29 protein-coding genes and 1 pseudogene are annotated in these 41,471 nt (G+C 71.6%); 12 read left to right on the plus strand and 18 right to left on the minus strand.

Going from position 1 to position 41,471, the window contains the following annotated elements; genetic code table 11:
- From JFB92_RS17270 to JFB92_RS17285, 4 genes and pseudogenes are all read right to left on the minus strand, one after another.
- A partial coding sequence (locus JFB92_RS17270) for a PLP-dependent transferase (RefSeq protein WP_199041677.1) occupies nucleotides 1-567 on the minus strand: 567 nt, incomplete at its 3' end.
- A gap of 56 nt (nucleotides 568-623) precedes the next feature.
- Nucleotides 624-860: pseudogene (locus JFB92_RS17275) on the minus strand (ZIP family zinc transporter); the annotation flags it as partial.
- A gap of 417 nt (nucleotides 861-1,277) precedes the next feature.
- On the minus strand, nucleotides 1,278-2,519 hold the full coding sequence (locus JFB92_RS17280; protein ID WP_199041683.1) for a plasmid pRiA4b ORF-3 family protein: 1,242 nt from the start codon (nucleotides 2,517-2,519) through the stop codon (nucleotides 1,278-1,280).
- A gap of 32 nt (nucleotides 2,520-2,551) precedes the next feature.
- Nucleotides 2,552-3,883: a DUF2786 domain-containing protein gene (locus tag JFB92_RS17285; protein WP_199041686.1), complete on the minus strand. Its 1,332-nt coding sequence runs from the start codon at nucleotides 3,881-3,883 to the stop codon at nucleotides 2,552-2,554.
- Between the two features lie 335 nt (nucleotides 3,884-4,218).
- On the opposite strand from JFB92_RS17285, the gene JFB92_RS17290 reads away from it, so the two are divergent.
- The 4 genes from JFB92_RS17290 to JFB92_RS17305 are packed head-to-tail and all read left to right on the plus strand — an operon-like array spanning nucleotide 4,219 to nucleotide 12,260.
- Complete coding sequence (locus JFB92_RS17290) at nucleotides 4,219-5,757, plus strand: TIGR02677 family protein (protein WP_199041689.1); 1,539 nt, start codon at nucleotides 4,219-4,221, stop codon at nucleotides 5,755-5,757.
- The gene (locus JFB92_RS17295) at nucleotides 5,754-7,061 is read left to right on the plus strand and encodes a DUF2398 family protein (protein ID WP_199041692.1); all 1,308 of its coding nucleotides are present in this window, start codon (nucleotides 5,754-5,756) and stop codon (nucleotides 7,059-7,061) included. The genes JFB92_RS17290 and JFB92_RS17295 overlap by 4 nt, the downstream gene beginning before the upstream one ends.
- Complete coding sequence (locus JFB92_RS17300; protein ID WP_199041694.1) at nucleotides 7,058-11,095, plus strand: TIGR02680 family protein; 4,038 nt, start codon at nucleotides 7,058-7,060, stop codon at nucleotides 11,093-11,095. The genes JFB92_RS17295 and JFB92_RS17300 overlap by 4 nt, the downstream gene beginning before the upstream one ends.
- Nucleotides 11,085-12,260 carry a TIGR02679 family protein gene (locus JFB92_RS17305; RefSeq protein WP_199041697.1) on the plus strand — a complete coding sequence of 392 codons (1,176 nt, stop codon included), beginning with the start codon at nucleotides 11,085-11,087 and terminating at the stop codon, nucleotides 12,258-12,260. Before JFB92_RS17300 ends, JFB92_RS17305 begins: the two co-directional genes overlap by 11 nt.
- Before the next feature lie 111 nt (nucleotides 12,261-12,371).
- Here the strand turns inward: JFB92_RS17305 and JFB92_RS17310 are convergent, their stop codons facing one another.
- The 3 genes from JFB92_RS17310 to JFB92_RS17320 all read right to left on the minus strand — a co-directional run bounded on the left by JFB92_RS17310 (nucleotide 12,372) and on the right by JFB92_RS17320 (nucleotide 14,800).
- Nucleotides 12,372-12,956 carry a hypothetical protein gene (locus tag JFB92_RS17310; RefSeq protein WP_199041700.1) on the minus strand — a complete coding sequence of 195 codons (585 nt, stop codon included), beginning with the start codon at nucleotides 12,954-12,956 and terminating at the stop codon, nucleotides 12,372-12,374.
- A 169-nt stretch (nucleotides 12,957-13,125) separates the two neighbouring features.
- On the minus strand, nucleotides 13,126-14,151 hold the full coding sequence (locus JFB92_RS17315; RefSeq protein WP_199041704.1) for a lytic polysaccharide monooxygenase auxiliary activity family 9 protein: 1,026 nt from the start codon (nucleotides 14,149-14,151) through the stop codon (nucleotides 13,126-13,128).
- 121 nt (nucleotides 14,152-14,272) lie between these two features.
- Complete coding sequence (locus JFB92_RS17320) at nucleotides 14,273-14,800, minus strand: hypothetical protein (RefSeq protein ID WP_199041708.1); 528 nt, start codon at nucleotides 14,798-14,800, stop codon at nucleotides 14,273-14,275.
- Nucleotides 14,801-14,920: 120 nt separating this feature from the next.
- Between JFB92_RS17320 and JFB92_RS17325 the strand changes: the two genes are divergently transcribed.
- Nucleotides 14,921-15,547: a TetR/AcrR family transcriptional regulator gene (locus JFB92_RS17325; RefSeq protein ID WP_199041711.1), complete on the plus strand. Its 627-nt coding sequence runs from the start codon at nucleotides 14,921-14,923 to the stop codon at nucleotides 15,545-15,547.
- 56 nt (nucleotides 15,548-15,603) lie between these two features.
- Here JFB92_RS17325 and JFB92_RS17330 read toward each other — a convergent pair whose 3' ends face one another.
- The 5 genes from JFB92_RS17330 to JFB92_RS17350 all read right to left on the minus strand — a co-directional run bounded on the left by JFB92_RS17330 (nucleotide 15,604) and on the right by JFB92_RS17350 (nucleotide 21,988).
- The gene (locus tag JFB92_RS17330; RefSeq protein ID WP_199041714.1) at nucleotides 15,604-16,380 is read right to left on the minus strand and encodes a class I SAM-dependent methyltransferase; all 777 of its coding nucleotides are present in this window, start codon (nucleotides 16,378-16,380) and stop codon (nucleotides 15,604-15,606) included.
- A 78-nt stretch (nucleotides 16,381-16,458) separates the two neighbouring features.
- Nucleotides 16,459-16,638: a 50S ribosomal protein L32 gene (gene rpmF / locus JFB92_RS17335; protein ID WP_199041717.1), complete on the minus strand. Its 180-nt coding sequence runs from the start codon at nucleotides 16,636-16,638 to the stop codon at nucleotides 16,459-16,461.
- A gap of 131 nt (nucleotides 16,639-16,769) precedes the next feature.
- Nucleotides 16,770-17,348, minus strand: coding sequence for an NlpC/P60 family protein (locus JFB92_RS17340; protein WP_199041720.1), 579 nt, complete (start codon nucleotides 17,346-17,348; stop codon nucleotides 16,770-16,772).
- A 175-nt stretch (nucleotides 17,349-17,523) separates the two neighbouring features.
- Nucleotides 17,524-20,922, minus strand: coding sequence for a tetratricopeptide repeat protein (locus JFB92_RS17345; RefSeq protein WP_199041723.1), 3,399 nt, complete (start codon nucleotides 20,920-20,922; stop codon nucleotides 17,524-17,526).
- An 82-nt stretch (nucleotides 20,923-21,004) separates the two neighbouring features.
- The gene (locus tag JFB92_RS17350; protein ID WP_199041725.1) at nucleotides 21,005-21,988 is read right to left on the minus strand and encodes a Gfo/Idh/MocA family protein; all 984 of its coding nucleotides are present in this window, start codon (nucleotides 21,986-21,988) and stop codon (nucleotides 21,005-21,007) included.
- Nucleotides 21,989-22,126: 138 nt separating this feature from the next.
- Between JFB92_RS17350 and JFB92_RS17355 the strand changes: the two genes are divergently transcribed.
- From JFB92_RS17355 to idi, 6 genes are all read left to right on the plus strand, one after another.
- On the plus strand, nucleotides 22,127-24,565 hold the full coding sequence (locus tag JFB92_RS17355; protein ID WP_199041728.1) for a helix-turn-helix transcriptional regulator: 2,439 nt from the start codon (nucleotides 22,127-22,129) through the stop codon (nucleotides 24,563-24,565).
- A 252-nt stretch (nucleotides 24,566-24,817) separates the two neighbouring features.
- Nucleotides 24,818-26,536 carry an AAA family ATPase gene (locus JFB92_RS17360; protein ID WP_199041731.1) on the plus strand — a complete coding sequence of 573 codons (1,719 nt, stop codon included), beginning with the start codon at nucleotides 24,818-24,820 and terminating at the stop codon, nucleotides 26,534-26,536.
- A 14-nt stretch (nucleotides 26,537-26,550) separates the two neighbouring features.
- Complete coding sequence (locus tag JFB92_RS17365; protein WP_199041734.1) at nucleotides 26,551-29,766, plus strand: AfsR/SARP family transcriptional regulator; 3,216 nt, start codon at nucleotides 26,551-26,553, stop codon at nucleotides 29,764-29,766.
- A 220-nt stretch (nucleotides 29,767-29,986) separates the two neighbouring features.
- Complete coding sequence (locus tag JFB92_RS17370; RefSeq protein ID WP_199041738.1) at nucleotides 29,987-30,607, plus strand: DUF4333 domain-containing protein; 621 nt, start codon at nucleotides 29,987-29,989, stop codon at nucleotides 30,605-30,607.
- Between the two features lie 66 nt (nucleotides 30,608-30,673).
- Nucleotides 30,674-31,402, plus strand: coding sequence for a hypothetical protein (locus tag JFB92_RS17375; protein WP_199041741.1), 729 nt, complete (start codon nucleotides 30,674-30,676; stop codon nucleotides 31,400-31,402).
- A gap of 98 nt (nucleotides 31,403-31,500) precedes the next feature.
- Nucleotides 31,501-32,049, plus strand: a complete 549-nt coding sequence (gene idi / locus JFB92_RS17380) for an isopentenyl-diphosphate Delta-isomerase (protein WP_199041744.1) — start codon at nucleotides 31,501-31,503, stop codon at nucleotides 32,047-32,049.
- A 32-nt stretch (nucleotides 32,050-32,081) separates the two neighbouring features.
- On the opposite strand, the gene JFB92_RS17385 is transcribed toward idi, so the two are convergent.
- The 6 genes from JFB92_RS17385 to JFB92_RS17410 all read right to left on the minus strand — a co-directional run bounded on the left by JFB92_RS17385 (nucleotide 32,082) and on the right by JFB92_RS17410 (nucleotide 40,872).
- Nucleotides 32,082-32,846, minus strand: a complete 765-nt coding sequence (locus JFB92_RS17385) for an enoyl-CoA hydratase-related protein (RefSeq protein WP_199041747.1) — start codon at nucleotides 32,844-32,846, stop codon at nucleotides 32,082-32,084.
- A 14-nt stretch (nucleotides 32,847-32,860) separates the two neighbouring features.
- Nucleotides 32,861-34,153: an FNR domain-containing protein gene (locus JFB92_RS17390; protein ID WP_199041750.1), complete on the minus strand. Its 1,293-nt coding sequence runs from the start codon at nucleotides 34,151-34,153 to the stop codon at nucleotides 32,861-32,863.
- Nucleotides 34,150-35,775 carry an amino acid adenylation domain-containing protein gene (locus JFB92_RS17395; RefSeq protein WP_199041754.1) on the minus strand — a complete coding sequence of 542 codons (1,626 nt, stop codon included), beginning with the start codon at nucleotides 35,773-35,775 and terminating at the stop codon, nucleotides 34,150-34,152. The genes JFB92_RS17390 and JFB92_RS17395 overlap by 4 nt, the downstream gene beginning before the upstream one ends.
- A gap of 530 nt (nucleotides 35,776-36,305) precedes the next feature.
- Nucleotides 36,306-39,113 carry an FAD-binding and (Fe-S)-binding domain-containing protein gene (locus JFB92_RS17400; RefSeq protein WP_307789196.1) on the minus strand — a complete coding sequence of 936 codons (2,808 nt, stop codon included), beginning with the start codon at nucleotides 39,111-39,113 and terminating at the stop codon, nucleotides 36,306-36,308.
- Between the two features lie 69 nt (nucleotides 39,114-39,182).
- Complete coding sequence (locus JFB92_RS17405) at nucleotides 39,183-40,202, minus strand: HEAT repeat domain-containing protein (protein ID WP_199041757.1); 1,020 nt, start codon at nucleotides 40,200-40,202, stop codon at nucleotides 39,183-39,185.
- The gene (locus JFB92_RS17410; RefSeq protein ID WP_199041760.1) at nucleotides 40,189-40,872 is read right to left on the minus strand and encodes a HEAT repeat domain-containing protein; all 684 of its coding nucleotides are present in this window, start codon (nucleotides 40,870-40,872) and stop codon (nucleotides 40,189-40,191) included. Before JFB92_RS17410 ends, JFB92_RS17405 begins: the two co-directional genes overlap by 14 nt.
- Nucleotides 40,873-41,031: 159 nt before the next feature.
- On the opposite strand from JFB92_RS17410, the gene JFB92_RS17415 reads away from it, so the two are divergent.
- Entirely contained in the window at nucleotides 41,032-41,400 is a 369-nt protein-coding gene (locus tag JFB92_RS17415) for a hypothetical protein (RefSeq protein WP_199041762.1), read from the plus strand.
- The last annotated feature ends 71 nt before the right edge of the window (nucleotides 41,401-41,471 follow it).

The following is a 41,471-nucleotide window of genomic DNA, read 5'->3' on the forward strand; positions in this document are numbered from 1 at the left end:
TCCGGCTTCGTGCGGCCGGAAGTTCACCGGGGTGGGGAAGGTGTTGTCGATGATCGAGGTCAGGCCGTTGTTCCCGGCGAACCGGGCGATGCCGGCGAGGTCGCCGATCCTGATGAGCGGGTTGGAGACCGACTCGGTGTAGACGGCGACTGTCTCGGGCCGGAGCGCGGCCTCCCAGGCGTCGGGGTCGTCGGCGTCGACGAAGTCGACCTTCCACCCGACGCGCGGGGCATGCTCGGTGACGAGCAGATGCGTGCCCCCGTAGACGCTCCCCGCGACGATGAGGTGGTCGCCGGAGCTCAGCACGCTGTGCAGCGCCGCGGAGATCGCGGCCATCCCCGAAGCCGTGGCGAGCGCGGCCTCGGCGCCTTCGAGCGCGGCGAGCTTGCCATGGAGGTAGGTCTGCGTGGGGGTGTTGGAGTACCGCAGGTAGTCGACCCCGCCCTCCGGGGGCGTCTCGTAGACGGTCCCCTGGAAGATCGGATAGACCACCGAGCCTTCGAGCGGCGGCCGAGGCTCGCCGCCGTGGACGGCCAGGGTCTCGAACCGGGGATGCGAGTCGCTCATCCCCCAAGGCTACGGTCCCGCGTTCAGGTCGTCGACCCATTGACCCCCTGGCGGTATCACAGCTGGGAGAGGCCGAAGGCGGACACGAACCCGACGACGGTGATCAGGCCGATGAGCAGGTGCGCGTCCTCGAACGCCTCGGGGATCATGGTGTCGGCGATCATGGCGAGGATCGCCCCGGCCGCGAAGGCGGTGATCGCCGCGACCGTACCCCCCGAGGCGTCACCGAGCACGCTGTAGCCGATCGTCGCGGCCAGTCCGGTGATGATCGCGATCGCGCTCCGCAGACCGAATCCCATGGAGTCCTCGGGCGGGGCGATGCGCCGCCCGCCGGTGCAGCGCGGGTAGGCGTCGCCCGGTGCCGGGCTTCGGTTCGGCCAGCGCCGAGTCGATCATCTGGAGCACGACCGGTTCGGACTCCCCGTCCAGCAGGAGCGGACCCATGACGGAGAATCCGCCCGCTTCCGCCTCATGCGGGGTGGGCCAGGTGGAGAACTCCTCGCACGCGGTGAGGACCTCCTCGAGCAGCATTGCGGCCACGGCCGCGGGGTCTGGTTGCGATAGCTTGTGCCGACGATGGCGTCGTTTCATCGAGCCCACGCGACCATTGTCCAGCGGCCGAGGGAAGGCGATCTATCCGCCCTCAGCCGCGAGCGCGCCGGCCCGCTCGATCCCGGCGGCGACTTGCCGGCGCAGAGGCGGCCCGCTGCTCACAGTGCCCTGAGGCGCTTGTTGGCCAGGTCCCGGTCGAAGTCGGCCGGGTCGAATTCGGTGGCGCGTTCGAGGCCGAGCCAGTCGAGCAGCTCGGCCTGCTCGGGCCCCGCCGAGCCGGTGAGGGCCGCTTTGAGGTGGGAGTAACCCGGCGGGCCGCCGCAGTCTTCGGGCGGGCACGCGCCCGCGCCGTCGGCGCAGTACGGGTAGGCGCGGTCGGCCTCGGCGGTCGTCTCCAATTCGAGGCTGACACGGTGCCTCCAGTCGTCTCCAAAGTCGTAGGTGTAGGCGAGGTCGGCTCCGGGCGTGAGGGCCTCGCCTACGGTCGTCTTCGTTTCGTCGGCGCTGTCCTCGTCGGCCTCGGGGCCGTAGCGGGTGCCGTCGGCGGTGGTGAAGTCGTGCAGGTGCGCGTTCTTCCAGCCCATGGCCGCCTGGATCGCCGAGTGGAGCTGTCCGAGCGTCGCGGCGGGTGCGATGTCGATGCGGCGCCACGGGGTCGGGTCGTCGACGTCGAGCAGTTCGACGCGGAGGCGGAGCACCGGGTCGCCCGGTTCGGGCTCGCCGCGCCTGCGCGCCAGGTCGGTGCGGCCCAGCGAGGTGAGGTTGACGTTGTCGCCCCTGACGATGACGGTCCCGAGCTGGGCCAGGCGATCCATCACGATCCGCACGTCCGCCGCCGTGGACTTCCTGAGGGTGGCCATCTGGCGCGGGCTGCGGTCGGACAATCTCCAGCGCGGGGCGAGGGTGTCCCAGACCGCTTCGGCGATCTTGTGGATCGAGAGCACGCCGGGGTGGATGTAGAGGATGCCGACGATGGTGTCGAAACCGAGGTCGTAGTCGATCTCGAGCAGGCTCTCGGCCCGCCATCCGTAGTCGGGCGAGACGGCGAAATTGCTCGACGCGAGGCCGCGGAACAGCGCGCGGCGCAGCCCTTCGGGGTCGTCGAGCGTCTTCGCGTGCTTCTTGACCGGCACCAGCCGGTGCTTGACCACTCGGACCAGGGCCGCCGCCTTCGCCCACTCGGCCAGTTCGGTGAGGCCGCGCAGCTCGGCGCTGGACTTGGTCTTCTCCACTCTTCCGAACATGACCGGGTCGACCTCGTCGCCGGTCTCCAGCAGCTCCACCAGCTCGCGGGCGTCGGCGAGCCCGATGCGGTCGGTCTGCGTGAGCCTGCGCCCCTCACCGAGCCAGGACACCAGATCCCGGATCTGCCCCAGCAGGCCTTTCGGCCGTCGCGTCATCGATCGTCTCCTCTGCTCCTGGTCGGCGGGCCTCAGGCGCCGTCGAGGGCCTCGGCTCCCTGGAGTCTGGCACGGTCGGCCGCTGCCCGGCCGGCGACGTGGCCCTCGTAGTCGCTGATGCGCGTGGCGGCCCGCATCGTCAGGTTCGGGAACAGCTCCTCGATCTTGGCGTCCACGGCCTCGCGCCGCAACCGCATCACCGGCACCAGGTCGGTCCCGGTCTCGTCGGCCACTTCGCGGGCGGTCTGGTCGGCGGACTCGGCCAGCCGCTCGCCGATCCGCGCCGCGAACGAGGCCAGGAACGACTGCCGGAACGACCGCGTCCGCGACCGTCCGGAGCCGTCCCGCTTCGACCCCGCCCGAGTCATCGCGGACGTCGCCTGCACCAGCAGCGAGTTGTACAGCAACTCCACCGAGCGCAGGTTCGTGGCCCCGCCGACCACGGTCGCGAAGCCGGCCGTCAGCGAGTACACCGACCGGCATCCGTTGGCGTCGGCCACCACGTGCAGCAGCTCGGACTTCGGCTTCTCGTAGGGCTTCTCGATGTAGATCCGCACGGCCGCGGTCTCCAGCGCGGCGTCCGGGGACTCCGCCAGGAGGGCTTCGTTGATCGAATGCCTGGCGATGAGCTGCTGGGCCTTGGCGGTGAATGCCTCGGCCTCGGCGTCGGAGTCGGTTGCCTCGGCCTTGGCCAGCAGTGCCCGGATTTTTTCGTACGCTTTGGACGATTCTGCGCCGCCGCCCCGGACCGAGCCCGAACGGCTGCCGGGGCGCGGCTGCACCAGCGGGATCGGCTGGAAGTCGGCGATGGTGCCGAGCGCCTCCAAGAGCGCGGCCGAAGCCGTGACCCGGACGGGGCCTTCGAGATCAGCGAGGGCCTCGGCAGCGCATGCCGACGGCGAGCGTTCGGCCAGCGCCTCCCGCTGCGCGCTCCACTGGTCGCTCAGCTGCGCCTCCGCGTAGCGCCGCAGTTCGGAGCGCATGAGCGTCGCGGCGGCGGTCTTCACGGCGGCACGGGCCGACTCCTTGGCCAGCAGGCTCAGCACGTCCATGGGCATCCATCCGCGGTCCCATGCCTGCCCGACCGCTTCGGCGGCCAGCGAGTCGATCGCGGCGGCCACCGCCTCGGGCCAGTGGGCGGACGGCGCCTGGCGGTACAGCAGCCGCGCCGACTCCTCCCAGGCGGGGGCGTCGCACTGGCCGCAAGCGCAGGTATCGGCGACGGTCTGGAGCAGTGCGAAACGGGCCTGGACCACCAGTTCCTCCCAGGTGGAGCGGCTCTGGCCTGTTGCTCGTTCCCTGGACCGGTGCTTGAGTTTCTCCCGTGACTTGGCCTTGCGTCGCTGCCGGTTGTTCCGTCCCATGCCGCACCTCCTGGATCGTTCTACCCGGTCCAACGGCCGAAGCCGAGCCGGGTGACGGCCGCCGACCGGTGAAGGACGCTACCGGGGTCTCTCGGACGGCGTTCGCGGGGTGCGGAGTAGGCGGAGGCCCGGTCCGGCGAACCCGGAGGCCGAAAAGGCGGCAACACAGCGGCCGAACATGCGTCGTGATACCTGCGAGGGAAACCGTGTCCTCCCGAACCGGCGACCGGATCGCACCATCGGCGCCCCGGCTGCGGCCGGGGCGGCCGTCGTTCGCGCTGATACCGTAGTTGAGGTTCGCTTTCATTCTGTGACCGGAAGACTTCGATGCCGCTGTGACCGACACCGGGGACCACGCGTTCGGGCTGAACGCGGTCGGACTCGACGACCGCATGCGGCTGTTCGGCTTCATCACCTCTCCTGAACGGCACGACTACCTGTGGGTACTGCGCGCCATCGACCTCGCCCGGGCGAACTACCAGGTGGTGCTGTCGACCGAGGCGGTCGCCCAGGCGCTCGACGCGCTCGCCGAGCGCGGTGGCGACTGCCCCCGAAGTGGTGAGGTGGACCTGGCCGCCCGGCTCGACGCGCTCGACGACTGGGGCGTGCTCGACCGCACCCAGGACGCGGCCAGGGCCGCCACGCTCGCCGAATACCGGCGCCGCCACTCGGTCTACCAGTTCACCGAGGCCGGACACCGGGCCTTCACCGCCGTGGAGTCGGTGCTGGGCGCGAAGATGGAGGAGACCTCCCTGTCGCGCACGGTGTTCGCGGACCTGCTGGAGGACCTGAAGGAGTTGGCCTCGGCCAATCGAGGCGGCGACGGCGAGACGGTCCTGCGGCGGTTCCGCCGCATAGACGCGTCGCTGAACGACGTCACCGAGCAGGCCGCCCGGTTCTACGCCATGCTCGGGGACCTGACCCGCACCACCGAAGTCGACGCGGCGATCTTCCAGACCCACAAGGACGCGCTCATCAACCACCTGCGGGACTTCCACGGCGAGCTCCAGCGGTACTCGCCGCTGCTGCGCGAGGCGGCCGCCGCGGTCGAGGAGACGGGGGTCGATCGGCTGGTGGAGACCGCGGCCGAGCACGACGACCGGCCGTTCGCGACCCTCACCGACCGATTGGCGGACTGGCGGCGGCGCTGGGAGGGGGTCAAGGCGTGGCTGGCCCCGCCCTCGGCCGAGCTCGGGTCCGAAGTAGACCGGCTCTCGCACGCCACGTTCAACGCCATCTCCGACATCACCGGGATGGTGCGGCAGCTCGCCGACGCCCGGCGGGGCGGCGTCAGCCGCGAGTCGCAACTGCGGCACCTCGCCGCGTGGTTCGTGAACGCGCCTTCCATGGAGGCCGCGCACGCGCTGTTCGACGTGGTGTTCGACCTGGGCGGGCCCCTGCACGTCAATCGCCCCTATGAGGAGCCCGAGATTCACGCCACCTCGGCGTCGTGGTGGGACACCGACGCGGTCGAGCTGTCGAAGACACTGCTGGAGAAGGGCCGCCGCACCGGCGGCCGCGACACGCGCGGCGCGAAGGTCAGGCGCGACGAAGCGACTCGGCTTCGGCTTCATGAGCGGCAGATCGAGGATGTGCGCAAGGACCGCGAGTCGGCGCTGTCGATGGCCGATCAGGCGCGCGACGGGTTCGCCGGCGCGGTTCTGGACGAGCGCCAACTGGGTCTGCTGCTGGACCTGATCGACAGGGCCGTGTCCGAGCGGCGGGGCCCCCTGCGCCACACCGTCTCGGCCGTCTCCAACGGCATCCGCCTGTCGCTCACGCCCGCCGACGGCGACACCGTGGTGTCCTCCAAGAGCGGCACGCTGCGCCTCGCGGGCCTGGCGCTCGCGGTCGAGCGGGTGAAGTCACGATGAGCCGCTACGCGCGCGAGATTTCGGACTACCAGCTGTCCGACTACCAGCAGGCGGTCCGAGCGCTGCTGAAGACGCCGTTCGTCACCGCCTCGTTCCCTGACCGGGGGACCATCGGCCGCGTCCGGCAGTTCTCCGAGACGCTCGCGCGCGACCTGCGGGACGCCTTCGGCTACCAGCTCGTCCTCCGGGGCGACACGGCGCGGCTCCTGCGCGTCAAGGACCGCCTCGACGCCGCCCAGCCCGCGCGCACCCGGACCGGCCGCCCGTTCGACCGCCGCCGGTACGCCTACCTGTCGCTGATCACGGCGGTGCTGGCGCGCTGCGGCGCGCAGACGACCGTGAAGGAACTCGCCGCACTGCTCAAGGCGGACGCCAACCGCATCGCCGCACTCGGCTTCGACGAGGTCGACTACCAGCACCGACGCGCCTTCGTCGACGCCGTCGGGTGGTTGGAGGAGCGCTCGGTGATCCACGCGGCCGACGGCTCCTCCGAGGCGTGGGCGTCGGACCCCGACGACCAGGACGCGCTCTACGACGTGGACCGCGACGCCCTGTTCGCGCTGTGGCGCTCCCGCGTCATGCTCCAGTCGGTGACCGGCGTTGACGAGCTGCTCGGGGAGCGCGTGGCCTCCGAGTCCGATTCGGTGCTCAAGGAACGGGCCGGCCAGGCCGCTCGCAGAGCCGTGGCCGAGCGGCCGGTCGCCTACTACGCCGAGCACCCCGAACAGGTCGTCAACCACCTGCGCGGCAGTGTGATCGCCGACGACCTGCAGCGACTGACGGGCCTGGTGTTCGAGCGCCGCCGGGAGGGCGTGCTGCTGGTCGACACGGCCCGGGTGAGCGTGGAGGCGTTTCCGCGCGAAGGGGCCTTGGCGAACGCCGCCCTGCTGCTGCTGGTCGCCTGCTGCGACCTGGTCGTCGATCCGGACGCGGAGAGCGGTGAGGTGGAACTGTCGGCCGCGACCGGTGGACGGTTGGGGCGCGAGATCGACCAAGCCGTACCGGCCGGCACCGGGTTCGACGCCGACGCGGCGGCCGCCTCGCCCGATGCTCCGGATTCGGTGACCGCTGCGCGACCGTTCCTGCCCGACACGGCCGTGCATGACGAGTTTGGCGACATCCTGAACCGGTACGCGCGGAACTTCGGGCGCGACCACCACGAGGCACCGATGCGCCTGCTGCGCGACGCGCTGGACCTGCTCGAGCGGTTCCGGTTGGTCCGCCGTGTCGAAGGCGGGATAGCGCTGGAGCCGCTGGCGGGCCGCTACCGCAACACCGTCTTCCGCGAGGAGCAGCGCGAATGACCGAATCACGCTTCGTCCCGACCCGGGCCGGGATCATCGGGCTGTGGGACTACGCCGACGAGGAGTTCGTGTTCGCCGACGGCTGGCTGGTGCTGCGCGGCCCCAACGGCTCGGGCAAGACCAAGGCGCTGGAGCTGCTGTTCCCGTTCCTGCTGGACGGCAACATCTCCCCCAGGCGGCTCAATCCGTTCGCCTCTCAGGACCGCACGATGAAGTCCAATCTGCTGTTCGGCGGCAAGGAGAACGGGCTCGGCTACGCGTGGATGGAGTTCTCCGACGGCACTCGGCACGTCACGATCGGGATCGGCCTGCGCGTCAACAAGCACCAGGACAGACCGAAGCGCTGGCATTTCGTCGTCGAGGGGCGCGTCGGCGTCGACTTCGGGCTCATCGCTCCGGACGACCGGGTCTGCAACCGCAAGGAGATGATCGCCCAGCTTCCCGAAGGCGCGGTGGTCGACGACCAGCGCGAATACCGCAACCGTGTCAACGCGGCGCTGTTCGGCCTGGAGCCGGAGCGGTACGAGCAGATGCTCGAGCTGATCCTGACGCTGCGCCGCCCGCAGCTGGCGAAGGAGCTCAACCCCGAGACGCTCTCTGACACCCTGGGCGAGGGACTCCGGCCGATCGACGACAGGCTCATCGTCGACGCCGCCAAGTCGTTCGAGGACATGGAGGCGGTCGCGAAGGCGCTCGGGAGCCTGCGCGCCGCTGACGAGCAGGTCAGCGACTTCCTGACTCGGTACACCACCTATGTCAGGGCGCACGCGAAGCTGGCGGTGGAAGGCGTCGACGGGCGCCTTGCCGCCGTCGAGGCGGCACTCGAGGCGGAGGCCGATGCCGAACGGGTCGCGAAAGCGGCCGCCGAAGAGCTGGAACGGCTGTCCGGGGTGGCCGAAAGCGCAGCCGAGCACCTCAGCGAACTCGAAGGCTCACTCCAGGGGCTCAGGGACTCCGACGCGTACCGGGACCGTCTCGAACTCGAGGAGCTGCGCCGCTCCGCGGCCTCGGCCGAGACGCAGGCGCAAGTCCTCGCGGAGGAGGCCCGCACGCGAGCCGAAGAGCTCGAGGAGGCCAGAGAGGAGGCCGGCGAGCTCGCCGAGCAGGCCGAGACGGCCGCCACCGCGGTGGAACTCCAATCTGCCAAGACCGCGGGTTTCGCCGAGCGGGGCGGCATCGACTGGACCTTCACCGATGACACCGAACGGCTGCGCCGCGGTGCCACCGCGGCATGCGAGCAGCGCGGAAACGACATCCGCAACGTGACCGAGGCCGGGGAGGCCCTCGATGCCGCCGCGGTGCAGCGCGAGACGGCCGAGAAGCGTGCCGAGACCGCCGAGTCGAATCTCGAAGCGGCCGCCGCGGAACTCGCGGCGGCCAACCGAGCGGTCGACACCGAACGCGAATCGCTCGAACGGGCACTGGAGGAGTGGGCCCGGGAGTACCGCGACGCGCTCAAGACCGATCTCCGCGGAGAAGCACTCGCTTGGGCCGCCGAAGCCGATGCCGAGACCGCGGCCCACTTGCGTGAGCGGGCGACCGAGCGCACTCAGGCCGCACGGAGCGCGATCGGACGGAGAACGCACGGCCTCCAGTCGCAACTCGACGGAGTCCGAAGCGCGATCGACGCGAAACAGAGCGAATGGGAGCGGATCCGGGGCGAACACGACGACGCCCCCGATGCCCCGACCTGGCGCGACCGGGGCCGCGGCGAACGGGCCGGCGCCCCATTGTGGAAGCGGGTGCGGTTCAAGGGCACCGTGCGGGAGCGGGAAGCCGCGTCCATAGAGGCCGCGCTCGAAGCGGCCGGGATCCTCGACGCCTGGATCGGTGACCTCGACGACGCGTCCGATCAGACGCTTCGACCGCTCCCGAACGGGTCACGGCCGACCGGGACGGCACTGGCGGACTTCCTCGAATGCGAGGACGACGCCGACTCGGCCGCCGTGCGACCGATCTTGGCCTCGATCGCCGTTCGGCATCCTTCGGACGATGACGGCGCCGCGTATTCGATCGTCGACCTGGACGGGCGCTTCGCCCACGGCGCGGTCATCGGACGCGTCAGGAAGACGGCCCCGGAGTTCATCGGCGCCACCGCCCGCCGGCGCAGGCGCGAACGCCGCATGCGGGAACTCGAAACGGAGATCGAAGCACTGCGCGGCGAAGCCGGTGAGCTCCAGGACGCCGTCACCGAGTGCGAATCGGAGCTGCGGGCGCTGGACGAAGCCCTCCGCGCCATGCCCCGTGCCGTCGACCTGGTCCGGACGTTCAACAACGTCGCCGGACGGGAACTGGTCCGCGCCGAGCGAAAGGGAGATCTCGATTCGGCCGCGGCGGCGCTGGAGCAGGCGATCGCACGGCAGCACGGGGCGGCGCAGCGGCTCCAGGAGACCGAGCGGCGTCACGAGCTTCCGCGCGGGGATCTCGAATCCGTCCGCCGAGCGGTCGCGGACTTCGAGGGATCGGTGCGGGACCTGCTGTTCGCGACGCAGACGCGGTCCGGCGTCCAAGAGAGGCTGGGACAGCAGCAGACGCGGGTCGCCCACCTCGTCCCGAGCGTGGCGTCCATGGACACCAAAGCCAAAGAGGCACAAGTCGAGCATCGGCGGCTGCGGTCGCGGCTGTATTCGATCGAGCAGAGCCTCGACGCCGACGCCGCCACGGTATTCGAGCAGATCGCCGAGCTCGATGGCCGGATCAAGCAGGCGAAGCGGGAGGTCCAGGAAGCCGAGCGGCGTCGCGAGGACGCGTCGCGGGCCGAGAGCCGTGCCATTGCCGAAGCCGAGGCGGCCGGCGGCCGCACCGTGGACGCCGTGAGCGAGGCGCGAGCGGCGAGCTTCGCGCTTCGGCCGTTCTGCGACGACGACCTGCTCGGCATCCTCGGCAGCCCGACCGGGCACCGCTGGCCCGGGACCGACACGGCCCCCGGGCAGACGGTGCTTCCGGAGGCCGTCGCCGCGCTGCTCGCCGACCTCCGTTCGGCCACATCCGACGTGCAGGCCACCGAGAACAGCGCCAAGGCCGCCACCACCATCGTCACCACCCGCCTGCAGGAGATCATGGCCCAGCTTCCGGCGACCGGGCTCGACCACCACCTCCGCTGGGACAACTCCAGCGGCATCACCACGGTCGAGGTCGACACCGACGAAGGCCGACAGGCGATCGGCCGCTACGGGCACTGGCTGCACGAGCAGCGCGAGGAGCAGGAACTGCTGCTCACCGAGAAGGAGCAGCACGTCCTCGAGGACGCCCTGCTGACATCGCTGACCGGCCAGATACACCAGCGCGTCATCGAATCGCGGGACCTGGTCGAGCAGATGGACCTGGCGATGCGCGAGCGCCGGACCTCCTCCGGGCTGCGGCTCGGCGTCTCGTGGCTGCTCAAGGACTTCGACCCGGCCGAGCGGGAGCTGTTCAGCCTGTTCAACGCCGCCCCCGCGAAGCTGTCGACGATGATGCCGCAGATCCGCAAGTACTTCGCCGATCGGATCAAGCAGGAACGCGCTCGCCGCGGGCCCGAGACGACCTACCGCGACCTGCTCGCGGAGATCCTCGACTACCGCAAGTGGCGCAAGTTCGAGTTCACGCTCCTGCGTGCCGACGGGCAACGGCAGCGGCTGACCAAACGGGTCCACTCGCAGTTGTCCGGCGGCGAGCAGTCGGTGGCGCTGCATCTGCCGCTGTTCGCGGCCGCGAACGCCGTGTTCGGTTCGGCGGCCGAGCACGCGCCGCGCATGGTCGGGCTCGACGAGGCGTTCGCCGGAGTCGATGAGAAGGGGCGCGGCGAGCTGATGAGCCTGGCCTCCGAGTTCGACCTCCAGATGATCATGACCGGCTTCGACCTGTGGGCGACCTTCCCGGAGGTGGCCGGGGCGGCGCACTATTCCATGAGCCATGACGGGACGACCGCGACGGTCTCGGCGATGCTGATGGTGTGGAACGGCGCCGAGGACACCGAAGCCCACGACTACGACGGTTCGCTGGCCGCGGCACTCGGATCGCCCGGGACGAGGATGGCGCCGAGTGGGGATTGAGCCCGGTCCCCAGTGGCGCCGGCTGCTCAAGGCGGCCGCGGCGGCGATGGAGCGCGAGGCGGCCAGCTTCTCCCTCAGCGATCCCGACACGGCCGAACGGCACCTGATCATCGGTATCACCGGCAGGCACCGACGCGCCGCGCAGCGGCGGCTGCGCCTGAGCATCGCGGAACTGGAAGCGCATGTCGCGGCTCAGTTCGGCGTCGACCTGAAGGAACTGATCCTCACCGAACTCGGCATCGAGGTCGGAGCCGCGCGGCGTCGGCGCCTCGAACGGGATGCGGGCGTGGGGCGGCTCCTCGCCGAGGCCCGGCGCTCTTCGCTGTCGGGAGCGGCATGGTTCGGCTCCTGGCTGGAGGCGCTGCGATCGAACGGGGCGCTCGCCGAACTCGCCCGCGACGGCGAAAGCCTCGCACCGGTCATCCGCGCCTTGGAGGCGCTGCCGGTCGACGACGTGCCCATGCCCGTGCTCGCCGAGCGGATGCTCGGCGACACCAAGGCGCTCGCCTCCGGCCGCTCGCGCGGCCTGCTGTTGCGGGCGCTGTCGGCCTGGCGCGGCATCGAATACCCGGAGGGCTCCGAGGCCGAGCGGGAGCTGCTGGAGTGGGCGGGGATCGTCTCCGACGACATCGCCAGCCAGGTGCTGGTCCTCAACCTGCCGATCACCGGCGGCGTCGTCGGCGAGTGGATGCGCTCGGCGCGCGGCGTCCCGTTCCGGATCACGCTCCAGCAGCTTCGCCTCGAACCGTTCTCCGTGGCCGCTTCGACGGTTCGGGTCGTGGAGAATCCGTCGATCCTGCGCGCCGCCGCGGACGCCTTGGGCCCGGACTGCCCTCCGCTGGTGTGCACCGAAGGGGTGCCCTCCGCGGCGGTGTACCGGCTCTTGGAGGCCGCGACCGGTGCCCGGCTGCTGTGGAGGGCCGACTTCGATTGGGCCGGCCTCCGCATCGTCGAGCGCGGACTCGACCGGTTTCCGGGCGCCGAACCGTGGCGCATGTCGTCCGCCGACTTCGAGTCGGGCGTCAAGGGGATCGGACTGCGCGGCAAACGGATCAAGGCTTCCTGGGACGAGAGCCTGAGCGCGCTCATGGAGGCCGAGGGGCGAGCGGTGATGGAGGAGAGCCTCCTCGAAGAACTGCTCGAAGACCTGCGACTCGGCACGTAGCGATCGCGGCCGCGCGATGGTCGACCGACGCGCCCCCTGCTCGATGGTCAGGCAGGGGGTTCGGTGTCTCGTGTCGTAGTCGGGCTGGTCGCACGAGGCCGGTGTCGGATGCTACTCCGCGGGACCGCCGCCCGGCGTCCGGTCGTCTCGGGTCCAGGTTTCGTGGACGGCGATGAATGCCGTTGAGCTGGTTCGGTGGTCGTCGGACGTCACCTCGGGGCCTCCTTCGACCGGCTCGCCGTCCAGTTCGATCCGGGCCTCGGCGCAGAAGGTGAGGAGGTTGGTGAGCGTCCAGCCCGGCTCGCCGAGCGGGAAGTCTCGCACGTGGGCGGGGCGGGTGCCCACCGGGTCGCCGATCGAGGCCGCGATCCGCCCGTGGCCGGTGGCGACGGCTTCCACTCGGGCCCGCGTCGGTTCGATGAGCCATTCGGTGAAGCGGCATTCGACCGGGTCCGCGATCGGCGGAAGCCCCTCGAACTCGGGGAAATGCCGTGTGAAGGTCTCGCCCAGCCAGCGGCCGAGGCTCTGATCGGAGGTGACCAGGCGCACGGCCGGGTCGCCTTCGGCCCAGGCCACCACGGCGCGGCCGCTGCCGCGGGCGCTCCAGGCCACGTCCCAGATCGACACGATCGCGTTGCGGCGGCCGTCCTTCACGAGCGTCGCCATCGGATTCGATCCGATCAACTCGACGGTCATAATTCGCTCCCGGTGTCGGTGGCGGATCATCGCGGGCGCCGTCCGGTCGGACGGCGCGTTCGCTGTCGCATCGTTCCACGATCCGCGATCGCCCGGCTCCGCGGGGCCGCGGGAGCGAGAAGCGGTCCCGGCCCGCCAGGGCCGGGACCGTCCGGTGCCGATTCGGTCGTCAGCCGATGGTGCAGGTCAGGTCCGGGGCGGCGTTCGAGCCGCCGTAGGTGGCGTTGAACCCGAAGGTGGTGGACTGCCCGGAGGCGAGCGTGTCGTTGTAGCTCGCGCCGGTCGCGGTGACCGACGAGCCCGACTGGTCCAGTGCGCTCGACCAGCTGTTGGTGATCTGCTGGTCGCCCGGCCACGTCCAGTTCACCTCCCACGATCCGGAGCCTCCGGTGCTGGCGACCTCGACCTCGGCGGTGAAGCCCGAGCCCCAGTCGTTGGCGACGGTGTAGGTGGCGGTGCACTCGCCGTCGGCCGGCGGGTCATCGGGGGTGGTCGGCGGGTCGTCCGGGGTCGTGGGCGGGTCGTCGGGCTGGTCGCCGCCGAACCAGACGTCCGAGCAGGAGTAGAAGGTCTGGTCGAAGTGGCTGGCCTGCCAGATCACGTAGACCACGTGGTGCCCGGTGCGCCCGGGCGCGCTCACGGGGATGTCGACGGCTTCGCCGGGCTGGTAGACGCCGGTCTCGACGACGCGTTCGAGATCGCCCCAGTCGAGCGCGTCGGTGGTGGCGTCGTAGCCCTGCCGGGTGACGTACACCCAGTAGTAGTCGGCGCCGTGCGTCGCCTGGTCCTCGTAGTGGAGGGTGAAGTCGTTGTCGAGCGAGGTGGTGTGCCAGTTCCCCGGCTCGTCGAGGGAGGCGTAGTCGGCGTTGCCGCCGGAGCAGAGCTGGCCGTCGGGGATGAGCTGCTCGTGCTGCCCGGCCATGCCCTCGCGGAGCAGGCTCATCCAGCTCCACATGGTGTTGGGGTTGGCCTGGAATGCCTGGTAGCACATGGGGTCCTCGGTGGCCATGTCCGGATTCATGTGGTCGCCGCCCCAGCGATCCCAGCAGCTGTACTGGCGGGCGGGCGGGGAGGTCGCCGTCCCGTGCGCCGAGGCGGTCTGGGCGGTGAAGAACAGCGCCGAGGCGCCTGCCATGACCACAGCCGCGAAGGCGATGATGAGGCTTCTGAAGCGTCTTCTTCTCGATTTGAGCATGGTAGCGCTCCCATTCAAACGATAACATTGACTTCTGTCAATATAACCGGCCCGCCGGGAAAAGTAAATACACGCCGAAACCAGCGCAGGAGCGACTACCAGCCGCGGGTTTCGGCGGCCTTCAAGACGATCCGGCTGCGCGCGGCATCGACCGGGCGCGGACGATCTCGCCGACGAGGAGCGGCACGAGGAAGAAAGAGGCGAGCACGCTGCCGAACGCGACCCAGGCCAGCAGCGCCACTCCGGGTTCGGCGATGGGGGCGGCCCGGCCGGACACCCAGACCAGGCCCACCGCAAGGCTCGCGGCCGCGCAGAGGACCGCGGCGAGCCGGTGCCCGGCACGCGCCGCGAGCCCGAAGACGGCGACCATCGGCGGCAGGAACATGCCCAGCTCGTGGTCGAGCAGCGCGAAGACGAGGTAGGACGCGGTCGCGGCGGCTGCGGCCGTGAGCGGGAATCGCCCGAAGATCGCCAGCGCCGCGCAGCCGAGGACCACGGTGACGAATGTGAAAGCGTCCGCGGAGCGGGTAGGGCCCCAGCCGTCGACCGGTGCGAACGGCTCCCCGGTCGTGCTGCCGATGGTCGCGCCGAGCTCGACGAGCAGCACGATCAGCGCGACCGCGGTCCAGATGAGCGTGCGTCGGGTCATGGTCGGGCCTGCGGCACTGGTGATGTCGTTGCCGGCGAGCTCAGAGTGAGGGGCCTTCAGGGGCGGCATGGTGCTCCGAACATTGGTTAGTGAGTATTTACTAACCACTAGGATGCCAGTATGCCGACACATGCGTCAACCCCCGGACCGCGCGGCGTCGCGCCGTCGACCCGCGACCGCATTCTGGACGCGGCGGCGGCGATCATGCGCCGTGACGGGCTCGTGCGCGCCACCACCAAGGAGATCGCGCGCGAGGCCGGATGCTCGGAGGCCCTGCTCTACAAGCACTTCCCCGACAAGCGGGACATCTTCGTGCGGGTGCTGACCGAGCGCTCGCCTCGTCTGGATGCGGCGCGCGAACTGCCCGGCACCGGAACGGTCACAGGCAACCTCGAACGCCTCGTCGCGGACCTGCTGGCGTTCTACGAGCAGGGCTTCCCGATCGCCGCGTCCCTATTCAGCAGCACTGAGCTGCTGGCGGCGCACCGGGAAGCGATGGCGGTCCGCGGCGCGGGTCCGCACGGCCCCTCACGCCTCCTCGCCCACTATCTCGGCCAGGAAGTGCGGCTCGGGCGGCTGCCAGATCTCGACACCGACGCCATCGCACGCCTGCTCACCGGCGCCGCGCTGCACGAAGCGTTCCTGTCCGCCTACGCCGGTGAACCGATACCTGAGCCCAGTGCGTTCGCTCGTCGCCTTGTATCCGCACTCGACCTCCCTCGGATTGAAGGCGCCGAATCACGTTGAATGAAGCCGCCGAAGCCAGATCGGATCGTCGCTCTACCGGCAACTCCGTGTCGGGTTCAGCGGCGGTGGGCGACCGTTTCCAGGTAGTCGACCGGTAGCACGAAACGGCCGTTCTCGTCGCGGCCGTGGGTCGTGAACAGGTCGGTCAGGTCCGATACGAGTTCGCCCCAGCGGCCGGTCGGTTCTACCGCCGATCGGATCATGATCCAGGCCGGGTTGCCGTCGGTGATGTCCATGACCGCCTCATCGCGGGAGGGCCAGATCGTCTTGACCGTCCGCACCGTGAATTCGAGGCGGACCGGCAGGCCCGAGAAGATCTGCTCGACGCCGGTCTCTCGGGTCCACCGTTCGACCGGTGAGGATCCGCCGCCCTCGAGGTAGCGGGAGGCGAGCGGCGCCATCTGCCCGAACGCCGACTCGGGTGTCCAGGCCAGCACCGCGATCCGGCCGCCGGGGCGGCACAGGCGGACCAGTTCGGCCGCCATCGCCTCGGGATCGGGCGCGAACATGCAGCCGAACGCCGAGGCGACCACGTCGAAGGAGGCGTCCTCGAACGGCGTTTCCGTCATGTCCGACGCGACCCAGTCGACCGCAGCGTCGGCGGCCTCGGCGCGTCGCCGGGCGAGATCGAGCAGGGCCGGGGCCGCGTCGAGGCCGGTGGCGTCCGCGCCAGACTTCGCGGCTGCGATGGCCAGCGCCCCGGGACCGCACGCCAGGTCGACTATCGAGTCGCCCTGGGAGACGTGGTCGGCCACCAGCCGGACGCTCGCTTCGGCCCAGCGGTCGCCTGCGGAGGCGTAGTCGCCGAGGCTCCACATTTCACCCGGTTCCATCGCCCCTCCGAACCCCTTCCGCTCCTGTGCAGACGCTACCGGACCCGCGGCGCGGCGTCCGCTCGGTCGACCGGCCGGTCACTCGACCTCTCTCACTTGGCGGCCCTTGTACTGGCCGCAGTGAACGCACAGCTGATGCGGTCGGACCTGCTCCTTGCGCGGGCAGGGGCACGGTTGCAGCGACGGCGCCGCGCCCTTCCACTGCGAGCGTCGGTGCCGGGTGTTCGAGCGCGAAAGGCGCCGTTTCGGAACTGCCATTATGTTATGATAATGACTATCGTTTTCAATAATTGCGGCGCCGCTCCCCCATGAGAGGCGCCCCACACCACTGCCGACGCGCGGCGCCGCCGGAGGGTCCGCGAGGGAGCTCCGGCGGCGGCCCCGGCCGGTCAGCCGTTCACGATGTTCTTGTACCGGCGGGGAACGTAGTTCTGCTGCTTGAGGGTGAGGGTGCGGACCCTTATGTGCCGCATGTCCAGCGCGGGGTTGGCCAGATCGTAGATCCAGATGTGGTGATCGCCGTCCCACTTCTCGAACAGCATCACGTGGTTGTCGTAGGAGTTGACGATGTCGCCCTTCTTGAGGGCGCTCCAAGTGATCTGCCTGGCGATGTTGGGGAGCGTGCGCGTGCTGAGTCCGGGAGCCTTGATGTGCCAGCACATCGAAATGAAGCCGGAGCAGTCCTTGCGGTAGTAGTGGTTCTTCTCCCGGTCGGAGGCCGTGGCCCCCATGTCGTACTGGATGTTGCGGTTGTACCAGTTCCTCGCCCGGAGCATCACCGCCGAGCGCTTGATCTTGCCTCTGTACGCGGCCTCGGCGGGGCTGGCGACGATCAGGGACGGTACGGCCACGGCCGGGGCGACCGCCGCCGCCCGCAGCAGCCAGCGCCGCGACAGGTTCGGTTGCCCGTCCTCATCGGTCTCTTCGACTTCTTCGGCCGGTTCGGCCGGTTCGTGGTGGAGGACCATGCTCGACTCCTTGACTCGAGTGCATTGTGGAACTCTTGGCCGTTCGCCGCGGTTCGCGGCGAACGGCCGATTCACCGATGCTAGGGATCGGCGCTCTAGCGAACCTGGCACCGAAACCCGTACCCGGCCCGTACCCGCCGCCGAATCCGCAGGGTCCTGGGGACTCACGCCGTGATCAGGCTGCGAACTCCCGCTGGAGCCGCTCGGCCAGGCGGTCCATTCCCGAGGCGCGGTACAGGTCGGCCGCCGCCTTCGCGGTCGCTGCGGCCGACGCGGGATCGACGTCCGCCTCGCATCGGGCCCGGACCGCGAGCGCCTCGGCTTCGAGGACGCTGAAGCGGCGCTCGCGGGCGGCGTTCGCCGCCCGCTCCGCGTGCTCGCGCGCACCGGCGGCCTCCCCCAGCTTCAGCAGTGAGGCGGCCGATCCGACGGTCGCGCGCGTGACGAAGAACGGGTACTGGGCGGCCATTTCGATGACCTGACCGAACGTGTCCTGGGCCGCCGCGATGTCACCGGTGCACAGTCGCGCTTCGCCCAAGGAGGTCAGCAGAGCGGCCTGCCCGCGGCGGTCCTGCACGATCGTCGCCAGGTCGAATCCCTGCTCAGCGGCGCTGACCGCGTCGTCCCCGCACCCACGCTGCGCGTGAAGCATGCTCAGCTCGTCCAACGCCGCCATCTCGCCGTGCATGTCGGCGGCGCGGCGGTGGCCCTCCAGGGCCGCGCACAGATGCTCCTCGGCGGCTTCCTCGTCGCCGAGCTGCCGGAGCACCATCCCGAGATTCGAGCGATTGGACAGCAGGGACTTCTGCCGCCGGGTCTTCTGATTGATCCGGAGCGCGGCGGTGAAGTACTCGACCGCCTCCTTCAGTCGCCCTTGGTCGGCGCACATGGCGCCCAGGCCGTTGAGGGTCACCGCGCGCACGTGCCCCAGCTCGTCGTCGTCGAGTTCGAGGGCGTGCCTGAAGGACCGCTCGGCCTCTTCCAGCCGCCCCTGCTCGGACAGGACGAGGCCTATGTTGTGCCGCAGATAGGCCGAGGCCCGGTGCCACCCGCCGGCGTCCGCGAGCCGGGCGCCCTCGGTGTAGTCCTCGAGGGCCTCCTGATGGCGGCCGAGGCTCCACTTCGCCTGTCCGCGGCTCATGAGCATCGCCGCCACTGCGGACGGCTCGCCCTCGGTCCTGGCAGCGCGCAGGCCCGCGGCCGCCGACCGCAGCCACCGGTCGGACTGCCGGTGGAGGAAGAAGTACCCGCGCAACTGGTCGGCGATCCTCCAGGCGAGACCGCTGTGGACGGTGGTGTCAATGGCTTCGAGGAGCGCGACCAGCGCGGGCGCCTCCGTGTCCAGCCAGTCCAGCGCCGCCTCCTGGGTTTCGAACACGGCTTCGCGGTCGTCGCAGGTGCTCCACCTGACCAGCTGCGGGTACACCCATTCCATGGCCGCGGTCACGGTGCGCAGGCACCACTGGTAGTACCGGTCGCGATCCGCCTCGTACCGCTCGGGGGCGTCCTCGTCGAGCAGGCGGGCGGCGTACAGGCCGAGCAGGTCGTGATAGCGGAAGCGGTCGGCCGTGTACTGCAGGAGCATGTTGGTGTCGAGCAGTTCGTCGAGGATCAGGTCGGCGTCGGCGGGGTCGACGCCGAGCATCGCGGCCACGGCGTCCAATCCGAAGTCGTCCCCCGGATGCAGTGCGCAGAGCCGGAAGGCGCGCTGCGCGGTCTCGCTGAGGTCCTGGTAGCTGAGGTGGAAGCTGGCGAGGACGCTGGAGGTGCCCGCCGTCAGCTCGCTGAGTCGGCGGCCCTCGTCGCGGAGCCTCCCGGCCAAGTCGGCCGCGGTCCAGGCCCGCCTTCCGGCCAGCCGGGCTCCCGCTATGCGCAGTGCCAGCGGCAGGTGCCCGCAGGCCGCGGCCAACTGCCTCGCGGCCCGCGGTTCGGCCGCGATCCGCTGTTCGCCGGCGGTCGCGGCGAGCAGGTCGAGCGCGTCCGCGAACGGCAGCGTGGGGAGGTCGATCACGGTCGCGCCGACCAGGTCGTTCAGGCGCCTGCGCCCGGTGACGAGCACGGCGCATGCACCGGGGCCCGGCAGCAGGGGCGCCACCTGCCCGGCGTCTCGGGCGTTGTCGAGGACGACCAGCATGCGACGTCCGGCGAGCTCGCCGCGCAGCAGCGCGGCGGCCTCGGCCTCGTCGGCGCCGATCCTCCCGCCGGGGACGCCGAGCGCCCGCAGGAACCGCCCGAGCACCTCCATGGGTGTCAACGGCGCGCCGGTCACACCGTGGAGGTCGGTGTAGAGCTGGCCGTCCGGATAGCGGTCGCGCAGCCGCGAGGCGGCCTGCAGGGCCAGCGCGGTCTTGCCGACTCCGGCGGGCCCGTTGACGGCGACGATCTGCGCGGGCGTCTCGGATCCGGTCCGCGGCCGGTCGGTCCCGAGCGCCTCGAGGACCTGATGCAGTTCCCGTTCGCGCCCGACGAAGTCGGGCGGCGGCGACGGAGTCTGCCGGACGGGGGTCTGGCGTCCGTCCCCTTCGGGCTCGGGGTCGGAACGCTCCCGCAGCGCGCCGCGGTGAGCTCGGCGGAGGCGCTCGCCCGGTTCGATGCCGAGCTGGTCGGCCAGGGCCACGCTCACTCTCGCGAAGGCGGCGAGCGCCTCGGCCCGGCGTCCGCTCGCCGCGAGGGTCATGACCAGCTCGGCGTGCAGCGGTTCGTGCAGTTCCAACCGGACGGCGAGTTCTCGCAGGCGCGGCAGCACCTGCTCGCAGTCGCCGAGGTCCCTCGCGGTGGCGGCCCAGGCGCCGAGCATCGCCGCGTACTCCTCGGTCACGGCGACCATCAGCGGATCGCCCCGTAGGGCGTCCACATCGGTCTCTCCGCGCCAGAGCCGCGCAGCCGCCTCGAAGCGGCGCAGCCTCTGGTGCGGATCGCTCGCTTCGGCGCCTCGGGAGGCCAGGTCGCGGAACTGGGCCAGGTCCAGGCGGTCCGGTGCGACCGAGAGGCGGTATCCGCCGGCCTCGGTGACCAGGACCCGCTCCGAGTCCGGGTCGGGCTGCAGCAGCCGCCGCAGGCGTCCGATGTAGGTGTGCAGGAGGTTCGCGGCCGATGCCGGTGGCTTCTCTCCCCACAGCAGATCCATCAGCTGGTCCCGCCCCACGACTTCGCCCGCCGTGAGCGCGAGTCGCAGGAGGATGGCGTTCTGCTTCGGGGAGTTCAGCGGCACCGGGACGCCGTCGCGCCAGACGGTGAGCGGGCCCAGGACCCCCAGCGTCGTTCCCTTCCGGGCCGCAGTGGAGGGTTCGACCGGAGCCGCGGCCACCGGTCCGCTCGCCCCGAAGACGGCGCGGAACAGGCGGGCCACGTCCTGGTCGGGCAGTTCCAGGGCCGCCGCGAGCCCGCGGACCGACTCGCGCCGAGGGCGGCGGCTGCGCCCCTGCTCCATGTCGCGGATCGCGGCCAGGCTGACGTCCGACCGCTCGGCGAGGTCCCGCTGCGTCAGCCCGGCCCGCTCGCGGTACTCCTTCAGCACCGCGCCGAATTCGGGCTCCGGCTCCCGCTCACCGGCGGTCGCAGGTCCCTTCCGCATTCCCGACGGGTTCGACATGTGCGTCAGATTACAACGGGGGCGCTTCCGTCTCCGGGGCCGAGACTTCCGGTGCGGCCGGCCGTCAGGCCGCCAAGGCGGCGAAGACCCGGTCCACCGTTCGCATCACCCGGAGGGTGGCGGCATGGTCGCTCCAGGGATGGGCGCCCAGGCCCTCGGCCACGGCTTCGGCCGTCGCCCGCAGCATCGGGACGTAGCCCCGGCCCTCGACCATCAACCGCTCGGAGACCGGATCGGCGTTCGGGCGGTGGAGGGTGAAGCCCGAGGAGCACCAGAAGGCCGGTTCGACCTCGATGCGTCCCCCGGCGCCGCCGATGGAGGCGTTCGTCGGCAGCTGCGACCGGATCGAGGTCGAGCACAGCGCCTGCTGGCCGCCCTTGTATCCCAGGACCGCCGCCACCTCGGAGTCGACGCCGGAGTCGACGCCGTCGTAGTCGAGCCTGGACCCGGCGGCCATGACGGCATCCGGCTCACCGAAGACGAAGTCGGCCAGCGCGAGCGGGTACACGCCCTGGTCCAGCAGGGATCCGCCGGCCCTGCGCGGGTCCCACAGGCGGTGATCCGCGTCGGCCGGGGCGGCGAAGCCGAAGCTCGCCTGGAGGGTGCGGGGCTCGCCGATCGCGCCTTCGGCCAGCAGGGCGCCGACGCGGCGGACGACGGGGTTGAACCGCATCCACATCGCCTCCATAAGGAACAGCCCGCGCTCGTCGGCGATCGCGATGAGCCGCTCGGCCTCGGCCGCGTCGACGGTGAACGCCTTCTCCAGCAGCACCGGCTTCCCCAGTTCGAGGGCGGCCTTCGCCAGCTCGAAGTGGGAGTCGTGGGTGGAGGCGACGTAGACCAGTTCGACCTCGTCGGCGGCGAGGAGCCGCTCGACGTCCAGGGCCGCGGGAATCGAGTGGCGAGCGGCGAACGCGGCGGTGCGCTCGGGGTCGCGACCGGCGACGGCGGCCAGTTCGACCTCGTCGCACAGCGCGAAGTCCGGCGCGATGGCCTCTCCCATCCATCCGGTGCCGATCATCCCGACGCGAAGGGGCTTGGCATCCATGCGTTCTCCAATTCCTGAGGTCGTAGCGGGGTCTGTGAGGCGGTCCTCGCCCCCGGACCACCCTATCGAGCCGGGGTTCCCCGCCGCTCGGAGCGACGAGCCCGGCCGCGCGGAGCCGGGCGGCACTATCATGACCTCATGCCCGATCGAGAGGCCGACGCCCCGGTGAATCTGCGGCCGCTCCGTCAACGCGCGATGATGACCCAAGAGGAGCTCGCGAGGAAGGCCGGGGTCGGGACGCGCACGGTCCGCGACATCGAATCGGGACGAGTCCGGCCCCAACCGAACACGCTGCGGCTGCTGGTCGCGGCGCTGGGCCTGGACGAGGCCGACCAGGCGCTCCTTTCCGGGGCGGCCGACCGCGGCCCGCTGGTGCCCCGGGAGCTGCCTCGGGACCCGGCCGTGTTCGCCGGGCGCGAGCGGCATCTGGACGCGCTCCTGGCGGCGGTCGCCGACGGCGCGGCCGTGGTCGCGGTGCACGGCATGGCCGGTGTCGGCAAGACCACCCTGGCCGTGCGCGCCGCCCACGCCCTCGCCGCCGCCTACCCGGACGGGCAGGTCTTCGCGGACCTCCACGGGTTCTCGACCTCGCCGGGGCCGCGTCCGAGCCTCGAGTCGACCCTGGCGCGCCTGCTACGCCGCCTCGGTGTCGACGACCAGCCCGTGACCGGCGGGCTCGACGAGCTGACCGCCCTGTACCGCAGTGCCATCGCCGACCGCCGCATGCTCCTGCTGCTCGACGACGCCGCCGACGCCGAGCAGGTGGAGGCGCTCCTGCCCGGTACGGCCGGCAGCCTCGTCCTGGCGACGAGCCGCCGGGACCTGTCCGCGCTGGCGGGCGCCCATTCGGTGCCGCTCGAACCGCCGTCGATGCCCGAAGCCGTGGCGATGCTCGGCGCCGCCGTGGCCGACCGGATCACCGACGACGAGGCCGCCGCCATCGCCGAGCGCTGCGGGCGCCTGCCGCTCGCGCTGAGCCTGGCGGCGGCGCGCCTGCGCAGCCGTCCCCTGTGGCGCGCCGAGGACCTGCTGGAGCGCCTCACCGACGAGGACCGGCTGCTCGACGAGCTCGACATGGGCCACCGGGGCGTGGCCGCGGCGCTGGGCGCCTCCTACCGCGAACTCGACTCCCACCACCGGCGGCTGCTGCGGCGGCTCGGCCTGGTCCCCGGCGACGACGTCGACGTGCACGCCGCCGCGGCGCTGTGCGGGGTGAGCGAGGAGCGGGCCTCGGCGATGCTGGAGGCGCTGGTGGACTTCCACCTGTCCGAGACCCGCACGCCGGGGCGGTACCGGCCGCACGACCTGGTGCGCCTGTTCGCCGCCCAGCTCGCCTCCAAGGACGAGGCCGAACCGGACCTGGACGAGGCGTTCGGCCGCCTGCTGGGCGTCTACCTGCACTTCGCGTACCAGGCCGCGGCGCGGCTCCATCCGAACAAGCGCAGGTTCACCGAGGCGGCCGCCGAGCACGACGAAGGGCTGCCCGGGTTCGACGACCAGGCGTCCGCGCTGGCCTGGTTCCAGGCCGAACGCCGCAACCTGGAGGCGGCCGTGGTCGCGGCCGACCGGGCCGGGCTGACCGAGCATGCCTGGCACCTGGCCACGGCGTTCAACGCGTTCTTCGTGCACGACCCCGATGTGGGCCCGCACGCCACCGTCAACCGGATCGCGCTGGACATAGCCCGCCTCACCGCCGACAGCCGGAAAGAGGCCTACACGCTCGGGGACGCGGGGCGGCAACTGGTGGCGGCCGGACGGCACCGGGAGGCGATAGCGTTCCTCGACCGGTCGGTCGCGATCAAGCGCGACCTGGGCGAGCTCGGCGACGCGGCGCTGACGCTGGCCAACATCGGCATCCTCTACCGGCGGTCGGGGAGGTTCGCCGAGTCGGTGGAGGTGCACGAGGCGGCGCTGGCGCAGGCCGAGCAGGCCGCCGACGCGGCCGCGGCCGCGCTCATCAGGACCAACATGGTCGTCCCGCTCCTGCGGCTCGGACGCTACGCCGAGGCCGAGCGCCTCCTCGCGGCGGCGGAGCGGCGGCTCGACGACGGCGACGAGCACAACCGCATCCGCATCGCCCACTTCCGCGGGGTCCTGGACCGGGAGCGCGGCGATCCGGACTCGGCCCTGGAGCGGCACACCGCCTGCCTGGCCGCCTACCACGGCGTGGGCGTCACCGCCGACGTGACCGCGACGCTCATCGAGCTCGGCGAGGACCTGCTGCGCCTCGACCGGGGCGGGGACGCGGCCGAGCATCTCGCCCGGGCCGTCGAGTACGCCGCGAAGCTCGCCGATCCGTCGTTGGAGCGCTCCGGCCGCAACGGCCTCGGGCGCGCGCTGACGGCCTCGGGCCGCACCGGCGAGGCCGTCGGCCAGCTCGAGCGGGCGGCGGCCCTGGCCGAGTTCCATGAGGACACCTATGAACTCGCGCGCGCCCACCACGGCCTGGCCGACGCCCACCGCGTCCGGGGCGACGCGGCCGAGCAGCGACGGCATCTGCTCCTGGCCGCGGACGGGTACGCCGACTGCCGGGTGCCCGAGTCCGATGAGGTCGCCGAGCGGCTGGACCGCCTGTAGCCGCCGATCGGCGTCCTTTCGAGGCGGAGAACCGGCGGGATACCGGCAGTCGGGTGGCCGAATCCCGCCCAGGACCTCGGCCGCGGCACCTGGGAAACTGCCCTCACCAGGCAAAACCGGGTTCGATCGGTGCGGCGGGTCCGAAAGGTTCGGCCACGGGCCGAGGCGCTCGCATCGTAACCTTGCGGCAATCGGGGGAACCGTGCTCTGGAGCACTCCTGCCCTTTGACCCCTTCTCACCTCGGAGCGGACATGCCATTCTCGACGGCCACCGAACTGGCTTCGGAAGTCTGGGCGCGCGGAGTGAGACTGCTCGCCAAGGACGACCTGGTGCGGGCGGCCGACTGCTTCGAACACGTCCTCGAATACGATCAGCGGGCGGCCGACGCCTGGCTCGGCATGTACGCCTGCGGGGAGCGGCAGCAGGAGGCGCTGCTGGCCGTGCTCGACTGCCAGGACGACGTCGGCGGGCTGCGGCGCATGACGGGACTGTCCTTGGACGCCTCGTTCGCGATCGGGTCGTTCGTGACCTTCACGCTCAGCGACGCCCGTCAGGCGTGGCTGGCCTACGTGTCGCACCTGATCGAGGACGAGCACTACGAACTGGCCTCCCAGGCGCTGGTCGAGCCCGGTGTCGAGGACGACCCGGTCAAGTTCCTGCGGATCCGCTGCGCGTTCGACCAGAAGGACTGGGAGCGCGTGCTCAAGGTCGCCCGCGACATCGCCGACCCCTTCCTCCACGACGAGGCCCAGTTGTACGTGGCGTTCTCGCTGGCGCACCTGGAGATGCACCACGAGGCGCTGAGCGCCCTCGAAGGCGTCCCGGCCGCGGTGGACACCCCCGAATTCGACGCCGAGGTCAGCTTCGTGCAGGGCGTGGCCCTGGAAGGGGTGGGGAAGGGCGAGGAGGCGAGGCAGGCGTTCCAGCGGGCCTACCGCCTCGCCCCCGACGTCGAGGACTTCGCCGTCCGCGCCGGCGCGGCCCGACCGGAGGGTCCGCGGTCTCAGCCGGTCGACAGGCGGTTGAGCACCTCGCCGCCGTCCGAACCCAAGGAGCCCTCCGGCGGCCGCGGCGACCTGCTCGAGGACGCGGCGCGGAAGCTCGAGGCGATGATCGGGCTCGATCCGGTCAAGGACCAGATCCGCACCATGAAGGCCCAATTCAGGATGGCGGCGCTGCGGAAGGAACGCGGGCTGCCGGCCACGACCCGGCCGCAGCACTTCGTGTTCACCGGCCCGCCCGGCACCGGCAAGACCACGGTCGCCCGCATCATGGGCGAGATCCTCGCGGGCCTGGGCCTGCTCGAGCACGGCGAGGTGGTCGAGACCCAGCGCGGCGACCTGGTCGGCAAGCACCTCGGGTCCACCGCGCTGAAGACCCGCAATAAGATCGACGAGGCCACCGGCGGCGTCCTGTTCATCGACGAGGCATATTCCCTGGTGAACGCGGGGTACGCCGGCGGAAGGGACCCCTACGGCGACGAGGCCATGCAGGAGATCCTGACCGCGGCCGAGAACCGGCGCGACCACCTGGTCATCGTCCTGGCCGGATACACCGCGGAGATCCGCGAGCTGCTGTCGAGCAACCCGGGTCTGCGGTCGCGGTTCTCGACCGTGATCGACTTCCCATCCTATTCGGCCGAGGAACTCCTGGCGATCGCCGTCGCGATCCTGGGCTCCGGCGGCGAGCGGCTGGCCGCCGACGCCGAGCGGGCGCTGCTCGCGCGGTTCGAACAGGTCGTGGACGCCGGGGCGATCGACTCGTTCGGCAACGCCCGCTTCGCCCGCGAGCTGTGTCTCAAGGCCGGAGCGCGGCGCGATCTGCGCCTGATCGGGACCCACGGCCATTCGGGCGTCCCGTCCACCGAGGAAATGACCACGATCGAAGAACCCGACATCGCGCGCGCCTTCGAAGAACTCGCGGGCGGCTCGCAGCACGGCCCAGCCGGGCCGAGGCGCTGGATCGGATGAGAGGCGGGGCAGTCATGTTGAGAATCCGCATTCTGGGTCTGCTGGAAGTCCGCACGGCCGAGGGGCCGGTCCCGATCAGCGGCCGCCACCATCCGCGGCTGCTGGCGATGCTGCTGGAGCAGGCGAACCAGGTGCTCCCGATCGACCGGCTGGTCGAGGGGCTCTGGGACCACGATCCGCCTGCGACCGCCACCAGGCAGGTGCAGAACATCGCCGCGGCCCTGCGCCGCCAGCTCGGCACGGCCGGAGACCGGCTCCAGAAGGTGGGGACGGGCTACCGGTTCGAGGTCGAGACCGACGAGCTCGACCTGCTCCGCTGCCGGCGAAGCGAGACCGAGGCGCAGGAGCACCAGGCGGCCGGACGCTCGGCCGAGGCCGAGCGGGCGCTCGGCGAGGCCCTCGCCGAATGGAGCGGCCCGTCCCTGGCCGGGCTGTCCGGAAGCACCGTCGAGGCGGCGGCGCGGCGGCTGGACGAGTACCGGCTCAAGCTGACCGAGGAGCGCATCGAGATCGGGCTGCACTTGGGGCGCCACGAACTGCTGGTGGACGAGCTGCGGCGGCTGCACTCCGAGCACCCGTTCCGGCAGCGCTTCGCCGAGCAGCTGATGCTGTCGCTCTACCGCTCCGGGCTCGGACCCGAGGCCCTCCGCGTCTACGCCGAGGCCGCCGAGCGGCTGGTCGAGGAGCTCGGGGTCGATCCCGGCAAGCCGCTGCGCGACCTGCACACGGCGATCCTGCGCGAGGAGCCGAGCCTGGCCCCCGGAGCGGTCGAGGAGCCGGTCCGCTTCACGCCGGAGACACTGCCGGCCAGCACGGCCGTCTTCACCGGGCGGCACGAGAGCCTGGCCGCGCTGGACGAGTCGGCCGAGTCCGATTCGAGCCCGCTGGTCGTCCTGACCGGCGCCGGGGGTACGGGCAAGACGATGCTGGCCCTGCACTGGGGCCACCGGTCCTCGGCCCGATTCCCCGGCGGCCGGATCTACATCGACCTGCGTGGGTTCGCCCCGACCGGGGCCGCGCTGGAGACGGCCGAGGCCGCCCGCGTCCTGCTGGGCTCCATGGGGGTCGAGCCGCGGCGGATCCCGGCGGACCCCGACGCCCAGATCGCGCTCTACCGCAGCCGCATCGGCGAGGAGCGGCGGCTGCTCATACTCGACAACGCGCGCGACGCCGACCAGATTCGGCCGCTGCTGCCGGGTTCGCCGAACGTGCACACGCTGGTGATCAGCCGCCGCCGACTGGTCGGCCTCGCCGCCTCGCACGGGGCCCGGATCATCGAGGTCGGATCGTTCAGCCGGCGGGAGGAGATCGCGTTCCTGGAGCGGCACCTGGGACCGAAGCGGCTCGCGGCCGATCCGGGATCGGCCGAGCGGATCCTCTCGGCCTGCGCGGGGCTCCCGCTGGCGTTGGCGCTTGCGGCCGCCAGGGCCTCGACCCGCGCCGACTCGTCTTTGGGGGTCATCGCCGAAGGGCTGGAGACCTCCCGGCTCGACGCCCTGGCCGGCGACGAGGACTCGGTGGATCTGCGGGCGGTGTTCTCCTGGTCGTACCGCTCGCTCGACCCCGACACCGCCCGGCTGTTCGACCTGCTCGCGCTGATCCCGGGGCCCGATTTCGGGATCGAGAGCGCGGTCCGCCTCCACGGCGGCCCCAGGGGGGACGCCGGGCGGGCGCTCCGCGAGCTGCTCGACGCGAACCTGGTCGAGCACGGCCACCCGGGCCGCTACCGGCTCCACGACCTGGTCCGCCTCTACGCCTCCGAGACCGCCGCGGCCCGGCTGAGCGAGTCCGAGCGGTCCGAGGCGCTGCGGCGGCTGCTCGACTGGTACTGCGTCAACGCCGCCGCCTGCCGCTCACTGCTGTATCCGGAGTCGGTGGGGCTGGAAGACGCGACCGAATCCGACGCCGGTTCCCCGCCGTCGGCGCCCGAGGCGGCCCGATGGCTGAAGGCCGAGTGGATCAACCTCATCGCCGCCGTCGAGCACACCGCCGAGCACGGGCCGCCCGAATACGCCTGGCGGCTGGCCGACATGCTGCGCGGGTACATCTGGCTGGGCATGCTCGGCGACGACGGCTTCCGCATCGCCCGGGCGGCCCTGGTCGCGGCCGAGCGCGCCGGGGACAGGGCCGGCCTGGCCGCCGCCGAGCTGGTCATGGCCTGCGCGCTGATCCGCTGCAACCGGCTGGAGGAGGCGGTCCGACACGGGCGCGACGCGGCCGACATAGCCAGGAGGTTCGACTGGACCGCGGGCGCGGCCGCGGCCGAGGGGAACCTGGCGGCGGCCTCCTTCTACCGGGGGCGCATACCCGAAGGGCTGGGGCACGCCCACGCGGCGCTGCACGCGAACCGGGCGGTCGGCGAATGCCGCGCCGAGTGCACCAACCTGCATTGGCTGGGCATCCTCCACTCGCTCGTGGGCGAGCTCGAGAAGGCGATCGAGTACTTCGAGTCGGCGCTGGACCTCGCCGTGGCCACCGGCACCGCCTCGGTGCGGGCGGTCATGCTCACGCACATGGCCGAGGTCCAACTGTTCCGCGGGCGGACCGACCTGGCCGCGGCCCACCTGGCCGAGGCGACCGAACTGGAGCGCACCGGGGCCGGCTTCGACCGCTCCGGGGACATCATGGGCGCCACCGCCAGGCTCCGGCTGGCCTCCGGACACGAGCGTGAGGCGCTGGCCCTCGGACAGCGGGTCCTCGAGTCCCGCACCGACGCCGCCGACCACCGGATCAGGATGCACGCGCTGGTGGCGGTGGCCTCGGCCTACGAGGCACTCGGCGACCACGCGGCCGCGATCGCCCACTTCGACCGCATCCTGGTCGAGACCGCCGACGAGCCCACGATGTTCCACCGGGTCGAGGCCATGGCGGGCCTGCCGGGGGCGCTGCTGCACAGCGGCGAGCCCGACCGCGCCAAGGCCGCGGCGCAGCGCGCCCTGTGGACCGCCGAGGAAGCGGGCTACCGGTTCCTGCAGGGCCGGGCGCTCAACCATCTGGCCGCGATCGCCGTGAAGTCCGGAAAGCCCGGCGAAGCCGGTGAACTGGCACACCGGGCTCTGGGCATACACCGGCAGTCAGGGCATCGCCCCGGTGAAGTGACTTCACAGTCCATTCTCGCCGATATAGCGGTCACGGACGGTGGGACCGAATGCACCGTTCCCTCCTGGAACCGGCCGCGCTACGCGCGCGTGGCCAGCGTCACTCCGAGAATGACCGGCGAGCAGGAGTAGCCGGCTGGCGCTCCCCCGCATTTCGGTCGGAGACGACCGGTGCCTGTCCTTCAGGGCGCCAATACATCAGCGTTTCCGGGGCCGATCAGATCCCGGTTCGCACGAGTGATCCGTGCAGAATCCGTGCGGGAACCATGCCCAGTACGATCATGATCGAATTCGCCCGGTGACCGCGAAGCCCGAAGACCGACCGGTCAATACTTCGACTGAAAGGCCGAACGTGCGCCCTCTACGACTTGTCCTGCCGCTGACGCTCACGGTGCTCGCCGCCTCGGCTTGCAGCCTCTTCAGCCAGACGATCTCCGGCGAGGACCTCTCCGAGGCGGCCGCGGACACACTGGAGCCGCAGCTCGGGGAGCGGCCCGAGGTCGACTGCGGCGACGACGACATCACCCCCGCCGAGGGCGACGAGGTCGACTGCACGATGATCGACCCCGCCACCGACCTGGAACTCGACATGGTCGTGACCTTCACCGGCGTCGACGGCGACCAGTGGGACATCGAGGTCGAGGTGTTCCCGGCCGAGGGCGCGGACGACCAGACCCAGGCCGAGGAGCCGGCCGAGGTGGAGTCCGAGGACACGGGGGCGACGCCTCCCCGCGACGGGGAGATCGCGGCCGCCGACATCGCCGAGGCCGCCGAGGACGCGCTGGAACCGCAGCTCGGGGCGCGCCCCGAGGTCGACTGCGGCGAGGTCAACTACGTTCCCGAGGATGGCCGGATCGTCTACTGCACGATGATCGACCCGGACAGCGGCGAGGAGTACTCGGCCACGGTCACCTTCACCGGCGTCGAAGGCGACCAGTGGCAGGTCCTGGTCGAGGTGCCGGACTACCCCTAGCCGGTTGCCGCGCGGCGCTAGCCTGTGCGGTGCCCGCGCCCCCAGCCCCAGAAGGAAGTGCCCACCGTGACCGACCAGCCCTACGGCCCGCGGTACTCGCAGCCCGACCAGCCGCCCAAGCGGAACGCCGAACACGCCTTCGAGGACCGGATCAGGTTGGGGCGCGACGTCATCGTCGGCTCGGTCCTGGTCCTGGCCGTGGTCGCGCTCTGTGCCGTCGCGGCCTGGTACGGGATGCTCGTGGCCGACGCGTTCTGGACGCCGGTCCCGATGTCGCTGCTGGCCGTCGCGTTCGTGCTGTTCCTCGTCGAGGTCTGGTACTTCGTGCTCCGGGAGGGCCGGACGCCGATGCTCGGGGCGGCCGTGGCCGTCCACCTAATACTGTTCGCGATGCCGGTCGTGGTGTTCATCGGCGTCAACGAGCAGGTGCTGACCGAGCGCGGCGTCACCGAGACATGCACGGTCACCTCGCAGGAGATGGTCTACGTCCGCCGCGACGGCGATCGTGAGCGCAAGTACGACCACACCCTGGAGTGCCCGACCGCCGGGGAGCTCACCCAGCGGACCTCGCCGAACCGCCGCTTCGAGGTGGGCGAGCAGGTCGTGATGACCTACGATCCCGAAGGCCGGGCCGGGCACCGCACTGGTGAGCCGATCGGCTCGCCGCTGGCGCTGTTCGGCGCGATCGCGGCGGCGGCGTTCGCGGTCGGCACGACGGTGCGGGTGGTCTACCTGCGCAGCCGGTCGCGCCGCGGCGCTCGACGGCGGGCCGCGTTCGGCGCGCCCGCTCCGTAGACGGTCGAGCTCGCTCTGAGAGGGCGTGCCCCGATCGGCGGATGTGGACTCCGGTCGGCCGCGATACCATCGGTGGCCTGCCGACCACGGGGGCGATTTTGGGCGAGGCGACTGAGGCGGTCGTGCTGCTCGGCGAGGACGGAACGCCGATCGGACACGAGCGCAAGGACACGGTGCACGGGCCGGACACCCCGCTTCACCTGGCGTTCTCCTGCTACGGTTTCGACGCCGAGGGGCGAGTGCTGGCGACCCGGCGGTCGATCGCCAAGCGGGCCTTTCCGGGGGTATGGACCAACACCTGCTGCGGCCATCCCGGTCCCGGCGAGTTCATGGAGTCGGCCGTGGCCAGGCGCCTGCGCTCCGAGTTGGGCGTCGCGCCCCGGGACCTGGTGTGCGCGCTGCCGACGTTCCGCTACCGGGCCGAGTCGGGCGGGGTGGTCGAGAACGAGATCTGCCCGGTCTACCTGTGCCGCATCGACGGCGACCCCGCGCCGGATCCCGCCGAGGCCGACCGCGTCGACTGGATCGCCTGGCCCGACTACGTCGCGTGGGCGGCCCGCTCCGGCTCCGACCTGTCGCCGTGGTCGCGGCTCCAAGTCGAGCAGCTGCGGCGCTGGGGCCTGGTCGAACGGTTCCTGGACGCTTGACGGGCGCCGCGGTCCGCGGCGCCCGCACCCGGTCACTTCCCGGTGAACGACGCCGGTCGCTTCTCCAGGAACGCCCGCATCCCCTCCTTCTGGTCGTCGGTAGCGAAGAGCGCGTGGAAGACCCGGCGCTCGTAGCGGACGCCGTCGGCCAGGCCCGTCTCCAGGGCGCGGTCGACGCAGTCCCGGGCGGCCTTGACCGCGACCGAGCCGTGGCCGGCGATCTGCTCGGCGACCTCGGTGGCCTCGGCGAGCAGGCGGTCGGCCGGAACGACCCGTGAGACCAGGCCGATCCGCTCGGCCTCGGCGGCGTCGACCGGCCTGCCGGTGAGGATCATGTCCATCGCCTTGGCCCTGCCCACCAGCCTGGTGAGCCGTTGCGTGCCCCCGATGCCGGGGATGACGCCGAGGGTTATCTCGGGCTGGGCGAACTTGGCGTTGTCGGCCGCGATGACGAGGTCGCACATCATCGCCAGTTCGCAGCCGCCGCCGAGCGCGTACCCGGCGACCGCGGCGATCTTCGGGGTGCGCAGGGCCGCGAACGCCTCCCAACCGCCGAAGAAGTCCTCGGTCATCATGTCGGCGGCCGATTTCCCGACCATCTCGGCGATGTCGGCTCCGGCCGCGAAGGCCCGCTCCGAGCCGGTGATCACGAAGCAGCCGACGCCGGAGTCGCGGTCGAGCGGTTCCAGCGCCTCGACCAGCTCGGTCATCAGCTCGGTGTCGAGGGCGTTGAGGACCTCGGGCCGGTGCAGGCGCACCCGCACGACCCGTCCGGTGCGTTCGATCTTCAGTCGCATGACGTCTTCCTTCCTCAGGAGTCCCATATGGCGCCGTACGAGGGGATGCCCCTGCGCTCGAGGCCGTGGACGACCCGCCAGGTGAGTTTCTTGTTGGAGATGCAGATGACCGCCTCGGCGCCGAAGTCTCGGTAGGCGGCGTAGGCCAGGCCCACCAGGTCGGGCCTGCCGTGCTCGGCGGTGTCCCAGATCCGGGCGTCGGGCTGGACGGCGAGGATCTCGTCGACCAGTTCGTCGCCGAACGTCTCCCGCGGAGCCCGGGTCGACCAGACCAGGAGCGCCGGCACCTCTTGCGCCAGCAAGTGGGGCAGGCACGGGCCGATGCCGCTGCCGGTGGCCACGTACACGACCTTGCGGAACAGGACCTCGATGTTGGCCACGCCGGCGGTGGTGATGCCCTTGACCCACACGTGATCGGGCATGTCGTCGATGAACCGGCCGGTCCAGTCGCCCGCGCGCGAGATCGTCAGCCGGAAACCCCGCTCGCCTGGCGCTGGGATGTTGGCGAACGAGTGCCACTCCAGCAGCGGGGAGCGGCTGATCGCGGTCGAGGAACCGGCGAACGGCTTGCGGCCGTGCGTGAACCGGGCGATGGCCACGTGCGACGATGGCCGTTTGATGTCCACCGGCACCCGGCGCAGGCGAGTCCACGGCGCGGCGATCGCCACGGTGAGCACGCACAGGACCCAGAACTCCGGGGAGGCGAACGGCGAGACGCCGGTGTGTCCGATCTGGACGAGGGTCAGGGCCCACAGCAGGACCAGCGACAGCCAGCCGCCGAAGCGGTGGACCAGCTCGAACCTGTTGTGGTGTTTGGCCCGCAGCCTCGGCAGCGTCATCACCACGATGCAGACGAACAGCGCCACGAGCGCGTACGCCAGCACGAGGACGTCGGTCGGCGCGCCCTGGGCGGTGGCCAGTCCGACGAACGCGCCGAACCACAGCGTCCCCGAAAGCGCTCCTCCGACGTGCAGGCCGCCGAAGTGGTACACCTTGGCCAGCGTCCAGCGCACGCGCAGCGGCCAGGTGACCGGCGCTGCCGTGGCCAGCCGGAACAGCAGGTTGATCAGGCGCTGGCGGCGGATCAGGATCGCCAGGGCGAAGTTGACCAGCGCGGCGCGGGAGGCGAGCTCGGGGCTGACGCGATCGGGCAGCGCCAGCGCCAGGACCACCAGGTTCACCGCGATCACGGTCGCGGCCAGCCGGTTGTAGTGCATCAGCGCCGGATGCTTGAAGAGGCGCCGCGCCCGCGGGAGGAGGGGCGGGAGCGCGACGTCCTGGGTCGCGGTCTCTTTGAGGAGGCTCATGCCGCCGCACCTCCTTCGGCGCGCGCGAGGCGGGCGAGCAGCGCTTTGTCGATCTTGCCGCGGCTGGTCAAGGGCAGGGCATCGATCGCGTGGACGGTGTCCGGCACGCAGTAGTACGGCAGGGCCGCGGCCACGGCGTCGCGGGCCCCGGCCGGGTCGACGGCGGCGGGTTCGACGAACGACACCAGCGTGCGGTCGTCCAGTTTGACCGTGGCCGCCCGGGCGCAGCCGGGCACGCCCTCCAGGACGGCGGACACCGAGTCCAGTTCGACTCGGAATCCGCGGATCTTGACCTGGTCGTCGGTGCGTCCGAGGTGCTCCAGTTCACCGTCGTCGGTCCAGCGGCCCAGGTCGCGGGTGCGGAACATCATCCGGCCGCCGCCCAGGAACGGATCGGGCGCGTACCGTTCAGCGTTGAGCCCGGGGTCGGCCAGGTATCCGGCCGAGACGCAGTCGCCGCCGGCCCACATCTCGCCGACCTCGCCGATCGGGAGCGGTTCGCGCCGCTCGTCGAGGATGTAGACGGTGTTGTTGGGCGTGGGCCTGCCGATGGTGAGGCGCTCGTTGCCGGGGCGGTGCCGCTGCATCGTGTTCACGATGGTGGTCTCGGTCGGGCCGCACCCGTTGTAGAAGGTGCTGCGCTCCGCCCACCGGTCGGCCAGCGCGCGGGGACAGGGCTCGCCTGCGACGGCGACGGTCCGGACCGGTCCGCACGCGGCGGGGTCGATCCGGGACAGGATCGTCGGGGTCGCTATCAGGACCTCGGCCCTGCGGGCGGTCGCTTCGATGTCGTCGCCGCGGATGAGGAGCGTGCCGCCGTGGGTGAGGCAGCCGAGGATCTCCCAAGCGGCCATGTCGAAGGCGATGTTGAGGATCTGGGCGACGGTGGTCCCGGGCCGGATGCCGAGGTCACCGGGCCGGGTGAACAGCAGGTTCGCCACGTTGCCGTGGGTGACCTCGACGCCGTTGGGCTTCCCGGTGGTGCCCGAGGTGAACAGGACGTAGCAGGCCCGCTCGGGCGCGGAGTGGACGCGGGGGGCCGGGGGGTCGGTCCGGTCGGCCATGGCCGCGTCGATGTCGATGGCGGTGTGGCCCGCAGGGAGGTCCACGGGCGCGCCGGACTCGGTGAGGACGACCTCGACCGCGGCGGTCCGCAGGATATGCCGGAGTGCCGGGGTCCGGACCATCCTGGCGTCCTGCGGCACGTAGGCGGCGCCGGCCTTGAGGATCGCCAGGATGCCGACGACCATCGGGATGCCGCGGCGGACGACGAGCGCGACGCGGTCGCCCGGGCGGACGCCGTGCCGGGCGAGGCGGGCGGTCAGGCGGGCCGCGTGGCGTTCGAGTTCGCCGTAGGTGATGCGGCGTCCTTCGTGCTCGGCGGCGATCGCGGCGGGCGTCGCGGCGGCGTGCCGCTCGATCGCTTCGTGGATCGACAGCCGGGGGACCGCGCGGGTCGGGCCCCAGCCGAACCGGCGGAACCGGTCCGTGTCGCCGTCCGGTGCGGGAGGCAGGACCGAGAGGCCGGGTCTCGGCCCGGGTCTGGCGATGAGGCGTGTTCCGTTCGACCCTCGGTCCTCTATGTGTTCTATTCGTCGCTTGGGGTAGTCGATTTCAGGCATGGTTGTACCTCGGTTTCGTTGTCGGTGATCGGGCCTCGGCCCGATGGCGATCCGGGCCCGAATGCCGCCGGGAATGAGCGACCCGGGCCCGTTCATAAGTACATTGCGGATAGAGTGATTTCGTCGGCGACACCGAATTGCTTCACGGCACACTGATCCATTCCGGTGACCATTCGGCTCGGATAGATTTTGGGCAGCGCGATATCAGGAAATGGCCGTGACCTCTCCGACCCGGGGGGCGGGCGTGTGTTCACCGAGAGGCTGTAATGCTTTGGACCAGCGGTAACGATGCGATTCGACTGCGCATTCGACATCGAAGGAACCCGTTGTCGCAGGTCCGATAATGCGGTCTTCCAACTCCTTTCAAGTCTGATATCCGCAATTGTGGAAGCGCTAACAATATGAAAGTATAAACACGTGAAGATATCAAGTCAATGCCCTCACTTGCCGAAAAGGCTTAAGGAACTCTTACAGAAGCGCACCCGAGGCATCGAATCCGAATGGCCCACCGCGCGGATCCGCGGGCGCGTTCAGGTCCGCTCTCCGGCAAGCAGTTCCGCGAGGTGGAGCGTCGGGACCCGCTCCAGGTCGTCGAGCTGGACCCGGCACGACATGCCGTCGGCGAGCACGACCGCGTCCGGATTGGACCTGACCGCGGGCAGCAGGTGCGTCTCGGCGACCGCCGATGAGACCTCGTAGTGGCCCTCCTCCATACCGAAGTTGCCGGCCAGCCCGCAGCAGCCGGGCACCTCCACGACGCGCGCTCCGGCCCGCTCCAGCAGCGCCCGGTCGGTCCCCCACCCGAACACCGCCCGCTGGTGGCAGTGCGGCTGGGCGACCACCTCGGTCCCGGTCAGGTCCGGCAGCGGCAGCTCCAGGCGGTCGATCACCTCGGCGAGGCTGAGCAGGTTCTCTGCGACCGTCCGCGCCTCGGGCGCGTCGGTCAGCTCCAGCGCGTCGCTGCGGAGCGAGGCCAGGCAGGACGGTTCGAGGCCGACCACCGGCACTCCCGATTCGACGTAGGGGGCCAGGGTCCGCACGGCCCGCTCCACCCTCGCCCGGGCCTGGTCCAGTTGGCCGGTGGTGATCCAGGTGAGCCCGCAGCATGCGTCCTCGGCGATGACGCGCACCGAGAGCCCCCGGGACTCCAGGTAGCGGACGGCCGCGAGCCCCGAGCCGGGAAGGAAGCGGTCGGTGAAAGTGTCGGCCCACACCCACACGTCCGGGCGCGCCGAGGCGTCGGCGGTGGCGGCGGTCCGCCGCAGCGTCCGGCGGGCGATCTCGGGGATCGAGCGGCGCCGGTCGATGCCCGCGATCCGCTTGGCCAGACGGGCGATCGGCCGCAACCGCAGCGAGGCATTGGCCACTGCCGCCAACGGCGCGCCCAGCCGCACCCACTGCGGCAGCCGCCCGAGCGCCAGGTGGCTGCGCGGCCGGCGCTCGACGGCGTCGGGGCCGTCGTAGCGCTGGTAGAGGGCCTCGGACTTGTACGTGGCCATGTCGACCCCGGTGGGGCAGTCGGTGGCGCAGCCCTTGCACGACAGGCACAGGTCGAGCGCCTCGCCGACGGCCGGGTCGCCCAGGCCGTGCAGCAGCTCGCCGTCGAGGGCCTCCTGGAGGACCCGGGCCCGGCCGCGGGTGGTGTCCTTCTCCTCGCGGGTCGCCAGGTACGAGGGGCACATGACGCCGCCGGGCCGCGGCGCGACGCACTTGCCGACGCCGGTGCAGCGGTGGGCGGCCGCGGCGAGGTCGCCGTCGTCGTGGACGAGCCGCAGCCCGGTCCGCGCGGGCGGCGCGGCCGGGCGCACCGGCCGCAGGTCGTCGGTGATCGCGGCGGGGTCGACGATGTTGCCGGGGTTCATCAGGCCCTCGGGGTCGCCGAGCCGCTTGACGGCGCGGAACAGGTCGATGGAGGCCGGGTCGTACATGCGGTCAAGCAGTTCCGAGCGCGACCGGCCGTCGCCGTGCTCGCCCGAGAGCGACCCGCCGTAGTCGGCGAGCCTGTCGGCGCAGGCGGTCATGAACTCCCGGAAGCCCTGCGCGCTCGCGGAGTCGCCGGCGGCGAACGGGAAGTCGATGCGGCAGTGGACGCACCCGTCTCCGAAGTGGCCGTACGGGACCCCGTGGAGGCCGTGGTCAGCCAGGAGGGACTCGAAGTCGCGCAGCCACGCGCCGAGGTGCTCGGGCGGCACGGCGGCGTCCTCCCAGCCGGAGTAGGCCGGGGTCGGCAGGGAGCGGCTGGCCAGTCCGGCGCCGTCCTCGCGGATGCGCCACAGCGCGGTCGCCTCGCCCGCGTCGGCCACCGTCCGGGAGTCGGTCGCGCCGGAGGCGGCGATCAGGGCCGGGACCAGGTCCCCGGCGTCGGCCCCGGCGAACTCGACCAGGAGCCAGCCGCCGCCGCGCGGCAGGGCGGGGACGGCGCGGCGCTCGCGCACCAGGTCGACGATCCGCGAGTCGAGCCCCTCGCAGGCGATCAGCCGGCCGGCGGCGGCGGCCAGAAGCGCAGGGACCGCGTCGGCGGCTTCGGACATGGTCGGGTACCCGAGCGCCAGCAGCCGCCGATCGGGCTCGTCGGGCACCAGGTCCACCGTCGCTTCGAGCACGGTGGCCAGGGTGCCTTCGCTGCCGACCAGGAACCGGTCGACGCGGCGGCCGTTCTCGGGCAGCAGGTGCTCGAGGCTGTAGCCGCTGACCTGGCGTCCGAACCGCCCGAACGCGGTGCGCAGATGCTCCAGGTTCCGGTCGGCCAGGGCGGCGAGGCCCACGGCGGTCGGGTCGTCGGCCCCGGCGCCCGAGGAGCCGTAGGTCGCCTGCCGGCCGGTCCCCCACACGACGGTGAGCCCCTCGACGTTGTCGGCGGTGCGCCCGTAGCCGAGCGCCCTTGAGCCGCAAGCGTTGTTGCCGATCATCCCGCCGATGGTGCAACGGGTGTGGGTGGACGGGTCCGGGCCGAACCGGAGCCCGTGGGCGGCCGCGGCCCGTTGCAGGTCGGCGTGGACGACGCCGGGTTCGACGACCGCCGTCCGCGACTCGGGGTCGACGCCGAGGATCCGGTCGAGGCCGCGCGTGTCGATCACGATGCCGGGGCCGACCGCGTTGCCCGCGATGGAGGTCCCGGCCCCGCGCATGGTCACCGGGACGCCGAGCTCCCGGGAGGTCTCGTGCGCGGCCAGCACCTCCTCGCGGTGCCGGGCCCGGACGACCACCTGGGGCACCACCCGGTACAGGCTCGCGTCGGACGAATAGAGGGCACGGCCCAGCGGGGAGGAGTCGACCGTCCCGATCCCCTTCGAGGAGAGGGCGGCGGTCAGGTCCGCGATCGCAGAGGACGTCGTCACAGTGCGCTCCCTTCCGTTCGTGGTGGACGATACGGCCTCAGAGCTCGAAGTACCCCTCGGGATTCACGCTCAGCCCGAGGCCCGGTCCCGATCTTCGATGATTCCGGCCAAGGCCGCGGCGGTGCGGGCCACGGTCCGGTCCGCATCGCCGGTCAGTCCTTTCAGGGCCTCCAGCGCGGCCGCGCTCGGCAGTTCGGCGAGCGCCTGGACCAGGCGCAGGCGCACCGCGGGATCGCCGTCGGGCGCGGCGAGCCGGTCGGCCAGGGCGGCGGTGATCCCCTCGGCCCGTTCGGGGTCGCGCGCCAGGGCCCCCAGGACCTCGGCGGCCTCGACGTCGTTGGCTCCCTCGATCACCATGCCCACCAGGGTAGGCACGGCCTCGGCCAGGCCGCGCGAGCCCAGTTCGAGCGCGGTGCGCCCTCGGACGGTCGGGTCGGGGTCATCGAGGGCTTCGGCGAGCGCCGCGGTCGCCTCGTCGCCGGGGATCTCGGCCAGCGCCACCACCGCGCGTCGCCGCACTTCGGCGTCCTCGGAGTCCAGGCCGCGCGCCAGGCTCGCGGCCACGTCGCGGTCGGCGCGGGCGAGCGCCCACCGCAGGGCCCCGGCGACGTTCAGGTCCGATTCGGACAGGACAGCCTCGGCCAGAAGTTCGGCGGGCACCTGCGCGTCGGCCGCGGGGGCCAGGACCGCCTGCTGCCGCCTGGAGGCGCTCGGCGATCCCAGCCCGCGCAGGAGTTCGACGATGCGCAGGACGTCCTCCCAGCCGGACGGCTCCGATGCGTCGACCGCGCGGAGCCGTCCCAGCAGCTCCCGTTCCCGGCTCAGCCGCCGCTCGGTCTCCCGGATGAGGTCGCCGACGAGCGCGGCGGGCGTGAACTCGGGGTCTTCGAGGACGCGCCCGATCTGCCGCAGCGACAGGCCGAGGGTACGCAGGCTCTCGACGTGGAAGATCCTGCGGATGTCCTCGGCGGTGTACTCGCGGTAGCCGCCGGCGGTGCGGCCGGTCGGCCGCACCAGGCCGAGGGCGTCGTAGTGCCGGAGCATCCTGGTGCTGACGCCCGAGCGGCGCGCGACCTCACCGATCAGCATCGGAGCCGGTCCTCTCTTCGCCGCCGAGCGCGACGATCCGCTTGGCCGCTTCGACGTCGAGCTCGAACGCGGCGTCGGGGTCGTTCAGGAGCCGCTCGGTGGCCCTGGCGTGCGCGGCAACCGTCGGGTCCTCGCTGTCGGCCGCGGTCGCGAGCACCGCCTCGGCCGCCTCGCCGAGCGCGACGAGGGCGCGGCTCAGGCTGCGCTGCATCTCCCGGTCGCCGCGGCCGAGCTGGGAGGCCAGTTCCGCGGCGAGTTCCTTCTCCTGCCCGTCGGGCACGAGGACCACCGCGGCCCGCCACGCGCTCCGCGCCGTCTCGTCGTCGCGGTCGCGCAGCAGGGACGGCGTGATCTGCGGCCAGGCGCTCGCGTCGCCGATCTTGGAGAGCGTGTGCAGGGCCTGGGCGCGGGCCTGCGGGTGCTCCGAGCGCAGCTGGGCGAGCAGCCTGGGCACCGTCAGCTCCGGCGGGAGCCGGGTCAGGGCCCAGGTGAGCATGTCGCGCACGTAGAAGTCGGGTTCGATCGCGGACCGGGCCACGAGGGTGTCGGCCGCGTCCGGGTCGGGATGCGTTCCGGCCGCGAGCGCGGCTTTGAGCCGCGTCGAGGAGCTGCGGACGGCCAGGGCGTCGGCCAGGCGCGTGCCCTGCGGGTTCGTGTGTGGCGTGTTCATGTCGACCACCTCCAGCGCCCAAGTAAAGACCTTGACACCGTGTCAATGTCAAACGCGATCAGTCTCGCCGGGGCCGGGCGCCCCCTCAAGGCATGTCGGAACTTGTTCAATTTCTTAGTATGATGTTCGTTCATTTCCTCTTCTGGAAGGACCACCCCGTTGGAGTCGAACCGCACGAAGACCCCCCGGTCGCTGCCGTTCGGACCGGGTCGGGCACTGCTCGATACCGGCACCGGCGCTCCCGAGCTGTTCGTCGCCGACCGGCACCGCCTGGACGGCAGGGAGGCCGACCTCGACCTCGCCGCCCGCGCCATCGAGCGCAACTTCGACCTCGACGGCACCGCCCACCTGTCGATCATGCTGTCCGAGACCACCGCGGCGATCGCGGCGGCCCTGGAAGAGGCCGGGCAGGGCGAGCGCGCCGAGCGGCTGCGGTCGCTGCTGGTCGACCCGCTCATCAACGACCAGGACTGGCACCTGGTCCTGTGGATGCGCTCGCGGCCGATCGGCCCGGGGAAACGGCGATGACCGCTCTCCGGGCCGGTCGGCCGCCGAGGGCTAGGCCCAATGCCGTTCGGTTAGGGGTCTGCGTAGACGAT

Origin of the sequence: Glycomyces salinus, from assembly GCF_016428645.1 — a bacterium.
Taxonomy (GTDB): Bacteria; Actinomycetota; Actinomycetes; order Mycobacteriales; family Micromonosporaceae; genus Glycomyces; species Glycomyces salinus.

What these genes read in the sequence shown, in the direction of transcription:
- JFB92_RS17325 (WP_199041711.1), top strand. Translation starts at nt 14,921, where the DNA reads ATGCCGACACATGCGTCAACCCCCGGACCGCGCGGCGTCGCGCCGTCG.
- JFB92_RS17340 (WP_199041720.1), bottom strand. Translation starts at nt 17,348, where the DNA reads ATGGTCCTCCACCACGAACCGGCCGAACCGGCCGAAGAAGTCGAAGAG.
- JFB92_RS17360 (WP_199041731.1), top strand. Translation starts at nt 24,818, where the DNA reads ATGCCATTCTCGACGGCCACCGAACTGGCTTCGGAAGTCTGGGCGCGC.
- JFB92_RS17390 (WP_199041750.1), bottom strand. Translation starts at nt 34,153, where the DNA reads ATGAGCCTCCTCAAAGAGACCGCGACCCAGGACGTCGCGCTCCCGCCC.
- JFB92_RS17405 (WP_199041757.1), bottom strand. Translation starts at nt 40,202, where the DNA reads ATGCTGATCGGTGAGGTCGCGCGCCGCTCGGGCGTCAGCACCAGGATG.
- rpmF (WP_199041717.1), bottom strand. Translation starts at nt 16,638, where the DNA reads ATGGCAGTTCCGAAACGGCGCCTTTCGCGCTCGAACACCCGGCACCGA.
- JFB92_RS17315 (WP_199041704.1), bottom strand. Translation starts at nt 14,151, where the DNA reads ATGCTCAAATCGAGAAGAAGACGCTTCAGAAGCCTCATCATCGCCTTC.
- JFB92_RS17330 (WP_199041714.1), bottom strand. Translation starts at nt 16,380, where the DNA reads ATGGAACCGGGTGAAATGTGGAGCCTCGGCGACTACGCCTCCGCAGGC.
- JFB92_RS17410 (WP_199041760.1), bottom strand. Translation starts at nt 40,872, where the DNA reads ATGAACACGCCACACACGAACCCGCAGGGCACGCGCCTGGCCGACGCC.
- JFB92_RS17320 (WP_199041708.1), bottom strand. Translation starts at nt 14,800, where the DNA reads ATGACCCGACGCACGCTCATCTGGACCGCGGTCGCGCTGATCGTGCTG.
- JFB92_RS17310 (WP_199041700.1), bottom strand. Translation starts at nt 12,956, where the DNA reads ATGACCGTCGAGTTGATCGGATCGAATCCGATGGCGACGCTCGTGAAG.
- JFB92_RS17355 (WP_199041728.1), top strand. Translation starts at nt 22,127, where the DNA reads ATGCCCGATCGAGAGGCCGACGCCCCGGTGAATCTGCGGCCGCTCCGT.
- JFB92_RS17280 (WP_199041683.1), bottom strand. Translation starts at nt 2,519, where the DNA reads ATGACGCGACGGCCGAAAGGCCTGCTGGGGCAGATCCGGGATCTGGTG.
- JFB92_RS17395 (WP_199041754.1), bottom strand. Translation starts at nt 35,775, where the DNA reads ATGCCTGAAATCGACTACCCCAAGCGACGAATAGAACACATAGAGGAC.
- JFB92_RS17345 (WP_199041723.1), bottom strand. Translation starts at nt 20,922, where the DNA reads ATGCGGAAGGGACCTGCGACCGCCGGTGAGCGGGAGCCGGAGCCCGAA.
- JFB92_RS17365 (WP_199041734.1), top strand. Translation starts at nt 26,551, where the DNA reads ATGTTGAGAATCCGCATTCTGGGTCTGCTGGAAGTCCGCACGGCCGAG.
- JFB92_RS17385 (WP_199041747.1), bottom strand. Translation starts at nt 32,846, where the DNA reads ATGCGACTGAAGATCGAACGCACCGGACGGGTCGTGCGGGTGCGCCTG.
- JFB92_RS17295 (WP_199041692.1), top strand. Translation starts at nt 5,754, where the DNA reads ATGAGCCGCTACGCGCGCGAGATTTCGGACTACCAGCTGTCCGACTAC.
- JFB92_RS17285 (WP_199041686.1), bottom strand. Translation starts at nt 3,883, where the DNA reads ATGGGACGGAACAACCGGCAGCGACGCAAGGCCAAGTCACGGGAGAAA.
- JFB92_RS17350 (WP_199041725.1), bottom strand. Translation starts at nt 21,988, where the DNA reads ATGGATGCCAAGCCCCTTCGCGTCGGGATGATCGGCACCGGATGGATG.
- JFB92_RS17300 (WP_199041694.1), top strand. Translation starts at nt 7,058, where the DNA reads ATGACCGAATCACGCTTCGTCCCGACCCGGGCCGGGATCATCGGGCTG.